This window comes from Streptomyces sp. NPDC051576 (genome assembly GCF_040681835.1).
Classification (GTDB): Bacteria; Actinomycetota; Actinomycetes; order Streptomycetales; family Streptomycetaceae; genus Streptomyces.
Window position 1 is genome coordinate 1 of the sequence record NZ_JBFAZO010000022.1, and the last position, 55,491, is coordinate 55,491.

Below are 55,491 nucleotides of genomic sequence, written 5' to 3' on the forward strand. Positions count from 1 at the left end.
CCTCGTGGAGGAGTAGGCCGAGGAGCAGGCCGGGGTCTAGCCCTTCGGCTCTTCGGTACGACGACCGGGCCCTCGGATTCCGCCCCCTCACTCGCGTCCTGCGGAGCCGGGCCCTACTGGCCCTGTTGCTCGTCGCGGCGGCGCTGCCAGCGCTGCTCGATACGATCCATCACCGAGCGCCGCTGCCGTCCCTGGCGGCGGGCGTGCGGAGCGCCTGCGGCGGGCTGTTCGCCAGGCTTCGGAGCCTTGCGCCAGCCGGTCACGGCGAGTACCGCACAGCCCAGCATGACGAGGAATCCCACCACGCTGACCCAAATCTGCTGTGCGACCATTCCTGCCATGAGGAGCGCAATACCAACGAGAAAGCCGGCCACCGCCTGGTAGACCCGTCGCCGGGTGTACGTGCGCAGCCCGCTTCCCTCAAGCGCTGTCGCGAACTTGGGATCTTCGGCGTACAGCGCTCGCTCCATCTGCTCGAGCATTCGCTGCTCGTGCTCCGAGAGCGGCACGGAGTCCTCCTCATCGTGCAGTCGCCGGGGCGACCCGGGGGGTCCCTTCAGGATAGGCAGGGAATCGCCCCCGTGAAACCCGCCCCTCTACGCCAATTGACCAACCGGAATCCGCCATGGCCGTCCGGCTCGCTGAAGCTTCCATTCCCCAGCGGCCGTCCTGTCATGCCGGGCGGTCTCCCTCGATCATACGGCGCCGGGCCCGCGATCGGGGGGCCTGTGGCGTACTCCATGTGCGGCCGAGCCGCTGATCAGGGGTCCGGCACGGGAGGCCGCTCACGCCTCGCCGGCACCCCGCGTCACGCCGAGCACGTGAAGCTGCGTGGCCACGGAGTGGAACGCCGGGAGCTCGGCAGCCGCGGCCTCCAGCTTCAGCAGCGCGTCCAGGGCGCCGGGCTCGGTGTCCACGAGCACTCCGGGCACCAGGTCGGCGAAGACCCGCACACCGTGCACGGCGCCGACGTCGAGGCCGGCGCCGTCGACGAACGCGGTGAGCTGCTCGGCCGTGAAGCGGTGCGGGACGGGGTCGCCCTCGCCCCAGCGGCCGTTCGGGTCGTCGAGGGCCTGCCGGGCCTCCGTGAAGTGGCCGGCGAGGGCGCGCGCGAGGACGGCACCGCCGAGTCCGGCGGCGAGCAGGCTGAGGACGCCCTCGGGGCGCAGGGCGGCCACCACGGTGCGGACGCCCTCGGCGGGGTCGTCCACGTACTCCAGGACGCCGTGGCACAGCACCGCGTCGTAGCCGCCGCGCTCGACCACGTCGAAGAGGCCGTGCGCGTCGCCCTGGACGCCCTTGACTCGGTCGGCGACTCCGGCCTCGGCGGCGCGGCGCTCCAGCGCGAACAGCGCGTTCGGGCTGGGGTCGACGACGGTGACGCGGTGGCCGAGGCGGGCGACGGGCACCGCGAAGTTGCCGCTGCCGCCTCCGGTGTCGAGGACGTCCAGCGCGTCCCGACCCGTGGCCTTGACCCGGCGGTCGAGGGCGTCCTGAAGGACGTCCCAGACCACGGCGGTACGGAGGGAGGCGCGGGGGCGGCTCGGGTCCGACACGGCAGTTGACTCCTCGGCGCGGCACCGCCTGTGCACGGCGGAGCGAACGGGCTGCCTCCCCGGTCCCGGTGCGGGCGGAGGGAGGGCTTCAGGCGCCCTCCACCCTATTGCCTCCGGTGCCGTACCCGGTGCTGCGTCTCGCGCGGCGGAACGCCGCCCGCTCAGCCGGCGCGGTCCTCCGGCCGCTCGGGGTCCTGGCGCGGCTGGGGCAGCACCGGCTGGAGGACGAGCATCCGCTCCACCAGGCGCAGGAACATCGCCACGTCGCGTATGAGATCGTCGGCGTCCCGGCGGGTCGCCGCGCCCTGGATGCCCGCCTCCGCCCGGGCCCTGCGCCGGGCGCCGGAGGCGAACAGGGCGCTCCACTCGGTGAGTTCGGGAGCGATCTCGGGGAGTACTTCCCAGGCGCTGCGGATGCGGGCCCGGCGCCGCGTCGATGGCTCCGGATGGACGCGCGCGGCGAGCACCGCGGCGGCGGTGCGCAGGGCGGCGAGATGGGCCGTCGCATAACGCTCGTTCGGCGTTTCGAGGACGGCTGCCTCGTCCAGTCCGGCGCGGGCCTGGGCGAGGAGGTCGAGGGCGGCGGGCGGGGCCGTGGCCCGGCGGAGCACGGGGTGTACGTCGCTCGCCGGGCCGGTCAGTGAGGGGGCAGGGCCGGGGGCGCGGCGCCGACGGGCGGCGGCTGCGGACGAGTTGGCCATGACGAACCTCCTGTCGTCTGTGTGACGGCACTGGTGCCGTATGTGCCCATCGTGAGGTATGGCACTGACAATCCGTTCTGACCTGCGCTTTTGCTTCGATCGAAGGTTCGGGTTAGTTTTTGCACTGACCAGTCAGTTCAAATTCGGGATGGGGAATCCGTGGGTGGGGTCGGTGTCATCACCGAGGACTTCGGGCTCAGGGGGCCGCGCGGCTGGGCGTTCCGGGGGATCTCCCTGGACGCCGGGCCCGGGTCGCTGATCGCCGTCGTGGGGCCGTCCGGGTCGGGGCGTACGAGCCTGCTGCTCGCGCTCACCGGGCGGATGAAGGCGTCCGAAGGGACCGCCTCCGTGGGCGGGTTGACGCTGCCGAAGCAGTCGGCGGCCGTACGGCGGGTCAGTGCCCCGGCCCATGTCGCCGGGGTCACCGACCTCGATCCGGCGCTGACCGTCGGCGAGCATCTGCGTGAACGGGCGCTGCTGCAACGGCGGTTCGGCGACTCCGTGCGCGGGCTGCTGCGGCCGCGGTCCGAGCGGGTGGTCGAGGCGGGGCTGCGGATCGAGCGGGCCGTCACCGCCGCCGGGCTCGACCGCGAGGCGCTCCCCAAGGGGTCCCGGACCGCCGTGCGGGATCTGGAACGGCCGCAGGAGTTGCGGCTGTCCATCGCGCTGGCGCTCATCGGGCGACCCGCGCTGCTCGGCGTGGACGACGTCGATCTCAAGCTCTCGGACGCCGAACGGGACGAGATCTGGGACCTGTTGAGGTCGCTAGCCGATTCCGGAACGACCGTCGTCGCGGTGTCCGCCGAGGGAACGGAGAAGGCCGATGCACGCGTCGAGACTGGCCGCGCTTGAGTTGAGGCGGTTCGGCAGGGGGAAGCTCCCGCGCGCCGCGCTCGTCGCCCTCCTGCTGCTGCCGCTGCTGTACGGCGCCCTGTACCTGTGGTCCTTCTGGGACCCCTACGGCCGCCTGGACCGCATCCCCGTGGCGCTCGTCAACGACGACAAGGGAGCGAGTGCCGACGGGAAGAAGGTCACCGCCGGCGACGACATCACCGAGGGGCTGCGCGACAGCGACACGTTCGACTGGCACGAGGTGAGCGCGGCCACCGCGCGGAAGGGCGTCGAGGACGGCACGTACTACCTGTCCTTGACCATGCCGGCCGACTTCAGTGCGCGCGTCGCCTCCAGTGCGGGCGACTCCCCGGAGACGGGCGCGCTCCAGGTGCGGACGAACGACGCGAACAACTACATCGTCGGGCAGATCTCCCGGACGGTGTTCAGCGAGGTGCGCTCGGCCGCGTCCACCAAGGCCTCGCGGACCTTCCTGGACCGGATCTTCGTCTCGTTCTCCGACATCCACGGGCAGACCGTGAAGGCCGCTGACGGCGCCGACCAGCTGAAGGGCGGCATCGGTACGGCCGAGAAGGGTTCCAAGGATCTCGCCGACGGACTGAAGACCGCCAAGAAGGGAAGCGGCAAGCTCTCCAAGGGCCTGAAGAAGCTCGACACGGGCGCGGGTGACCTGGAGGACGGCTCGAAGCAGGTCGCGGCGGGGACACAGACCCTCGCCGACACGGTCGACGGGGTCGCCGCCAAGGTGGGGCCCTTCCTGAAGGACAACGAGAGGACCATCGGGGACACCGCCCAACTGGTCGCCGATTCCGCCCAGTCGATCCGCTCCAATCTCGACGTGCTGGTGAAGACGGCCCCGGTCGCCGCCAAGGGCGCACACGCGGCCTCGGACACCCTGGACGAGGTCTACAGGGCGCGCTGTGAAACCGCCGTCCTGAAGGATGCCGCCTGTCCCGACCTGAAGAAGGCCGCTCAGGCCGCCTCGGACGTGGCGAAGGTCGCCGACGACGTCGACAGCCTGGTCGCCGACCAGAACGGCGACCTGAAGAAGCTCGACGCGAACCTCGGCACGCTCCAGACGCAGGCCCAGGCACTCGCCGACCGCGCACCGCACCTCTCCGAGGACCTCGACGACGCGGTGGCCAGGATCGACAAGCTCAACGACGGGGCCGGGAAGGTCGCCGCGGGCGCCAAGACCCTGCACACCGGGCTCGGCACGGCCAAGACCGGCGCCGCCGACCTGGACACAGGAGTCGGCAAGCTGAAGACGGGCGCCGTGGACCTGAACGGCGGCCTGTACAAGCTCGTCGACGGCTCCGGGAAGCTCGCCGGCGGACTGCACGACGGCGCCGCGAAGATCCCGGACTACGACCAGCAGGACCGCGACCGGCGCACCGGAGTCATGGCCGACCCGGTCCGACTGGCCTCCCAGGACCTGCACAAGGCGCCCAACTACGGCACCGGATTCGCTCCGTACTTCATCCCGCTGTCCCTGTGGGTGGGCGCGATGGTGGCGTACATGCTGATCACGCCGATGAACCGGCGCGCGCTCGCCGCAGGTGCCCCGGCCTGGCGGATCGGGTTCGCGGGCTGGCTGCCGGTGGTGGCGGTCGGGGTGTTCCAGACGGTGGCCCTGATGGCCGTACTGCACTGGGCGATCGGCCTGGAGATGGCCCACGCGGCCGGCACGGTCGGCTTCCTGTTCCTGGTGACGGCGTGCTTCGCGGCCGTCGTGCAGTGGCTGAACGCGCGCTTCGGGGCGGCGGGCCGGATCCTCGTACTCGCCCTGCTGATGCTCCAGTTGACGTCGGCGGGCGGCACCTATCCGGTGCAGACCAGCCCGGGCTTCTTCAACGCGATCCACCCCTTCCTGCCGATGAGTTACGTGGTCGAGGCGCTACGGAGGCTCATCACGGGCGGTGGTCTCGAACCCGTGTGGCACGCGTGCGTGGTGCTCGTCGCCTTCACCGCGGGAGCGCTCGCACTGACCGCGCTGTCGGCGCGCCGTCGCCAGGTGTGGACGCTGGACCGGCTGCACCCGGAGCTGAGCCTGTGACCTCGCCCAGGACCTCGACACCCGTGCCCGCCGCCGGAGCCGGGCCTGTGACAATCAGGCCCATGGAAAGCAGCAGCACCCCGCCGGGCGGCAGCACGCGCCGCGAGGCCACCCGGCAGAAGCTCTACGAGGCGGCCGTCACGCTCATCGCCGAACAGGGCTTCTCGGCCACCACGGTGGACGAGATCGCCGAGCGTGCCGGGGTCGCGAAGGGCACCGTCTACTACAACTTCGCGAGCAAGTCCGTCCTCTTCGAGGAGCTGCTGCGGCACGGCGTGGGCCTCCTCACCGCCTCCCTCCGCGAGGCGGCCGAGCAGACGGCCCGGGACGGCGGCAGCAAGGTCGACGCCCTGGACGCGATGATCCGCGCGGGCCTCGGCTTCATCGCCCGCTACCCGTCCTTCACCCAGCTCTACGTGGCCGAGCTGTGGCGCACCAACCGCTCCTGGCAGCCCACGCTCATGGTGGTACGGCAGCAGGTGAACGCCGCCATCGAGGACGTGCTGCACGCGGGCGTGGCGAACGGCGAGTTCAGCCCTGAGATCGATGTCCGGCTGACGGCGGCCGCGCTGGTCGGGATGGTCCTGGTCGCCGCCCTGGACTGGCAGTCCTTCCAGCCGGAGCGCTCCCTGGACGACGTCCACTCGGCGCTGTCGCGGCTCCTCCAGGGCCGGGTGAGCGGGAGCCACTGACCGCACACACAGAAGTGCCGGTCCGTGGTGGCCGCGTCCCCCGCGGGCCACCTCGAACCGGCGCCTCCTTGTGCTTCCCCCGTACGTTCCCCCTGTCGGAACCCCCGTGGTCGGTCCCCCGGGTTCCCCCGTGCCTCGCTTCCGCCGGGAATCCGGCGGAAGGAGCGGCCAAGGGCGCGGGCCCCGTTCCGCCGCCCCGTGTCGGCGGTACCGGAGCCGCGCCCCTTTCCGTGTCTCCACTCTCTCGTTCGCGCAGGTCGGACCCCATCCGCGCGCGTACTCAACTCACCCTCTAGGTACGGATACTCAGTCATACGCGCTCAGACCCAGGACGCCCTGTTGCCGAGTGGTTACTATCGCCTCCGTGTCCGTACTCCCCCTGGTCTTCACCAGCGGCTGGGCCAGCGGCATCAACGCCTACGCGGTGGTGCTGCTGCTCGGGATATTCGGCGCGACCGGGGTGAGCGACGCCGTCCCCGAGTCGCTGCAGCGCCCTGAGGTCCTCGTCACGGCCGGTGTGCTGTTCCTGTGCGAGGCGGTCGCCGACAAGATCCCCTACGTCGACTCCGTGTGGGACTCCGTGCACACCGTGATCCGGCCGGCCGCCGGGGCGTGGGTCGGGGCCGTGCTCGCCGGGCACAGCGGTTCGCTGAACGATGTGGCGGCGGGGCTGATCGGCGGTTCGACGGCGCTGGCCAGCCATACGGTCAAGGCAGGGACGCGGATGGCGATCAACACCTCGCCGGAGCCGTTCAGCAACGTGATCATGAGCCTCGCGGAGGATCTCGGGGTCGGCGGGATCGTCTCGTTCGCGATGTTCCATCCCCAGGCGGCGGCGATCATCGCGGCCGTGCTGCTGGCGACCGGCCTCACGATCCTGTTCTTCCTGGTCTCGCGGATCCGCCGGTTCCTGCGCCGCAGGGCCCAGCGCCGGGAGGAGAGACGGCTGGCCGCGCAGGTGGGAGGGGACCCCGACCCACCGCCGTGGTGACGGCCCGTGACCGGACTGTCAGTGGCGGCCGATAAAGTCGCGGGCATGGCAGGGATTGCGGTGATCGGCGCCGGCATGGGCGCGATGGCGGCCGCTGCCCGGCTGGCCGTCGCGGGCCACCGGGTGGCGGTGTACGAGCGTACGGAGACGTACGGCGGTGCGGTGCGCCGCTTCGAGCGGGACGGCTTCGCCTTCGACACCGGTCCCGGACTGCTGCCCGTGCCCGCGGTCTACCGCGACCTGTTCATCAAGACCGGCAAGCAGCCGCTGGAGGATCTGGTCGAGCTGGTCCAGGTCGACCCGTCCTCCCGGCACGTGTTCGCGGACGGCACCGAGGTGTCGTTGCCGAACGCCTCCCGCGCGGGTGTCGTCACGGCCCTGGACGAGGCGCTGGGCGGCGGCGCGGGACAGCGCTGGGGCGACTTCCTCATCCGGGCCCGCGAGGCCTGGGACCGCACCCGCAGGCCCCTCCTGGAGGAGCCCTTGTGGCCCAACTGGTCGGTGCTGGCCGGGCAGGAGCCCTATCCGGCGGTCCCGCACAAGAAGCTGCTGCGCACCCGCCGCGCGGGCACCCTCGCCGAGATCGGCGCCTGGGAGCTGCGCGACGAGCGCCTGACGGCCCTCCTGGAGAGCCACGCGCTCGCCTACGGCCTCAACCCCTACAGCGCTCCGGCGAGCGCGGCCGTGCTGCCGTACATGGAGCACGCCTTCGGCACCTGGTATGTGCGGGGCGGCATGCGGGAGTTGGCGCGCGCGGTGTACGAGCGGTGCGTGGCGCGCAGGGTCGAGTTCGTCTTCGGGGCGGAGGTCACCCGGGTCCTGGAGAAGGACGGGCGGGCGGCGGGAGTCGAGCTGTCGGACGGCTCACTGTTCGACGCGGACCATGTCGTCGCGGACGTGGACCCGGCGCGGCTGCGGGCACTGACGGAGCGTCCGCTGGACGAGGACGGTGATGTGCGGGCCGATCCGGACGCGCCCAGCCCGGTGCGGTGCACGCTCCTGCTGGCCCTGCGCGGCCCCCGCGAGGCCGGCGCCGTCCACCGGACGGTCGTCCACGCACCGGACCGCGAGGCCGAGTTGGACTTCCTGGCCTCCCCGGGCGGCGACGAGCCCCGCTGCCCCACGGTGACGGTGCTGCGCCCCGACGACCCCGCGCTGCGGCCGGACGACGGCCACGAGTCGGCCGTGGTGTCAGCCGTGCTGCCGGGCGAGGCGGGCTGGGCGGACGAGGGCACGGTCCGGCGTTACACCGACTTCCTCCTCAAGGCCGCCGAGTCCGCCGTGCCCGGTCTACGGGAGCGCCTGTTGTGGCACGAGGTGCGCACCCCCAGGGACACGGAGAGCGAGACCGGTGCCCGCTCCGGAGCCGTACCCGCGCCCTCGCTCGCGGCCGGCGGGGGCCGCTTCCTGCATCCGGCGAACACCACGCGGCTGCCCGGTCTGTACCGGGTCGGCGGCTGGTCCCATCCCGGCGGCGGGCTTCCGCACGCCGGTATGTCGGGGGCGCTGGTCGCCGGACTGATCGTGGAGGGACCGCGGTTCAGAGGGTCTCAGTAGGCTTCAGAAACGGTACTGCTCGTCGTAGCCGGTGCCCGACTGCGGCTGCTGCTGTTGCTGCTGGCCGTCGCCCTGGTAGTACTGCTGGTCCGCCGGGAGTTCGCCGCCGTAGGTCTCGTCGCTGCGCTGCTGCGGGACCCACACACCGCCGGCCGGGGTCTCGCCCACATAGCCGTTGTTGGCGTACTGGTCCTGGGTGTAGCCCTGTTGGGGATACTGCTGCTGGCCGTCGTAGCCCGTGTCGTACGGGGCGCCACCGTAGGTCTGGGTGCCGATGTACGGGTCGGAGTAGGCCGCGTACTGCTGCTGGCCGGTCGTGTCGTAGCCGTACTGCTGCTGGTCGTATCCCGAGTAGGCGGGGTCGTAGCCGTACTGCTGCTGTTCGCCTGTCGCGTAGGCCTGGTCCTGGGTCTGACCGGCGGCCGCTGCCGCGTAGTTGGGATCGGCGGCGTTCGCGTACGCGGCGTTGCTGTATATGCCGTAGGAGCCGGTGTCGTCCGGCAGGGGCTGCGGTTCGTAGACCGAGGTGGTCTCGGCGGCCGTGGGGTCGAGGGGGCGGTTCGGGGTGAACACGTCGTCGCGGTCGTAGTCGTCGTCCTGGGCGTAGGCCGCCTTGTTCTGGCCGTAGTCCTGGAAGGCGCCCTCGGCCGTCTCTGGGCCGGTGGCCGCCAGGTCCGGGTCCTGCTCGTCCGGTTCGCCGCGGCGGCGCTTGATGCCGCCCGCGCCGGGCCGGCCGGAGACCGCCCAGCCGGCTTCGAAGCCGCGGCGGAACGACAGGGTGACGTAGGTCTGGCCGACGGCGAAGGCCACGGCGCCCAGTCCGATCACGACGACGGAGGGCATCAGCACCCCGAGCACGACGCCCAGGAAGCCCACGAAGGCGAGCAGCCGCCAGCGCAGCCTCGCCTTGTACTGCAGCAACACCTCACCGAGCAACCACAGTGCGACGATGCCGAACGCGATGTAGAGGACCGTCCAGCCCATGTACGCCCCTCTCCCAGTGGCCGCTACGCAGTGTGTCGTATGTCCGGGCGGCCGGTCTAGGCCCGCGGTGGGTGGTGCAGGCCCAGGTTCTCGTAGATTTCCAGCGTCGCCGTGGAGTTGTTGAGCGTGATGAAGTGCAGTCCTGGCACTCCCTCGGCCAGCAGCCGGGCGCAGAACTCCGTGGCGAAGTCGATCCCGATCGAGCGTACAGCCGCCGGATCGTCTTTGGCTGTGAGGATTCGCTCTTTCAAGGCGTCCGGGATGACCGCGTTGCTGAGCTGCGGCAACCGCTCCAGCATCCGCACGCTGGTCACCGGCATGACCTCGGGGATGACCGGGGTGACGCAGCCCGCGGCCTCGACACGGTCGCGCAGGCGAAGATACGACTCCGGGCGGAAGAACATCTGGGTGATCGCGTAGTCGGCGCCGGCCCGGCACTTGTCGACGAAGTTCGTGACGTCCGTGTCCCAGTCCGGGGAGCGCGGGTGCATCTCCGGGAACGCGGCGACGCCTACGCAGAAGTCGCCCGACTCCTTGATGAGCCGGACCAGTTCGGCCGCGTACGTCAGCCCCTGGGGGTGCGCCACCCAGTCGGCCATGGGGTCGCCGGGCGGGTCGCCGCGCACGGCCAGGATGTTGCGGATCCCGGCGTCGGCGTACTGCCCGATGATGTTGCGCAGTTCGGCGACGGAGTGGTCGACCGCGGTGAGGTGGGCGACCGGGGTGAGCGTGGTGTCGGCGACGATCTGCTCGGTCTCCTTGACGGTGCCCGCGCGGGTCGAGCCGCCGGCGCCGTAGGTCACCGAGACGAAGTCGGGGGCCACGGCCTCGACCCTCCGCAGCGCGCTCCACAGATTCCGCTCACCCTTGGGGGTCTTCGGCGCGGAGAACTCGAACGAATACGTCCCCTTGCCGGTCGCGAGCATGTCGCGCACGGTGCGTGCTCGATCAGTCCTGGTGGATGCGGTTCCGAAGGCCATACCCGCAGGTTAGTCAGGGGGCGCCGGTCACCCAACCGGAACCGGGATTTTGCCCGCTTTGTCGTCCTCTTGTCCACCCACCGGACAAAAAGCCCGGCTCCTGGACGGCCCTCAGAGCTGCCGCAGCCGCTTCGCGAACTCCGCCGCCGCCGCGCCCGGGTCGTCCGCCTCCGTGACGGCCCGTACGACGACGACCCGGCGGGCGCCCGCTTCGAGCACCTCGTCGAGGTTGCCGAGGTCGATGCCGCCGATGGCGAACCAGGGGCGGTCGGTGCCCAGAGCGGCCGTGTAGCGGACCAGGTCGAGGCCGGGGGCGTGCCGGCCGGGCTTGGTGGGGGTCGGCCAGCAGGGGCCCGTGCAGAAGTAGTCCACGCCCTCCTGGACGGCGGCCGCGGCGGCCTCGGACTCGGCGTGCGTGGAGCGGCCGATCAGCACCTCCTCGCCCAGGATCGCGCGGGCCGCGGGCACCGGGAGGTCGCCCTGACCCAGGTGCAGTACGTCGGCGCCGGCGGCGTGGGCGACGTCCGCGCGGTCGTTGACCGCGAGGAGCCTGCCGTGCCGGGCGCAGGCGTCGGCGAACACCTGGAGGTGCTCCAGCTCCTCGGCGGCCTCCATGCCCTTGTCGCGCAACTGCACGATGTCGACCCCGCCGGCCAGGACCGCGTCCAGGAACTCCGCGAGGTCGCCCTGGCGCCTGCGGGCGTCCGTGCAGAGGTAGAGCCGGGCGTCGGCGAACTCGGCGCGCGCGGCGGCGGCCGCGGTGGTGTCGGGCATGGGTGTGTCCCCCGTCGTCATGGCGTGGTGGTGCCGTGCACGGGCCGCGGGTGGGCGCGGCCCGTACACCGGTCGGTCGTCCGGGTCAGACGGCGAGCGCCTGGGCGCGGCGCTTCACCTCCGTGCCACGATTCTCGCTCAGCGCCTGCGCGGGGGTGCCGGGCAGGCTGGGGTCGGGGGTGAAGAGCCACTCCAGCATCTCTTCGTCGGAGAAGCCGTCGTCCCGCAGGAGCGTCAGGGTCCCCGTGAGGCCCTTGACGACCTTCTGCTCGGCCCCGTCGATGAAGGCGGCGGGGACATGCAGCGCGCGGTTCTCACCACGGCGTACGGCGATGACTTGGCCCTCCTTGACCAGCTGCCGCACGCGTGTCACCTCGACATCGAGCATCTCTGCGATGTCGGGCAGCGTGAGCCAGGCGGGGACGAGAGCATCGATCTTTGCGTCAATCTCGGTCACGTGAACAGCGTGCCATCCCGGACTGACAGTCGGAAGTCGGGCCGGTCCGACCCGGGGGGTCGAACTAGGCGATAGCGGATTTCATCGGTAGCGAAGGGTCGGCCAGCAGGTCGGGATTCATCGGGGTGCGCGCCTCGATCAGGCGGCGGCCCTGGGCAAGGTCGCGGGGGCGGCCGACCGCCAGGAGGGCCACCAGGCGGTCCTCGCGCAGCCAGCAGACGGTCCAGGCCGGGGCGGACGGGTCACCGCGCCACAGGGTCGTGTCGGCGGACGCGTGGTGGCCGGCGTACTGGACGAAGCGGCCGAACTGCTCGGACCAGAAGTACGGCACCGGGTCGTAGACCGCCGGGACCTCCCCGATGATGTTCGCGGCGACCGTGCGGGGGCCCTGGAGGGCGTTGTCCCAGTGGTGGACCAGAAGGCGCTCGCCGTACCTTCCCGAAGGGAAGGAGGCGCAGTCGCCGACCGCGTACACGTCCGGCACCGAGGTGCGCAGCCGGTCGTCGGCCAGGACCTCGCGGTGCGCGCCCAGTGCGACGCCGGAGCCGGTCAGCCAGGTGGTGGCGGGGCGGGCGCCGATGCCGACCACGACGGCGCCGGCGGGCAGCCGGGAGCCGTCTTCGAGCACCACTTCGCCGGGTTCGACGTGCGCCACGCGCGCGTGCGTCCGCAGCGAGGCTCCGGCATCCGCGTACCAGGCGGCCATCGGCGCGGCGACCTCGGCGGGCAGCGCGCCGGCGAGCGGCCGGTCGGCGGCCTCCACGACGGTCACCGCGCAGCCCGCCTCGCGCGCGGCCGTGGCGAACTCCGCGCCGATCCAGCCCGCGCCGACGACCACGATGTCGTGCTGCCGGGCGAGCACGGGCCGCAGCCGCTCGGCGTCGTCCAGGGTGCGCAGCAGATGCACCCCGGGGATGCCCTCGGCGCCCGGCAGCCGGATCGGCTCGGCACCGGTCGCGAGCACCAGGACGTCGTACGGCACCGGGCCCTCGGCGGTGTCCAGTTCGTGCTCGGCGGGGCGCAGGCCCACCACCTCGCGCCCCAGCCGCACCTCGATGCCGAGCGCCTCGAAGTCGACGTCGAAGGCGGAGCCCTCGGCCTTGCCCAGCAGCACGGCCTTGGACAGCGGCGGCCGGTCGTAGGGCTGATGGGGTTCCGCGCCGATCAGCGTGACCGTCCCGGTGAAGCCCTGCTCCCGCAGGGCGACCGCGGTCTGCACCCCGGCCATGCCCGCGCCGACGACGACCACACCTGTCTGCTCGCTCATCCGATCACCATAGACACCTGACGATTTGTCAGTCAGGGGGCGCGTTCAGTGACCTGTTCCACAACACTCGTCCCGCTGCCCGCCTGCGACTCCCACTCCCAGGTCTCCTCCAGGCGGACGCGTCCGTCGGGCAGCTCGACGACTTCGGACACGCAGTGTCCGCAGGACGTCGTCCCGTCCCGCTTCAACTGCACGTACCGGAAGTCGAGCCGGTCCCCCGCGCGCGTGCCGACGAGATGCCCGCGGACGACGTCGCCGCCCGCGTACTCGGCCCAGATCTCGCCGCCCTTCTCGTGGTAGGCGAACCGGGTGCGCGTCCCGACCTGACCCGGTGCCTGGTCCGCGACGGGCGCGAGGACGAGACCGTCGAGCGAGCGGGCCATGAGCGGAGGCTCCCTTACTGAGACATACGGCACGGGCTAGGGTGGCCAACGTAAAGCACTCGCGGGAGTCCGGACGTACCGGGCTGAGAGGGAGGCTGGCCGGCCTCCGACCGTACGAACCTGATCCGGGTCATGCCGGCGAAGGGAGGGGCTGGACGCCCATGCCTACACGTACGTCAGACGTCCTCGTCGTCGGGGGCGGAATCATCGGCCTGGTCACGGCCTGGCGGGCGGCGCAGCGCGGGTTCGCCACCGCCGTGGTGGACCCCGAGCCGGGCGGCGGGGCCGCCCAGGTGGCCGCCGGCATGCTGGCCGCCGTCACGGAGCTGCACTACGGCGAGCAGACCCTGCTCGCCCTCAACCTGGCCTCGGCGCACCGCTACCCGGACTTCGCTGCCGAGCTGACCGACCTCACCGGGCTGGACCTCGGCTACCGGCGCTGCGGCACGCTCGCCGTCGCCCTGGACGCCGACGACCGCGCCCATCTGCGGGAACTGCACGCGCTGCAACGCCAGTCGGGGCTGGACTCCGAGTGGCTTTCCGGACGTGAGTGCCGACGCCTGGAGCCGATGCTCGCGCCGGGCGTGCGCGGGGGGCTCAGGGTCGACGGCGACCACCAGGTCGATCCCCGGCGGCTGGCCCGCGCCCTGGTGGCCGCCTGCGAGCGGGCGGGGGTCGCCTTCCACCGGACCTGGGCCGAGCGCCTCACGGTCGTACGGGAGCGGGCCGCCGGAATCGTCACGCGGGACGGAGAAGCGCTCGGCGCGGACCAGGTGGTGCTCGCGGCCGGCAGTCTCAGCGGGCGGCTGGAGGGGGTCCCCGAGGACGTCCTGCCGCCCGTACGGCCCGTGAAGGGGCAGGTGCTGCGGCTGACCGTGCCGGAGCGGTACGCGCCCTTCCTGAACCGCACCGTGCGCGCCGTGGTGCGCGGCAGCCAGGTCTATCTGGTGCCGCGCGAGAACGGCGAGCTGGTCGTCGGCGCGACCAGCGAGGAGCTGGGCTGGGACACCACGGTGACCGCCGGCGGTGTCTACGAACTGCTGCGCGACGCCCATGAGTTGATCCCGGGCATCACCGAACTCCCGCTCACCGAGACCCGGGCCGGGCTGCGCCCAGGCTCGCCCGACAACGCGCCGCTGCTCGGCCCGACCGGACTGCCGGGGCTGCTGCTGGCCACCGGGCACTACCGCAACGGCGTGCTGCTCACCCCGGTCACCGGTGACGCCCTCGCGCACGCGCTGGCCACCGGTGAACTGCCGGACGAGGCGCGCCCGTTCACCCCGAAGCGGTTCGCCCTCACGGAGTCGCGCGTATGAACGTCTCCGTCAACGGGGAGCCCCGGGAGATCGCTCCCGGCACGGCTCTCGACACCCTCGTGCGGTCCTTGGCCCCGTCGCCCTCCGGTGTGGCCGCCGCCCTCAACGAAACCGTCGTCCCGCGCGCGCAGTGGCCGTCGACGCCCCTCTCCGAGGGAGACCGCGTCGAGGTCCTCACCGCCGTCCAAGGAGGCTGAACCCATGGCCGACGACCCCTTCGTCCTCGGTGGCACGAACTTCACGTCCCGTCTGATCATGGGCACCGGAGGCGCGCCCAGCCTCGATGTCCTGGAGCGCGCGCTGGTGGCCTCCGGAACGGAGCTGACGACCGTCGCGATGCGGCGTGTAAACGCCTCCGTGCACGGTTCGGTGCTGTCCGTCCTGGAGCGGCTCGGTATCCGGGTGCTGCCCAACACGGCGGGTTGCTTCACCGCAGGCGAGGCCGTGCTGACGGCCCGGCTGGCGCGGGAGGCGCTCGGGACGGCCCTGATCAAGCTTGAGGTGATCGCGGACGAGCGGACCCTGCTGCCCGACCCGATCGAACTGCTCGACGCCGCCGAGACCCTGGTCGACGACGGGTTCACGGTGCTGCCGTACACGAACGACGATCCCGTGCTGGCGCGGAAGCTGGAGGACGTCGGGTGTGCGGCGATCATGCCGCTGGGCTCGCCGATCGGCTCCGGGCTCGGTATCCGCAACCCGCACAACTTCCAGCTCATCACCGAGCACGCGCGCGTGCCGGTGATCCTGGACGCGGGCGCCGGTACGGCGTCGGACGCGGCGTTCGCGATGGAGCTGGGGTGCGCCGGTGTGATGCTCGCCTCGGCGGTGACCCGGGCGCAGGAGCCGGTGCTCATGGCCTCGGCGATGCGGAGCGCGGTGGAGGCGGGACGGCTGGCGTTCCGGGCGGGGCGTATCCCGCGCAGGCACTTCGCCGAGGCGTCGTCCCCCGCGGAGGGCCTGGCCCGGCTGGACCCGGAGCGGCCGGCCTTCTGAACACCCGCTCCACAGCGTGGGATCCGTCACAGCTCGGCTGCAGTACCGCCCCGATCCTGGCCGAAAAGGCGGTGCTGTCAGCCTCGGCTCGTACACTCACCTGCGTGGATACGACCCTTCATGACCCTCTCGTCGGGCAGTTGCTCGACGGCCGGTATCGCGTCGACGCGCGGATCGCCGTCGGCGGGATGGCCACGGTCTACCGGGCCGTGGACACCCGCCTGGACCGAGTCCTCGCGCTCAAGGTGATGCACCCGGGGCTGGCGGCCGACGCCTCCTTCGTCGACCGCTTCATCCGCGAGGCCAAGTCGGTGGCACGGCTGGCGCACCCGAACGTGGTGCAGGTCTTCGACCAGGGCGCCCAGGGGTCGTACGTCTATCTGGCGATGGAGTACGTCGCCGGCTGCACCCTGCGGGACGTGCTGCGCGAGCGCGGGGCGCTCCAGCCGCGGGCCGCCCTCGACATCCTGGAGCCGGTGCTGGCCGCGCTGGGCGCCGCGCACCGGGCCGGGTTCGTGCACCGGGACATGAAGCCGGAGAACGTGCTCATAGGGGACGACGGCCGGGTCAAGGTCGCCGACTTCGGGCTGGTCCGCTCCGTGGACACGGTCACCAGCACCACCGGGGCCGTCCTCGGCACGGTGTCGTATCTCGCGCCGGAGCAGATCGAGGGCACCACCGCCGACCCCCGGGTCGACGTGTACGCGTGCGGTGTCGTCCTCTACGAGATGCTGACCGGCCAGAAGCCGCACGACGGGGACTCCGCCGCGATCGTGCTCTACAAGCATCTGCACGAGGACGTCCCGCCGCCCTCGGCCCTCGTCCCCGGGCTGGCGTACGAGCTGGACGAGCTGGTCGCCACGGCCACCGCGCGCACGCCGGACATCCGGCCCTACGACGCGGTCGCGCTCTTCGGCCTGGTCCGCGAGGCGCGGTCGGGGCTGAGCACCGAGCAGTTGGACGCGGTCCCGCCGCAGGCGCTGACCTCGGAGCATCCCAACTCGGAGAACCGTACGAGTGTGATCCCGCGCTCGCTCACGGTGCCCCGCCCGCTGCCCGTCAACGAGGACGACGAGCCCGGTGACCCGTTCAACCGGACCAGCCGGTTCGAGAGCGGTCCCCCGCTGCCGCCCCGGCGGCGCGATGCTCGACGGCCCCGGCGCGGACTGCTCGCGATCGTCGCCGCCGTGCTGCTGATCCTCGGGGTCGGCGCGGGCGTCTGGTACATCAACTCCGGCCAGTTCACCAAGGTCCCGCCGCTGCTGGCGAAGACCCAGGCGCAGGCGAAGGAGCGGCTGGAGGAGGCCGGTCTCGACGTCAAGACGGTCAAGCACGCCTACAGCGACACGGTGAAGCGCGGCACGGTGATCAGCTCCGACCCGGAGTCGGGCGCCCGCATCCGGGACAACGACTCGGTGACCCTGACCATCTCGGACGGCCCGGAGACCGTGAAGGTGCCCGACCTGACGGGCTACCGCCTGGACAAGGCGCAGGCCCTGCTGAAGCGGGACGGGCTGGCGGCCGGCATGGTCACCAGGGAGTTCAGCGACGACGTCCCCAAGGGCTTCGTGATCGGCACTGCCCCGGAGGCGGGCACGAAGCGTCACGCGGGCTCCGCGATAGCCCTGACCGTCAGCAAGGGCAGCGCGGTGGACGTGCCCGACGTCACCGGCGAGGACCTGGACGACGCGAAGTCCGACCTCCAGGACGCCGGTCTCACGGTGAAGGTGTCGGCCACCGAGGTCACCTCGGAGTACGACGCGGGCCAGGTCGCCCAGCAGACCCCGGCCGGCGACAGCCAGGCCGCCGAGGGCGACACCGTCACGCTGACCGTGTCCAAGGGCCCGGAGATGGTCGAGGTCCCGAGCGTGGTCGGCGCGAGCGTCGACGCAGCGACGAAGCTCCTTGAGCAGTCCGGCTTCAAGGTCAAGGAGGACCGCGGTCTGCTCGGCCTGTTCGGCGACACCGTCAAGAGCCAGTCCGTGGACGCGGGCGAGCAGGCTCCCAAGGGGTCGACGATCACGATCGAGATCCGGTGACGGGGGTGTCCCGCGCGCGTGACACCCTGGACGTGTGAGCAGCCAGTTCCCCTCCCGCAACCCCGTCGGCGGTCATGTCCCCGTGGCCGGCGGCCTGAACTCCGTAGGTCTGTCCTACGCCCGTGACCTCAAGGCCGAGACCGTGCAGGTCTTCGTCGCCAACCCGCGCGGCTGGGCCACCCCGGTCGGAAACCCGCGGCAGGACGAGGAGTTCCGCGCGGCCTGCGAGGCCGGGTCGATCCCGGCGTATGTGCACGCCCCGTACCTGATCAACTTCGGCTCGCACACCGAGGCGACCGTGGAGAAGTCGGTCGACTCGCTGCGGCACTCGCTCAGGCGGGGACGGGAGATCGGCGCGCTCGGCGTGGTCGTGCACACCGGGAGCGCGACGGGCGGCCGGGAGCGGTCGGTGGCCCTGGCGCAGGTGCGGGAGCGTCTGCTGCCGCTGCTGGACGAGCTGACCCACGACGACGACCCGTTCCTGCTGCTGGAGTCCACGGCCGGGCAGGGGGCCTCCCTGTGCTCACGGACCTGGGACTTCGGGCCGTACTTCGAGGCGCTGGACGCCCATCCGAAGCTCGGCGTCTGCCTGGACACGTGCCACATCTTCGCCGCGGGACACGACCTGACCGGCCCGTCCGGCATGCACCAGACCCTCGACCTGCTGGTGGACACGGTCGGCGAGGGCCGGCTGAAGCTGATCCACGCCAACGACTCCAAGGACGTCGTCGGCGCCCACAAGGACCGCCACGAGAACATCGGCTCCGGCCATATCGGCGAGGACCCGTTCCGCGCGCTGATGACCCACCCGGCGACCGCGGGCGTACCGCTGATCATCGAGACGCCCGGGGGCAAGGAAGGGCATGCGGCGGACGTGGAGCGGCTGAAGAAGCTCAGGGACTCGTAGTCCCCGAGGGACTCACAGTTCCGGGCCGTCCTCCGGCCCTTCCTGGTACGAGTACCGCTGCTCCCGCCAGGGATCCCCCACGTTGTGGTAGCCCCGCTCCTCCCAGAACCCGCGCCGGTCCGCCGTCATGTACTCGACGCCCCGAACCCACTTCGGGCCCTTCCAGGCGTACAGGTGGGGGACGACCAGGCGGAGCGGGAAGCCGTGTTCCGCGGTGAGGAGTTCGCCGTCCTTGTGGGTGGCGAACATGGTGGCTTCGGAGGCGAAGTCGGCGAGACGGAGGTTGGCGCTGAAGCCGTACTCCGCCCAGACCATGACATGGGTGACGGCCGGCGCGGGTGGGGCCGTCTCCAGGATGGTGCGGGCGGGGATGCCGCCCCATTCGGCGCCGAGCATGCTGAACTTCGTGACGCAGTGCAGATCGGCCACAACCGAGGCGTAGGGCAGGGCCGTGAACTCGTCGTGGTTCCAGGAGTGCTTGGCGCCGTCGGCGGTGGCGCCGAAGACGCTGAACTCCCAGCGCTCGGGGCGGAACTTGGGCACCGGGCCGTAGTGGGTGACCGGCCAGCCGCGCTGGAGCCGCTGGCCCGGCGGCAGCTCGGACTGTTCGACCCCTCTCTGACCCATGACTCCATCCTGACAGACGGGGGGCGGTGCACATGACCGGCTCTGGGCGGATTCGGGCAACTCCTACTAAGCATGCACTTACTGGACGACGTCTTCGCGCCGGTGCAATCATGCGGCGCAACCCGCCAGTTACCCCCGTTCTGGAAGGAGCCTCTGCAATGCAGGGCGACCCCGAGGTCCTTGAATTCCTCAACGAGCAGCTCACCGGCGAGCTGACCGCGATCAACCAGTACTGGCTGCACTACCGCATCCAGGACAACAACGGCTGGACCAAGCTCGCCAAGTACACGCGTGAAGAGTCCATCGACGAGATGAAGCACGCGGACAGGATCACCGAGCGCATCCTGATGCTCGACGGTCTGCCGAACTACCAGCGGCTGTTCCACGTCCGGGTCGGCCAGACGGTCACCGAGATGTTCCAGGCGGACCGGCAGGTGGAGGTCGAGGCGATCGACCGGCTCAAGCGGGGTATCGAGGTGATGCGCACGAAGGGCGACATCACCTCCGCGAACATCTTCGAGGACATCCTGGAGGACGAGGAGCACCACATCGACTACCTCGACACCCAGCTCCAGTTGATCGAGCAGCTCGGCGAGGCGCTCTACATCGCGCAGCAGATCGAGCAGCCCAGCTAGAGCCCGCCAGGTCCTAGGCGGCTTCCTCCAGGGCGCCGAACACCGGCGCACCCTCCTCCACGAGATCGCGGCGCGGACAGTTGCCGCGGCCGAGGATCGCCTGGATACGGCGGACGCACGAGCCGCAGTCGGTGCCGGCCTTGCAGGCCGAGGCGATCTGGCGGGGCGTGCAGGCACCGGAACCCGCGTGCTGTTGGACCTGCGCCTCGGTCACCTGGAAGCAGCTGCAGACGTACACGCGGATTCACCTCCCGCCGGGATCTTGATAAGGCTAACCTAACCTTACCCGGCACTCGGGAACCGCAAAAGTGGAGTGGGGCGCGGATCGTATGTGATCCGCGCCCCACTTCATCTGCAGGTAACAGGCGAACCCGTTACTGATCTGCTACTGGTCCCTGTACATCTCCGCGACGAGGAACGCCAGGTCGAGCGACTGGCTGCGGTTGAGGCGCGGGTCGCAGGCCGTCTCGTAGCGCTGGTGCAGGTCGTCGACGAAGATCTCGTCGCCGCCGCCCACGCACTCGGTGACATCGTCACCGGTCAGCTCGACGTGGATGCCGCCCGGGTGGGTGCCGAGACCCTTGTGGACCTCGAAGAAGCCCTTGACCTCGTCGAGCACGTCGTCGAAGCGGCGGGTCTTGTGACCGGAGGCCGCCTCGTAGGTGTTGCCGTGCATCGGGTCGGTGATCCAGGCGACGGTCGCGCCGGACGCGGTGACCTTCTCCACCAGCTCGGGCAGCTTGTCGCGGACCTTGTCGGCGCCCATGCGGACGATGAAGGTCAGCCGGCCGGGCTCGCGGTCGGGGTCGAGACGCTCGATGTACTGCAGCGCGTCCTCGGCCGTCGTGGTCGGGCCGAGCTTGATGCCGATCGGGTTGCGGATCTGGGAGGCGAACTCGATGTGCGCGCCGTCCAGTTGGCGGGTGCGCTCGCCGATCCACACCATGTGCCCGGAGACGTCGTAGAGCCTGCCGGTGCGGGAGTCGACCCGGGTCAGGGCCGACTCGTAGTCCAGCAGCAGCGCCTCGTGCGAGGCGTAGAACTCGACGGTCTTGAACTCCTCCGGGTCCGTCCCGCAGGCCCGCATGAAGTTCAGCGCGTTGTCGATCTCGCGGGCGAGCTGCTCGTAGCGCTGGCCGGACGGGGACGACTTCACGAAGTCCTGGTTCCAGGCGTGCACCTGGCGCAGGTCGGCGTAACCGCCGGTGGTGAAGGCGCGCACCAGGTTGAGCGTGGAGGCGGACGCGTTGTACATCCGCTTCAGGCGCTCGGGGTCCGGGATGCGGGCCTCTTCGGTGAAGGCGAAGCCGTTGACGGAGTCGCCGCGGTAGGTCGGCAGGGTCACGCCGTCGCGGGTCTCGGTGGGCTTGGAGCGCGGCTTGGAGTACTGGCCGGCGATCCGGCCGACCTTGACCACCGGCACCGAGGCCGCGTACGTGAGTACGGCGCCCATCTGGAGCAGGGTCTTCAGCTTGTTGCGGATGTGGTCGGCGGACACCGCGTCGAAGGCCTCGGCGCAGTCGCCGCCCTGGAGGAGGAACGCCTCTCCCTTGGCGACGGCCGCCAACCGGGCGCGCAGCTGGTCGCACTCGCCCGCGAAGACGAGCGGCGGATACGACGCGAGGTCCGCGATCACTGCGCGCAGAGCCTCGGTGTCGGGGTACTCGGGCTGCTGCGCCGCGGGCAGGTCTCGCCAGGTGTTGCCAGCGCTGGCGCTGGTCTTAGCGTTCACGGTCACGGACCCAACATTACGGGGTCGTGTCGACCGGTTTTCGCACGGCTCGACAGGTGAGACACCGGCGCGCTCAGCTGCGCGTGGGGTAGGGTGCCTCGCATGTTCGCGCACTCGACCCAGAACACGATCCAGAACTGGTGGTGGACCGCTCATCCGGCGGCCCACTGACTGCGCGTACTCCCAGTACTTCGCGAAGGCCGCCCGAGGGGCGGCCTTCGGTGTTTCCGGGGCCGTTCCTCAACCCACAGATGGCAGAGGAACCATGGACCTGACACAGCTGCTGCACGACGACCGCCCCTTCGCCCTGCTGCGCCGCCGCACACCGGGCCACGACGAGAACATGGTCGAGCTCCTGCTCGGACCGGTCTCCTCCTACGACCGTCTCGCCGACCTCCCGGCCGAGGGCCTGGCCCTGATCCCCTTCCGCCAGATCCGCGAGCGCGGCTTCGACGTCCGCGACGACGGCACCCCCCTGACCTTCCTCACGCCCGAGGAGTCGTACGGCATCCCGCTCGCCGACGCCCTGGAACAGCTGCCCGCGCACGACGTGCGGGTCGAGGGCGGTGGCTTCGACGTCGACGACGAGGCCTACGGCGAGATCGTCGGACGGGTGCTGCGGGAGGAGATCGGGCGGGGCGAGGGCGCCAACTTCGTCATCCGGCGGACGTACGAGGGCGAGATCCCGGGGTACGGCAGGGCGGAGGCGCTGGCGTTGTTCCGGCGGCTGCTGGTGGGTGAGCGGGGCGCGTACTGGACGTTCGTCGTGCACACGGGCGAGCGGACGCTGGTCGGGGCGAGTCCCGAGGTGCACGTCCGGATGTCCGGCGGGACCGTCGTGATGAACCCGATCAGCGGGACCTACCGCTATCCGGCCGAGGGGCCGACGCCCGAGCATCTCCTCTCCTTCCTCGCGGACGGCAAGGAGATCGAGGAGCTGTCGATGGTCGTCGACGAGGAACTCAAGATGATGTGCACGGTCGGCGACATGGGCGGGGTCGTCGTCGGCCCCCGGCTGAAGGAGATGGCCCATCTCGCGCACACCGAGTACGAGTTGCGCGGCCGTTCCTCGCTGGACGTGCGGGAGGTCCTGAAGGAGACGATGTTCGCGGCGACGGTCACCGGGTCGCCGGTGCAGAACGCCTGCCGGGTCATCGAACGGCACGAGGTCGGGGGGCGCGGCTACTACGCCGGTGCGCTGGCGCTGCTCGGCCGTGACTCCGGCGGCGCGCAGACCCTCGACTCCCCCATCCTGATCCGCACCGCCGACATCGACCCGGCCGGGCGGCTGCGGGTCCCGGTCGGCGCCACGCTCGTCCGCGGTTCGGACCCGGCGGGCGAGGTCGCGGAGACCCACGCGAAGGCGGCGGGAGTGCTGGCCGCGCTGGGCGTCCGACCGTCCCGGCCGCGCGGTGAGGACACGCGGCCCCGGCTCGCCGACGATCCCCGGGTGCGGGCCGCGCTCGACGGGCGCCGGTCCTCCCTCGCCCCCTTCTGGCTGCGGATGCAGGAGCGGTCCGAGGAGCTGAGCGGGCACGCGCTGGTCGTCGACGGGGAGGACACCTTCACGGCGATGCTCGCGCATGTGCTGCGCTCCAGCGGGCTGGACGTGACCGTGCGGCGGTACGACGAGGAGGGGCTGCGGGAGGCGGTGCTCGCGCACGAGGGGCCGGTGGTGCTGGGCCCTGGACCGGGCGACCCCTCCGACACGGCCGACCCGAAGATGCGTTTCCTGCGGGCGCTCACCGCCGAGATCGTCCGGGAGAACCGGCACGGTGTCCTCGGGGTGTGCCTCGGGCACGAACTGATCGCGGCGGAGCTGGGGTTGGAGATCGTACGGAAGGAGGTTCCGTACCAGGGAGCGCAGACGACGGTCGACCTGTTCGGGCGGGAGGAGACCGTCGGCTTCTACAACAGCTTCGTGGCGCGCGTCGACGACGAGGCGCTCGGCGAGCTGGCCGCGCACGGGATCGAGGTGAGCCGGAGTGCCCAGGGCGAGGTGCACGCGCTGCGCGGGCCCGGATTCGCCGGGGTGCAGTTCCACCCGGAGTCCGTGCTGACGCTCGACGGGGCCGCGGTCGTACGGGAGTTGGTGGGTCAGCTGCGCGGGACGAGCACGTTCTCGGAGCGGCGGCCCGCCGTGTAACGGGCCTCGTCCTCGAACGCCGGACGGGCTGAGATGCCCGACCGGCGTCGAAGCGTGGACGAACCTCAGCCGAAGAACACCCCGACCTCGTCGTACAGCTTCGGGTCGACCGTCTTCAACCGCGCCGTGGCCTCCGCGATCGGGACCCGGACGATGTCCGTGCCGCGCAGGGCGACCATCTTGCCGAAGTCCCCGTCGCGGACCGCCTCGATGGCGTGCAGGCCGAAGCGGGTGGCGAGCCAGCGGTCGAAGGCGCTCGGCGTACCGCCGCGCTGGATGTGGCCGAGGACCGTGGTGCGGGCCTCCTTGCCGGTGCGCTTCTCGATCTCCTTGGCCAGCCACTCGCCGACCCCGGACAGCCGGACGTGCCCGAAGGAGTCGAGGGTCCCGTCCTTGAGGACGACATCGCCGTCCTTCGGCATGGCCCCTTCCGCCACGACCACGATCGGGGCGTACGACGCCTTGAAGCGGGAGGTGATCCAGCCGCAGACCTGCTCGACGTCGAAGCGCTGCTCGGGGATGAGGATGACGTTGGCGCCGCCCGCGAGCCCGGAGTGGATGGCGATCCAGCCCGCGTGCCGGCCCATGACCTCGCAGACCAGGACCCGCATGTGCGACTCGGCGGTGGTGTGCAGCCGGTCGATGGCCTCGGTGGCGATACCCACGGCGGTGTCGAAGCCGAAGGTGTAGTCGGTGGCGGACAGGTCGTTGTCGATGGTCTTCGGTACGCCGACGCACGGCACCCCGTACTCGTCCGAGAGCCGCCCGGCCACGCCGAGGGTGTCCTCGCCGCCGATCACGATGAGCGCGTCGACCTCCTGCGCGGCGAGGTTGTCCTTGATACGGCGGATGCCGTCCTCCTGTTTCAGGGGGTTCGTCCGCGAGGAGCCGAGGATGGTGCCGCCGCGGGGCAGGATGCCGCGCACCGCGGGGATGTCGAGACGGACGGTGGCGCCTTCGAGCGGACCTCGCCAGCCGTCCCGGTAGCCGACGAAGTCGTAGCCGTACTCCTGCACGCCCTTGCGGACGATGCCCCGGATGACGGCGTTGAGTCCGGGGCAGTCGCCGCCTCCGGTCAGTACTCCTACGCGCATGGAAATATCCCTTCGCCGCAGTTCCCTGTGACAGCCACGCTAATGGTGATCCAGGTCACAGAGGGATGGGCGGGAAGGTCAATTCCAACATCAATTCCGTTGAATTGTCCGGTAGTTGATCTAGCAGCCGGGCCTACGCGTCGTCGAGGCCCCGCTCTATCGCGTACCGGACCAGCTCCACCCGGTTGTGCAACTGGAGCTTGCCCAGGGTGTTCTGGACGTGGTTCTGGACCGTGCGGTGCGAGATGACCAGGCGTTCGGCGATCTGCTTGTAGCTCAGGCCCTTGGCGACCAGGCGCAGCACCTCGGTCTCCCGGTCGGTGAGTTGGGGTGCCTTGGGCTCGTCGCTGCCGACGGCCGGTGCCGGGTCGGAGGCGAGGCGCCGGTACTCGCCGAGGACCAGTCCGGCGAGCCCGGGCGTGAACACCGGGTCGCCGACCGCCGTACGGCGGACCGCGTCCAACAGCTCTTCCGTGGAGGCCGACTTGAGCAGATAACCGGTCGCGCCCGACTTCACCGCCTCCAGTACGTCGGCGTGCTCACCGCTCGCGGAGAGGACCAGGACCCGCAACGCCGGGTTGGCGCCGACCAGTTCCTTGCAGACCTGGACGCCGGGCAGCACCGGCAGGTTCAGGTCGAGAACGAGGACGTCGGGGGCGGCGGCCCGCGCACGACGCACCGCCTGCTCGCCGTCCCCGGCGGTGGCCACCACGTCGAAGCCGGACTCGGCGAGGTCGCGGGCGACCGCGTCGCGCCACATCGGATGGTCGTCGACCACCATGACCCTGATCGGGTCCCGCTGCTCACTCATCGTGTTCCCGCCCTCCCCCGTGCCTTCGGTACTTTCAGCTCAACTTCCGTGCCCTGCCCGGGAATCGAGACCAGCTCGGCGCTGCCGCCGAGGTCCCGCAGCCGGCCCCGGATCGACAGGGCGACCCCGAGCCGCCCCTCCCCCTCGGCCTGCGCGAGCCGGCCCTCGGGGATGCCGGGTCCGTCGTCCCTTACGGTCACGACGACCTCCCCGGGCTCGTCCTCGACCAGGATCCAGGCACGGGCGTCCGCGCCGGCATGTCTGCGCACATTGTCCAGGGCGGCACCGACGGCGGCGGCCAGCTCCTTCGCGGCGGGCACGGGCAGCGGCACCGGGGCGCCGGGCTCGGCGAAACTCACCTTCGCGGCGGCGTACGGGGCGAGCAGCGTGCGCAGGTCCACCAGGCCGTCGTCGTCATCGGGTTCCTCTTCCACGGCTCTCACGACCGCGCCCTCCGCCGCGTCCAGCGACACCCGGGACGGCGGCACCAGACCGCCGGACACCAGGGTGCGCAGGGCGACCTCCTGCTCGCCCGCCATCCGGCCCAGCTCGCCCGCCTCGCCGCCGAGCACGGCACCGCGCCGCTGCACCATGGCCAGCACCTGGAGGACACCGTCGTGGATGTCCCGGGCGAGCCGCTCCCGCTCCCGGGTGGCGGCCTCGATCTCCAGGGCGCGGGCGAGGGTGCGCTCGGAGGCGCGGGCGACCTCCACGACGTAGCCGATGGCGATGGAGGCGACCCAGACGAGGACCACGTTGTGCACGGTGTCGCGGGCCGGGGAGCCGCGCTCGACCAGGTTGGCGAGGGCGACCGGTGTGGAGGCGAACGCGGCCCAGCGCCAGCCGCCCTTGATGGCGTAGGCGAGGACCGAGCCTGCGGTCCATATCGACGGCAGGGTGGGGCCGCCGCTCTGGATGTGGTGGTCGTCGGCCGCGACCGGGGTGAGGACTATGCCGATCAGAGCGATCGCGAGGTCGGCGGCGAGGAAGCGCTTGGTGCAGGCGACCGCGCTCTGCACCCGGGGCAGGGTGGCGAGCGTCCAGACGAACAGGACGACGTAGAAGGCGATGGCGATGCCCGGACGGTCGAACTCGTCGTAGGCGGTGGCGAACAGCCCGACCGCGTACAGCATGGTCAGTACGCGGTAGCCGCTCAGCGCCCGCCAGAGCGGCTGCTCGACGGACATCCTGACGACACGCACACCCTTGGCCAACTCCCCCACCCCCGACACAGACTGCCCCACCTAGGGGCTGGTCTGCTCCTTCTCTGCCTGCGCGAGCGCGGCCTTGGCCGCCTTGTCCGCTTCCTTCTCCGCCTTCGCCGCGTCCGCGATCCGCCGCTTGGCGGCCGTCGCGTAGATGTCGACGTACTCCTGGCCGGAGAGCTTCATGATTTCGTACATGACCTCGTCGGTCACCGCGCGGAGGACGAAACGGTCGTGCTCCATGCCGTTGTACCGGCTGAAGTCGAGCGGCTCGCCGATCCGGATGCCCGGGCGCATCAGCTTCGGCATGACCTTGCCGGGCGGCTGGATCTTCTCCGTGTCGATCATCGCGACCGGGATCACCGGCGCACCGCTGGCGAGCGCCACGCGTGCGAGGCCACCGGGCTTGCCGCGGTAGAGGCGGCCGTCCGGGGAGCGCGTGCCCTCCGGATAGATACCGAACAGCTCACCGCGCTCCAGGACGTCGATCCCGGCCTTGACCGCGGCCTCGCCCGCCCCGCGCGCACCGGAGCGGTCCACGGGAAGCTGGCCGGCGCCCTTGAAGAACGCGGCCGTCAGCTTGCCCTTCACCCCGGGCGTCGTGAAGTACTCGGCCTTCGCGATGAAGGTGACCTTGCGGTCCAGGACCGCGGGCAGGAAGAACGAGTCCGAGAACGAGAGGTGATTGCTCGCCAGGATCGCGGCGCCCTCGGCCGGAATGTTCTCAAGGCCCTCCACCCAGGGCCGGAAGGCGACCTTGAGCGGTCCCCCGATGGCGACCTTCATCGTGCCGTACAACAACCCAGTGCCTCCCGTGTCCGTCGATCAGACCTTAACCCGGAGCACCGTCAAAGGACCCGACGACCCTGGTCGGTGTCAGTGCGGTCGCGTACGGTTAACCGCACCTGGACTTGTTCCACACCCCTCGCACGACCACGCTTCATGAACACGCCCCTCTCATGAACAGGAGACCGAAGGTGCCGGTCCTCCCCGGAGCCGAGCCGTACCGCCACGAGGGCGGGGAGGTCGGAGTTCTCCTCTGCCACGGCTTCACCGGTTCCCCGCAGTCGCTGCGCCCCTGGGCCCAGTATCTGGCCGAGCGCGGCCTCACCGTGTCCCTGCCGCTGCTGCCCGGGCACGGCACCCGCTGGGAGGACATGCAGCTCACCAACTGGCAGGACTGGTACGCGGAGGTGGACCGCGAACTGCGCGCCCTGCGCGAGCGCTGCTCGCGGGTCTTCGTCGCGGGCCTGTCCATGGGCGGCGCGCTGGCACTGCGGCTGGCCGCGAAGCACGGCGACGAGATCAGCGGCGTCGTGGTCGTCAACCCCGGTATCAAGGTGCACGGCATCGCGGCGTACGCCCTTCCGGTGGCCCGCCACTTCGTGCGTACGGCGCCCGGTATCGCCAGCGACATCGCGAAGGAGGGCAGCGAGGAGATCGGGTACGACAAGGTGCCGCTGCACTCCGCGCACTCCCTGCGCAATTTCTTCCGGCTGGTCGACCGTGAGCTTCCGCAGGTCACCCAGCCGCTCCTGCTGCTGCGCAGTCCCCAGGACCATGTGGTTCCGCCGGCCGACTCGGCCCGTGTCCTCAGCCGGGTTTCCTCGGTCGACGTGACGGAGATCCTGCTGGAACAGAGCTACCACGTCGCGACGTTGGACCACGACGCGGACCGGATTTTCGAGGAGAGCTTCGGGTTCATCGGCCGGCTCGCACCCAGTGTCGGCAAGCAGGCGTCCGACACGGGCCGGGTGAGCGAGCAGGAAGGGACGGCCACAGGTGGCTGAGCACGACTCCGACCGCGAGGGCCTCGAACCGGACGAGCAGGGCGTCCCGTTCGACGAGGAGGCCGCGTGGGCCGCGATCGTCGCCGGGTACGGCGAGGAGCCCAAGGATCCGCCGGGCGCCAAGCCGTTCAAGTCGATCGAGGACCTGGCGCTGCTCGATCCCGAGAAGAACGACGAGCAGCCCAAGGCCGAGGAGCAGGACAAGGACAGGCCCAAGGACAAAGGCACGGAGGAGGAGCCGCCCGCCAAGCCGCTGGGCAGCTCGGTCTCCTTCGCGCCCGGTGTCGGCGGCCCGCGTGACTACACCGCGCCGGACTCCTCCGAGGACGATTTCGACGAGGACGACGAGGGCCACTTCGTGCCGCCGGAGCCGCCCCCGTTGCCGGCCGCGGACACCACGGCCAAGTTCGCCTGGCTCGGGGTGATCGGCGGCCCGATCCTCCTGCTGCTTGCGGTGCTGCTCGGCTGGGACATGACCTGGTGGCTGACGACCATCGGCGTCGGCGGCTTCCTGGGCGGCTTCGGCACGCTGGTGATGCGCATGCGGACCGACGAGGACGAGGGCGACGACCCCGGGCGCGGAGCCGTCGTCTAGGCGCTTCTAGTTCGCTGGGATTCTGAGGGCGGCGAGGACCGGGAAGTGGTCCGTGGCCGCCCTCACGTCTGTCTCCGTGATCCCCGGCAGCCCGAGCGGCACCCCGCAGCCGAGCACCTCGATGCCCTTCGAGGCGAAGATCGCGTCGATGCGCTGGAAGGGGTCGCCGGGGGTCCAGGTGTACTCGCCGCCCCAGGGTGCGGTGGCCCAGCAGTCCTGGAGATCCTCGGCCAGCCGCCCGAAGGTCCGGCCGTCGGGGCGGTCGTTGAGGTCGCCGCCCGCGATCGTGTGCTCCACGCCCATGCCGGCCAGCCGGTCGAGGAGCATGCCGCCCTGCTCGTACCGCTCGTCCTGGCGCAGGCTGAGATGGCAGCTCAGCACACCGAGCCGGACGCCCCCGAACCGTACGACGGCGGTCGCGAAGCCGCGCCGGTGCTCGCCGGGCGTCAGTGGCAGGAGCACGTCCTCGGTGCGCTCGACCGTGGCCCGCAGCGAGCACAGCAGGGCGGGGCCGGCCGAGGTGCCGCCGCCGCTGAGCACGACGAGGTCGGACGCGGAGGCCAGCCGGGCGAGCTTCTTGCGCCAGCGGAAGAAGCGGGGGGCTTCCTGGACCAGGACGAGGTCCGGGGCGCAGGCCCTGATCACCCGGGCCAGGGCGTCGGTGTCGTCGCGCATCGAGCGGATGTTGTAGCTCAGGACGCGGACGACGGCGGAACCGTCGGGTTCGGTGCGGGAGTTGGGGAGCAGCGGGGTCGAAGTCGCCATGCGGATCAAGATACGACGAAGCCCGCCGGCCTGAGAGAGGGGCACGGCGGGCTCATCACCTGAGACCCGGGTTCAGGGCACTACATGATCGGGTCGGGCTCCCGCGCCAGGTCGGCCGCGCCCACCATGCCCGCCTTGTTGCCCAGCTGTGCGGCGATCACGTCGGCGACCGGGCGCCAGTTGCCGCCGACCAGCCAGCGCTTGTAGGACTTGCGGATGGGGTCGAGGACCAGCTCGCCCTCGTCCGAGAGGCCGCCGCCGACGATGAACGCGGAGGGGTCGAAGAGGGAGGCCAGGTCGGCGAGGCCCGCGCCGGCCCAGCGGGCCAGCTCGCGGTAGGAGTCGACGGCCACCGGGTCGCCCTGCCGGGCGGCCATGGAGATGTGCTTGCCCTCGATGCCGTCGGGGCTGCCGTCGCCGAGGGACAGCAGGACCTCGGCGGCCTCGGGGGTGGCGTTGGCGCGCTGCTTGGCGTAGCGCACGAGCGCGCGGCCCGACGCGTACTGCTCCCAGCAGCCCTGCGAGCCGCAGCCGCACAGCAGGCCGTCCGGGACCATGCGGATGTGGCCGAACTCGGCGGCCACCCCGAAGTGGCCGCGGCGCAGCTTGTTTCCGATGATGATGCCGCCGCCGAGGCCGGTGCCGAGCGTGATGCAGATGACGTTGCGGTGGCCCTTGCCCGCGCCGAACTTGTACTCGCCCCAGGCCGCGGCGTTCGCGTCGTTCTCCACGACGACGGGGAGGCCCACGCGGGCCTCGACCTTCTCCTTCAGCGGCTCCTGGCGCCAGTCGATGTTCGGCGCGAAGTAGACCGTGGACCGCTGGCGGTTGACGTACCCGGCCGCACCGATGCCCACGCCGACGATCTCGTGCCCGGCGCGCGCTCCGTCGACGGCGGCGGCGATGGCGTCCACGATGCCCTCGGGTGTGCCCGGGGTCGGCACCTGGTGGGTCGAGAGGATGTTGCCTTCCTCGTCGACCACGCCGGCCGCGATCTTCGTGCCGCCGATATCGACGCCGATGGTGAGTCCCATGAATCCCTCAGTTTCGGTCGAGCCCCGCTACGGCCCACCGTACCCGAGGGGCCTCTAGTCCAGGTCGATGCGCTCACCCGGGCCGGAGTCGTCGCCGGGGTCGCGGAGCTTCTTCAGCTCGCTGTCGCGGGCCGTCCAGCGCTGCTCCTGGGCCTGGACGGCGGAGCGGTATGCGGCGAGGAGTTCGTTGCCCGCGGCCGCGAGGTGGTCGAAGACGTCCGGGTTGCGTTCTATGACGGGCTCGACGGCGGCCTTGGCCTGCTGGACGACCTGCTTGACCACCTGCTGGGCGGCCGGTCCGGCGACCTGGCCGAGCAGCGGGGACTGGAGGCCGGACAGCTTGTCCGCGACGGTGTCGACGAGCTTGCGCAGTTCCTCGGCGGCCGAGCCCGGGGGCGGGCCGTACTGGGTGCGGCGGCGGGCCTTCTCCGCCGCGAGGTCTTCAGCGGCCGCCGTCGCCCAGGCGTCGGCGTCGGTCGCCCGTACCTCGTCGAGCGCCTCTTCCTGGCCGGCGTCGGACGGGGGGAGCTCTTCGCTCATGACGGACTCCTGACTACGGTTCGTCTCTACGACGTTACCCGAACGGGCGTAGGTGCTTCACCGTCTCCGTGCCCACGAATACCGGTCACCTTGCCTGCGGCCACAGGCCGGGGTCGGGGGCGAAGCGGATGCGCAGTTCGCCCTCGCGCAGGGCGGCGCCGGCCACGGTGCAGCGGCGCAGGGCCGACGGGAGCGGCACGATCCGGCGGAACTGTCCGACGGCGACGACGAGTTCGTCGCCGCGGCGGACGAGGTCCAGCTCGTCGCGTATCGCGCCGGGCAGCGGGATGTGCCAGACCAGAACGCCGTCCTCGGCGAGCTGGTCCGTGACGGGCCACTCGACCGTGGAGCCGGTCGCGCCGGCTCCGGGCACGGCGAGCGCGGCGAGGTCGTCGGTGCCGCGCGGGTCGTGGCCGAGGTGGCGGACGGGCCGGACGTCGTACGTGCCCTGCCACTCGTCCAGGGACTTGCCCTGCTGGGCGCCGAGGCCGGCGAACCAGGTGTCCGCGACGGACTCGGGCAGCACCCGGTTGGCCACCAGCAGGTCGGGGCGCAGTCCGCGCAGCGCGAGGGCGAGGCCGGCCGCGCGGACGGCGTCGGCGCCGGCCGGTCCGGGCTCGGCGACCAGGCGTACGGCGGTGTTCCGGTCGGCGAGGACGGCTTCCACGGCGGCCAGTTCGACGTCCCAGCGGCCTGCCGTGTCGTAGAGCCACTCGGAGGGCATCGGGACGCCGGCGAGGCGGCCGAGGACCGGGCGCAGGGCGCGGGCGGCCTGTCGTTCTGCGGGCAGGAGGCGGCGCAGATAGCGGCGGAGCTCCTCGGGCAGGGCGAGGAGGGCGAGCGCGTGCGGGGTGGGCGGGAGGTCTACGACGAGCAGGTCGTAGGCGTCCGAGAGGGCCGCGTCGCGCAGGGCGCGCAGGAGGGCGAGTTCCTCGGCGCCGGGGAGCGGGGTGAGTTCTTCGGCGTCGAGGCGGGCGGCGCCGAGGAGTTCGAGGGCGGAGGCGGCGCGTTCCTGGAAGGCGGTGAGGTCGGCGCGGAAGGACTCGGTGGCGTCGGGCCGCCATGCGGTGAGGTGCTCGGCGGCCTCCACGGGCACCGCTCCCGTCACCACGCCCAGGGCGGCGCCGAGGGTGTCCGCGCGGTCGGCACCGAGGACGAGGGTCCGGGTCCCTTCCCGCGCGGCGGCCAGGGCGGTGGCGGCGGCGACCGTGCTACGACCGCTGCCGCCGGGGCCCGTGATCAGGAGAGTGCGCATAGGTGTCAACGCTACCCGGACGCGCGGTGCGGACGGGCCGGGCTACTTCTCGCCCGACTCCGCCGCCTGCTCGCCCGACTCCACGCGCTTCTTCAGTCCAGCCAGCGCCCGGTCGATGATGACCTTCTCGGCCTTGCGCTTGATCATGCCCAGCATGGGGATCTTGACGTCCACCGTCAGGAGGTAGGTGACCTCGGTGGTGCCCGCGGCCGTGGGCTTGAGGAGGTAGGAGCCGTCCAGGGAGCGCAGCATCTGGGACTTGACGAGGGTCCAGGACACCTCGTTGTCGCCGGTCCAGGTGTAGGCGAGGACCTGGTCGTCCTTGATCGCGCCGGCGTCCATGACGAGCCGGACCTGTTCGGCGCGGCCCCGCTCGTCGGTCTTGAGGACGTCCGCCTCCTTCACCTCGCCGGTCCAGTCCGGGTAGCGGGCGAAGTCGGCGATCACCTCCATGACGTCGGCCGGTGCCGCCTCGATCGTGATGCTCGAACTGGTGTGTTCCGCCATCGCTGTGGCTCCTCCAGATGCGGACCGGCAGGGCGTCGTGGTGCGCGTGTGCGTGCAGCGTGAAGGCTACCGCGCGGCCGACCGCCCCACTTCACCCCCTACCTGCGGACATCGGGGGCGGTCACCATTCCAGCGCCCAGGGCTTCCCGCTCCCCGCGAAGTGCCCCACGTTCACGCACTCGGTCGCCCCGATCCGCATCCGCCGTACGAGCGGCTGGTGGACGTGTCCGAAGAGTGAATAGCGGGGCCGGGTGCGGCGGATGGCGTCCAGGAGGGCCCGGCTGCCGCGCTCGAAGCGGCGCGCGACGGTGTCGTAGACCAGCTCGGGGACCTCGGGCGGGATGTGGGTGCACAGGACGTCGACCTCGCCGACGGCCTCGATCTTGGCGGCGTACTCCTCGTCGTCGATCTCGTACGGCGTGCGCATGGGGGTGCGCAGGCCGCCGCCGACGAAGCCGAAGGTCCAGCCGCCGATCTCGATCCGCTCGCCGTCGAGCACGGTCGTGCCGGGTCCGGCGTACTCGGGCCACAGGTTCGGCATGTCGACATTGCCGTAGGTGGCGTACGTCGGGGTGGGGAACGCGGCGAACATCTCCGCGTACTGCTTGCGCACCGCCTTCTCGATCAGGGCCGCGCGGTCCCCGCCGACCGCCTCCCAGAGGCGGGCGCCGAGTACGCGGGCCTCCTCGAAGCGGCGGGCGGTGCGCAGCTCGACCAGGCGGTCGGCGTTCTCCTCGCCGAACAGCTCGGGGAAGATGCCGCGCGTGTGGTCGGCGTAGTCGAGGAAGAGGACCAGGTCGCCCAGGCAGATCAGGGCGTCGGCACCCTCACCGGATCTGGCCAGGTCACGGGCGTTGCCGTGCACATCGCTGACCACATGTACGCGTGTCCCGGAGTTTCCGGATGGTGTGGGTGCCATGGCGATCAAGGGTAGGCGTGTGCGGCAAACGTGAACAGTGGCGGCCGAGCCTGTGGTTACTGGCCAGTGAAGAAAGGGGTGGACTACTGTGCGCGAGGAAACACCAATCTGTGTGACGCAGCGAACATCTCGCCGGGACCCCCTGTCGTAGAGGCCATACCGGCGGGTAACGTCCGGGCAGTCCAGTCGTGCTCAGGATTTCAACCACCGATTCCTGACGCACCTGCCCGAGCCTTGGACCGGACCGTCGCATCACACAACGTCGTGGCGCCGGCGCCCTATGAGGAGCAGCAGTCTTGCGCGAGTTCAGCCTTCCGGCTTTGTACGAGGTCCCTGCGGACGGCAATCTGACCGACATCGTCCGTAGAAACGCCGCGCAGCACCCAGATGTCGCCGTCATCGCCCGCAAGGCGAACGGCGGCTGGCAGGACGTGACCGCCACGGTCTTCCTCGCCGAGGTGCACGCCGCCGCCAAGGGGCTCATCGCCTCCGGCGTCCAGCCCGGCGACCGGGTCGGCCTGATGTCCCGCACGCGGTACGAGTGGACGCTGCTCGACTTCGCGATCTGGTGTGCGGGCGCGATCACCGTGCCGGTGTACGAGACCAGCTCCCCGGAGCAGGTGCAGTGGATCCTGAGCGACTCGGGCGCCACCGCCGTGGTCGTGGAGCAGGACGGGCACGCCGCCGCCGTCGAGTCGGTGCGGGAGCACCTGCCCGCGCTCAAGCACGTCTGGCAGATCGACGCCGGCGCGATCGACGAGCTGGGCCGCGCGGGCAAGGACGTCACCGACGCCACGGTCGAGGAGCGCAGCTCACTGGCGAAGGCCGACGACCCGGCGACCATCGTCTACACCTCCGGTACGACGGGCCGCCCCAAGGGCTGTGTGCTCACTCACCGCAGCTTCTTCGCGGAGTGCGGCAACATCGTGGAGCGGCTGCGCCCGCTGTTCCGCACCGGCGAGTGCTCGGTGCTGCTGTTCCTGCCGCTGGCGCACGTCTTCGGGCGGTTGGTGCAGATCGCCCCGATGATGGCGCCGATCAAGCTGGGCCTGGTCCCGGACATCAAGAACCTCACCGACGAACTGGCCTCGTTCCGGCCGACGTTGATCCTCGGCGTGCCGCGCGTCTTCGAGAAGGTCTACAACTCGGCGCGCGCCAAGGCGCAGGCGGACGGCAAGGGCAAGATCTTCGACAAGGCCGCGGACACCGCGATCATCTACAGTCGCGCGCTGGACACCCCGTCGGGTCCCTCGCTCGGTCTGAAGATCAAGTACAAGACGTTCGACAAGCTCGTCTACAGCAAGCTGCGCGCGGTGCTCGGCGGCCGGGGCGAGTACGCGATCTCCGGCGGCGCCCCGCTGGGCGAGCGCCTGGGTCACTTCTTCCGCGGTATCGGCTTCACGGTCCTCGAGGGCTACGGCCTGACCGAGTCCTGCGCGGCCACCGCGTTCAACCCCTGGGACCGGACGAAGATCGGTACGGTCGGCCAGCCGCTGCCCGGTTCGGTGGTGCGCATCGCGGACGACGGCGAGGTGCTGCTGCACGGCGAGCACCTGTTCAAGGGCTACTGGAACAACGAGGCCGCCACGGCCGAGGCGCTGGCCGACGGCTGGTTCCACACCGGGGACATCGGCACCCTCGACGAGGACGGCTACCTCAGGATCACCGGCCGCAAGAAGGAGATCATCGTCACCGCGGGCGGCAAGAACGTCGCCCCGGCCGTGATCGAGGACCGCATCCGCGCGCACGCGCTGGTCGCGGAGTGCATGGTCGTCGGCGACGGGCGGCCCTTCGTGGGCGCGCTGGTCACCATCGACGACGAGTTCCTGGGCCGCTGGGCGGACGAGCACGGCAAGCCGGCGGGTTCCACCGCGGCGTCGCTGCGCGCGGATCCGGACCTGGTGCAGGCGATCCAGGACGCGGTCGACGACGGCAACGCCGCGGTGTCGAAAGCGGAATCGGTGCGGAAGTTCCGCATTCTGTCCTCCCAGTTCACGGAGGAGTCGGGCCATCTGACGCCGTCGCTGAAGCTCAAGCGCAATGTGGTGGCCAAGGACTACGCGGACGAGATCGAGGCCATCTACCAGAAGTAGACGGGTAGTTGGGGTTCTGCCCGGTGCTCAGAAGTCCTCGGCGAGGACCCGTTCCAGCGTGCGCTCGGCGAGCGCGGTGATGGTGACGAACGGGTTCACGCCGATGTTGCCGGGCACCAGCGAACCGTCCGTGATGTACAGCTTCGAATACCCCTTCACCCGGCCGTAGTTGTCGGTCGCGTTGCCCAACACGCAGCCGCCGAGCGGGTGGTAGCAGAAGTCGTCCGCGAACACCTTGCCGCTCGACCCGAACAGGTCGGACCGGTAGACCGTCACGTTCGCCGAGTTGATCCGGTCGAACAGCTTCTTGGCCATGGCGACCGAGACCGCGCTCTGGGCCGCGGTCCAGCCCAGTTTCACCGTGCCGCTCGCCGAGTCGTAGGTGAAGGACGCCCGTTGGGGGTTCTTGGTGATCGCCAGATAGAGGCTCACCCAGGTCTCGAACCCGATGGGCAGCGGGGCGATCTCCGCGAAGACCGGGTTGTCGGTGTTGGCCCAGTCGTCGATGCCCATGACCGGCATGGTCGCCTGGTTGGCGCCGGTGGTGTCCCAGATGTGGTTGGCGCGGCCCAGCATGGTGTTGCCGTTGGGCCCCCAGCCCGCCCCGACCGAGGAGTTGAGCGCGGGCAGGGTGCCCGTGTCCCGGGCGCGGACGAGGAGTTCGGTGGTGCCGAGGCTGCCGCCGCCGAGGAACAGATAGGTGCAGCTGTACTGCTTGGTCTCGACGACCGCGCCGGTGTTGTCGATCCGGTCGACACTCAGGACGTACGACCCGTCGCTCGCCCGCGTGACGGCCTTGACCTTCTCCAGGGTGTGGATGGTGACCTTGCCGGTGCCGAGCGCGGCGGCGAGATAGGTCTTGTCGAGGCTCTTCTTGCCGTAGTTGTTGCCGTAGATGACCTCCTGCGCGAGCGCGGACTTGGTGGCGGTGCCGGCCGCTTCCTTCTGCATGTAGCCGAAGTCGTAGACGTTGGGCACGAAGGTGGTCTTGAGGCCGGTGTTGGCGGCGGCCTTCCTCGACGTACGGGTGAACTGGTACCACTCGGTCGACTCGAACCAGGTGGGGTCGATGGTGTTGACGCCGAGCATGGTGCGGGCGCGCGGGAAGTACGTGCCGTACATCTGGGTGGCGTCCACGCTCGGGAACTGCTCGGTGAAGTACGACTGGAGCGGGGTGACCGCCATGCCCCCGTTGACCAGCGATCCCCCTCCCACGCCCCGGCCGACGTAGACGGACATGTTGTCGTAGTGCACGCGGTCCAGGACGCCGGGGTAGAGACCGATGTCCTTGTTGACGACGTCCAGCCACAGGAAGGTGGCGAGGGGGGCCTCGGTGCGGGTCTTGAACCACATGGATCTCTGGTCCGGGGCGGCGGTCGAGCAGAAGATCTTGCCGTCGGAGCCGGGGGTGTTCCAGAGCCTGCCCATCTCCAGGACGAGGGTGGTGATGCCGGCCTGGCCGAGCCGGAGGGCGGCGACCGCCCCGCCGTAGCCTGAACCGACGACGATCGCGGGGGCGGATTCGACGGCCGCGGGTTCGGCGGCCTGCGCGGACTGGAGACCGATACGGGTGAGACCGGCCGCGGCGGCGGTCTGGAGGGCGACCATGCCCAGGATTTGACGTCTCGTCAGCTGATGCTGCGTCAGTTTTACTGTCATGTGCGCAGCATGTGCGGATTATTCGGTTCCGCCTAGAGGTACTGCCGAGTACCGGTCACTTTGGTTCGGTCCTTTGTCGGAGCTCTGGCGGAGCCCCTTGCCGCAGCCCCTTACAGCAGCGCCTTACAGCAGCGCCTTCAGCCGCTCGGCGAGGAGGTCCCAGCGCCACCGCTCCTCGACCCAGCGGCGCCCCCGCTCGCCCATGTTCCGCCGCAGCTCCGGGTCGTCGAGCAGCGCGACGATCCGATCGGCGGCCTCCTCAGGGGAGCCGCCCCGCACGACCCAGCCGGTCTCGCCGTCGAGCACCGCGTCGGGCGCGCCGCCGGAGTCACCGGCCACGACGGGCAGCCCGGTGGCGGACGCCTCCAGGTAGACGATGCCGAGCCCCTCCACGTCGAGCCCGCCGCGCCGGGTCCGGCAGGGCATCGCGAAGACGTCACCGGCGCCGTAGTGCGCGGGCAGTTCGGCCCAGGGCACGGAGCCCGTGAAACGCACCGAGTCGCTCACGCCGGTCTCCCGCACGAGCCGGCGCAGGTCCTTCTCGTACGGTCCGCCGCCCACGATCAGCAGGACGGCGTCGGGCTGCCGGGCAAGGATGCGCGGCATGGCGAGGATCAACGTGTCCTGCCCCTTGCGCGGCACGAGCCGCGAGACGCACACCACCACGGGCCGGTCACTCAGCCCGAGCCGCGCCCGGACCTCGTCGCCGCCGGACCCGGGGTGGAAGACCTTCTCGTCGACGCCTGGCGGCAGTTGGACCATCCGAGCGGCGGCCTCCGGACTGAGTGCGGCGGCGATCCGCGACCGCGTGTACTCCCCGAGGTAGGTGATCGTGTCCGTGGACTCCCCGATCCTGCCCAGGAGTTGACGCGAGGCGGGCAACTGCGCCCACCCGGCCTCGTGCCCATGGGTCGTGGCCACCAGCCGCTCGGCACCCGCCTTCCGCAGCGCGGGCGCCATCAGCCCGAGCGGCGCCGCCGCCCCGAACCACACCGCCGTACACCCGTGTTCCCGCAGCAGTCCGACGGCCGTACGGGTCGCCGCGGGCGTCGGCAGCAGCATGGTCGTGGCGTCCCGTACGACGGTGAAGGGCTGCTCGGCGTCGAAGGCGGCGGTCGCCTCGACACCCTCCCGGCCGCGCTTCCAGGTCGAGGCGTAGACGACGAGCCGCTCGGGCTCCAGCCGCAGCGCCATGTTGTGCAGAAAAGCCTGGATGCCACCGGGCCGGGGCGGAAAGTCATTGGTCACGATCAGGGTCTTGCGCACGCGGCAGACCTTACCCGGGGTGGACTCACAGGTCGGCACGGCCGTGCTTCATGGCTCTCGCACAGTCCTTCGGGAGATCATGTGGCCCTCATATGCGGCATCCGGCACGGAACAGGGGCTGACGTGGAGATTGCGGGCGCGAGACGGCGGCTGGCGGCGCTGCTGGGGACCTGGGGCCTGACTCGGGTCGTCCTGCTGCTGTTCGTCTTCAAGGTGCTCGTGTTCCCGGGGCCGGACGTCACCAGCGACGTGTCGGTGATCTACCAGGGGTGGTTCGAGACGCTGCGCCACGGCGGTTTCCCGCTGGACGACGTCACCTGGCAGTACCCGCCCGCCGCGGCCCTCCCGATCCTCGCCCCCGCGCTCCTGGGCTTCCTGGACTACGCCTCGGCGTTCTTCGTCCTCGCCTTCCTCGCCGACCTGACCGTCCTGGCCCTGCTCCTGTACACGGGCCTGCGCCCCGGCCGCACCCTGCGCGGTGCCTGGGTGTGGGTGGCGGGCGTACCGCTCCTCGGCCCGACCGTGTACGCGCGCTACGACGTGATGGTGACCGCGGTCGCCGTGGCCGCGCTGCTCGCGGGCGCCCGCCATCCCCGGGTGATGGGCGCCCTCGTCGGCTTCGGGGCGCTGCTGAAGGTATGGCCCGCACTGCTTCTGCTGGGCGCGGTCAAGCGCCGGGCGTGGGGCGCGGCGGCGGTGACCGTGGTGGTGGTCGCCTCCCTCTTCGCGGTGTCGATGCCGGGCGCGTTCGCGTTCCTGACCTTCCAGCGCGAGCGGGGCACGGAGGTGGAGTCGCTGGGCTCGCTGGTCTTCCACGTGGCCCGGCACTTCGGCTGGCAGGGCCAAGTGCTCCTGAACTACGGCTCGGTGGAGTTCGTCGGCCCCTACGTCAACTGGGTCAGCACGGCAGCCCTCGGCCTCACCGCGATCGCCTTCGGCTGGCTGATGCTCTGGCGCCTGATGGCGGCCCGCTTCCTCCCCCACACTCTCGCGGACGCGGCCTTCGTGGCGGTCCTGATGTTCACGGTCACCAGCCGGGTGATCAGCCCCCAGTACGTCGTCTGGCTGATCGGCCTCGCCGCCGTCTGCTCCTGCTTCCGGGCCAGCCGTATGAAACTCCCGGTCACACTGGTCCTGGCGGCCGCCTTCGTCACGGTTCTGGAGTTCCCCATCTGGTTCGCCCACGTGGTCGCCAGCGACGGCACGGGCATCACCCTCCTGCTCCTCCGCAACGGCCTGCTGATCGCCGCGGCCATCACGGCGGCACGCGAACTGTGGCGGGCATCGGTCACCTGGGCGGACGTACCGCCACTACCGAGTCAGGCGACGCGCTCGAAGGCGACTTCGGCGTCATCCTGAGGCCGGGCGCGCCGCGGAAACAGGAGGGCGACGACGGCGCACTGCACCCGCATCGCGAGCGCCAGCGCCAAAGTCGGACCACGGCGAACTCCGGCGAACCTCGATCACCTGGCCAGACGCCCCACCCCTCCCCACTCAAGCAACCCGCCCAAAGGCAACCTCAACACCCTCCCGGGACCGAGCCCGCCGCCAGAACAACACGGCCACCACCGCACACTGCACCCCCATCGCGCCCGCCAACGCCAGACACACCCCGACCAACCCGAGCCCCAACAACCCATACGCCAACAGCAGTTGGACCACCGTGCCGAGCACCGTCACCCGTAGGAGCACCCCCGCTCCCCCGCTCCCCTCGAAAACCCCGCCCAGCGCGATGAAGCCGGCCATCAGCAGCAGGTAGGGGCCGATGCAGCGCAGGAACAGGGCGCCCTGGTGGGCGACTTGGGGGCCGGCGCCGAAGGCGGACATGATCCAGGGGGCGGTGGCGCAGAGCAGCAGGGTCGCCGTCACGCCCAGCGCGCCGGACACGAGCAGTGCCTCGCGGCCGATCGCCCGGCGCTCGTCCCGGCCCGCCCCGCGCAGTCGCGCGGTGTGAATGGCGGCGGCCTGCCGCACGGAGTAGAAGGCCATCGTCGCCACGTACAGGACCTTGTAGGCGATGGCGTACGCGGCCACCGCCGTCACCCCGAGCCGTGCCACGATCGCGACCAGGGCCAGCGTGCCGGTCTGCCGGACGGTGAAGTCCGCGGACATGGGCAGGCCGGTGGTGAGCGTCCGGCGCAGGGCGGCAGCCACGGGCTCGGCGGGGGCGGCCCTGGTCGTCCGCAGCAGGGCGTTGCGGCGCAAGGCGCGCAGCCCCACCCCCAGCGCCACCGCCCTGCACAGCACGGTCGAGGCGGCCGCGCCCCGGACGCCGTAGAGGTGGATGAGGAACGGGTCGCAGCCGAGGATCAGGCCGTTGGCCAGCAGGGCCAGCCGCATCGGGGTTCTCGTGTCGCCCGCGCCCTTGAGGATGCCGTCGACGAGCTGCTGGACGTAGAAGACGGCGATGCCCGGGAGCGAGATCGCGAAGTAGGCGACCGCGAGCGGGAGTTCGGGGCCCGTGCCGCCGAGGACGAGGCGGGCCAGGGGTTCGCGGAGCAGGAAGCCGGCCGTGACGACCACCGGTGTGACCAGGGCGCACAGGGCCCAGCCACCACGCACGGCGGACCGTACGGCGGCCGGGTCACGGGCTCCTCTCGCATGGGCGACCAGCACGGTCGTACCGGAGGCGAAGACCAGGGCGACGCCCAGCAGGACGTTCTCGACGTTGGTCGCGACGGCCACGGCGGCGACGGCCGGGCCGCCGAGCCGGGAGACCCAGACGGTGTTGATGATCCCGGCGGCGACGGAGGCGAGGAGCGAGAAGTAGACGGGATGGGCGAGCGATACGAGCTGCTTGCGGTGGGTGTTCACGACCACCGGACCCCCTCGACACGAGCTACTGGCTACCTCTATTCGAGGTAGCTCGATAAGAGGTAGCATCAGTCGCATCGAGTGCGCAAGGAGAAACATGCTGGAGCTGTCGATCCTCGGCTTCCTGGCCGAACAACCGCTGCACGGCTACGAGTTGAAGGAACGCATCAAGGCGCTCAGCGGCCACGTCCGCCCGGTCAGCGACGGCGCGCTCTACCCGGCGATCACCCGCCTGGTCACCGCCGGCAAGCTAGACCAGCGCACGGAGGAGGGCGCGAGCGCGGCCCCGCGCCGGGTCCTGTCCCTCACCGACAGGGGCCGCGAGGACCTGCTGGAACGGCTCCGGCACCCCAGGCAGGCCGAGATCACGGACCACGTCCGCTTCAACACGATCCTGGCCTTCCTGCGGCACCTGCCCGACCCTCACGAACAGGCCGCCGTGCTGCGCCGTCGGCTGGACTTCCTGGAGACCCCGGCCAGCTTCTTCTACCGGGACGGCGAGCCCGTACGGGCGGAAGAGACCGAAGACCTGTTCCGGCAGGGCATGTTGAGGGTCGCGCGGGCGACGGGCGCGGCCGAGCGGGAGTGGCTCGCGGAGGCCATCGGCCAACTGGATCAGGCGAGTTGAGTCTTCAGGTAGTCGCGCCACTGTGCGGTGAAGTCGTCCAGTGAGATGCCGAGGACGTTCTTCATCGCGTCCTCCACCGCGCCTGCTCGCTGCTTGTGGGTGCCAACGGCCCGGTAGAACCTGCCTAGTTGGGCCGTGCCCCAGCGGTCCTCGATCATTCGGCAGGCCAGCCAGCCACCCTCGTAGGCCTGTGCCAAGTCGGTGGCCTCGCCGCTGAAGCCGAAGTCCTTGTCGGTGGGGAGGGCGGTCGGGAGGATGCCGTCCTGGACGGCATGGGACAGCTCGGGGGCGGCCTGGGTCGCGGTGCGGCCCGTGCCCCGGTAGCCGATCCAGTCGGCGTAGCCCTCCGAGAGCCAGAGGGGGGTGGCGGGCGTGGTGTTGGCCCGGGTGGCGACATGGGTCGTCTCGTGGGTCAGCACGACCTGCTTGCCGACCGGGCCGAGGAGGGCGTACGCGTCCGGGTTGACGATGATCCGGTCCGCCGGTGCGTGGCCCGAACCGCCCGCCTCCCCCGTGGTCACCGCGGCGATGCCCCGGTAGGAGGCCGCCGGTGAGCCCAGGAGCCCCGCCATGCCGTCCAGGGAGCCGGGGACGAGCACGACGACGTGCCGGGTCCAGTCCGTGCCCCAGGCGTCCGACACGGCCGGTACGGCGTGGTCGGCGAGGGAGCGGTAGTCACGCAGGCTGTCGGCGTCCTGCCCGACCCCCATCACGACGCTGTGCGCGCCCTTGAGGACGCTCACCTTCCCCTGGTCCCAGAGCTGCTGGCCGGACTTCTTCGCGGGCTTGTCGGAGTCGACGTACCACTGCCCGTCCGCGGTGAGCCGGAGGGTGAGCGTACGGCCGACGGTGACGGGTGAGGTGTCGTAGCCCCGGACGCGGTAACCGAGTTCGGCGGCGGCGGTCGCGGTGGCGCCGGTGCGGTGCAGCGAGGTGAGCCGGTAGGACCAGGCCGCCAGCGGTACGGCGCTCAGGTTCTCGTACGCCGTGCGCGAGCCGGTCCGCGCGTACGCCGTCTCGTCGTGGTGCAGGACGGCCGTCGCCTGGGCGTCCAGGAGGCGCTGCACCTCCGCCTTGGCGCTGTCCGCCGCCGGTTGTCCGCCGCAGCCCACGAGGGAGCCGAGCAGCAGACACAGCGCGAGCACTCCGGAGCTCGACGCCCGCCTACGACCAGTCACTTCCCGATCGTACGACCCTTTCGCGCGGGTTCAGACCCTCGTGACCGACGAGACCGGCATCATCCCGACCGGGTCGTAACGCACGGGTGCGCCGGGGTAGGGCGCGTGGATCACCTGGCCGTTGCCGACGTACATCGCGACATGGCTGGCGTCGGAGCGGTAGACGACCAGGTCGCCGGGCTGGGCCTGGGAGAGCGGGATCTGCCGGCCGGCGTAGCGCTGCTGCTGCGAGGTGCGCGGGAGGTGGACTCCTGCCTGGGCGTACGACCACTGCATCAGGCCGGAGCAGTCGAAGCCGCCGGGGCCGTTGGCGCCCCAGATGTAGGGCTTGCCGAGGGCGGACTGGGCGGCGGCCACCGCGGCGGCGGCGCGGCCCGAGGAGGGGACGCCGGCGCCGAGGTCGGGGATGTCCTCGCGGGAGGAGCGGGAGGCCCGGTCGAAGGCGGCGCGTTCGCCGAGCGGCATCCGGTTGAGCAGTTGCCGGGCCTTGGCGAGTTTCCGTTCGACGGTCTTCTTGTGGGTGGCGACGGCCTTGCGGCTGCGCTCCAGTTCGGCGAGGTGCCCGGCGGCCTCGGTGCGCTCCTGGGCGAGTTCGCGCATGGCGTCCTGGAGGTCCTTGAGCTCACCCGCCTGCTGGGTGGTGATCCGGTCGAGGACGGAGGCCTTGTCGAGGTAGTCGGCCGGGTCGTCGGAGAACAGCAGCGCGACGGTGGGGTCGATGCCGCCGGAGCGGTACTGGGCGCCGGCGAGTGAACCCAGCGCGTCCCGCATGGTGTTGATGCGCTGCTGCTGGCGGGCGATCCGGTCCTGGGCGTCGCTCACCTGCCGGTGCAGCTGCCCGGCGCGCTCGTCGGCCTTGTCGTAGGCCTCGGTCGCCTTTTCTGCCTCCTGGTAGAGCCGGTCCACCTCGGCCCGGCTGTCGTCGTGCGGCGCGGCCACGGCGGAGGTGGCCGGCAGGGCGCCGAGGGCCGCCGCGGCGGCGGACAGAACACACACCGCGGCACTGGCGCCTCGGTCGAACCCGGACGGTGCAAGGCGACGACGGGATCCCACGGGAAGCCGCACTCCTTCCGCTGGCGGACACGGACCGCTCCCCCGGTGCGGGGAAACGCGCCAGACAGTAGCTCTGTGAAGGGGTGCGGGCCAAAGACCTCCGCGGGCACACAACGTGACACCCCGCCTATGACGCAGGTCATGGGCGGGGCGTGGAGTCAGCGTGGTGTGTCGTAATTCGCCCGTTCGGGCGGACCGGAAGGACCGGACGAGGACCGGATCAGATCCGGACGCCGAACTCGAAGGTCATGTTGCTGATCGACTCGTAGCGCACCACGGCACCGGTGTGCGGCGCGTGCAGCACCTGGCCGTTGCCCGCGTAGAGGCCGACGTGGTGGTAGTCGCCGTAGAAGATGACGAGGTCGCCGACCTTGAGGTCGCTCTGGCTGTAGATGCGGGTGCCGGCGTTCGCCTGCGCCTCGGAGGTGCGCGGGATGGAGACGCCGGCCTGCGCGTAGGCCCAGGAGGTGAGGCCGGAGCAGTCGAAGGAGGACGGGCCGGAGGCGCCGTAGACGTACGGCGAGCCGATCACGGACTGGGCGGCGGCGAAGGCGGAGGCGGCGCGGCCGGAGGCGGAACCGGTGCTGCCGAGGTCCACCCGGGAGGTGGAACGGCTGGCGGCCTGGGCCTGCTCCTGGTCGAGGGCGGCCTTCTCGGCGGCCGTCAGCGTGTTCAGCAGCTTCTGGGCCGCCGCCAGCTTGGCCTTGACCTCGTCCTTCTTCTTCTTGAGCTCGGTGCGGGTGGCGGAGAGGTCCTTGAGCTTGGTGCTCGCCTCCGCGCGCTCCTGGGCGAGTTCGCGCTGCTTGCCCTGGATCTTCGTCAGTGCCTCGACCTGCTGAGCGCTCAACTGGTCCATGGTGGACGCCTTGTCGAGGTAGTCGCTCGGGTCCGAGGACAGGAAGAGCTGGATCGACGGGTCGATGCCGCCGGTGCGGTACTGGGCGCTCGCCATCGTGCCGAGGCCGTCGCGGAGCTTGTTGAGCTCCTCCTGGCCGCGGGCGACATTGTCCTGGATGGTCGAGATCTCTTTCTGGAGCTTGTCCTGCTTCTCCTGAGCCCCGTCCAGCTTCTCGGTGGCCTGCTCGGCCTGCTCGTAGAGGGCGTCGACCTTCGCCTTGACCTCGTCCTTGCTGGGCTTCTCGCTCGGCGCGGCGTTGGCGGCCTGGGCACTGAGAGCAACGGCGGCTGCGGCTGCGGTGGTCAGCACGGTGACACGCGCGCGGCTCGGCTGCTTCGGTCGACGATGGGACGCCACGGAGTCGAGCTCCTTCTATTGAGTGATCACCCGTTCGGAGGTTCGAGGCATGACCCTAGTGACGTTCCTGTGATCAGTTCAAATCCTCACACGAAAAAATGCCGTCACTCAAAGCATTCTTTGCACATAACCCACATGCAGTGATGGCCGGTTGACGCTACGTTGCGTGACGGTTCGGTCAATTCCGGCATTAAACCTGTACGTTGACCTTCACGACACTCGTCATGACAGTCGCTTGAGGAGTACCGCGGAAGCGACGGGCCGCGCGCCCGCCTTCGCGATGCCGTCGGCCACCTCGCGGTCGGTCGAGGCGACGATGACCGGCCGGCCCGGCGGCTCCGCGCGCACCAACTGGCGGATCAACTCGTCGGCGGTGACGCCCGGTTTGGAGAACAGCACCCGCACTCCGCGCGGCGGCGCGAGCAGCACCGGCGCGGCCAGCTCGGCCCCGTCGAAGACACAGGTGACCTCGGCGCCGGTCTGCGCGGCGAGCTGGGAGAGCTGCCCCAGGAGTCTCAACCGCTGTTTCTCCAGGGGCATTTGGGGATAGCCGGTCTTGGTGACGTTGTAGCCGTCGACAACCAGGTGCGCCTGCGGCAGCGCGAGCAGTTGGTCGAGGATCGCGGGGTCGTGCTCGGACAGCGCCCGCGCGGCGATGTCCTTCGGGGTCATTCGTCCCGGTTCGACCGCGTCGACGGTCTCGGCGGGCCGTACGGAGACGGGCGGCAGCGCCAGTTCGCGGCGCAGCCCCTGGGTCGCCTCCAGCACGGTGTCGAGCAGCAGCCGGACCCGCATGTCCTCGACGCTGCGCCCCTCCCGGGCCGCCTTGCGGGTGGCCTCCAGAGCCGCCTCCGCCTCACTGAGCCGCGCCTTGAGCCGCCGGGTCTCGATCTCGCCCGCGGACAGCTGCGCCTGCCCCTCGGCGCGCGCGGCGTCCGTCTCGGCCCGCAGCTTGCGCAGCGCGGCCTCGCCGCGCTTGATGTCGCTGTGGGCGGAGCGCAGCTTGCGGTGAAGCGATTCCGCTTCCTTCTTCGCCGCGTCCAGCTCGGTGCGCAGCCGCTCGGTCTCGGTCCGGGTCGCGTCCCGCGCCTGGGCCAACTCCTCGCGCATCCGCTCCAGTTCGGCCCGGCTCTCCTCGTCCGCGCGCTCGGCGTCGGCGCGCAGCGCCTCCTCGCCGGCGGCGGTCACCAGCTTCACCCAGCCGGTGGGGCGCAGAACATAGGCCGCGGCCGCCACGTCCAGCGGATCCGCGGCCGGGGGCGGCGAGCCGGAGTCGAGAGCGCCGGTGAGTTCCGGCTGGGCCTCTCTGAGCTTCTCCCCGATCCGCTGCCGGAACAGTGGATCGGTCTCCAGGGCGGCGGCCATGGCGTTGCCGGCGAACTTGGCGCGCCGGTTGGGGGCGAAGCGGGCGTACTGCCGTAGCTGCGTGGGCAGTTCGGCGACGGTGAGCCCACCGAAGCCGTCGGAGACGATCTGTACGACCCTCCTCCGCACGCCGTCGGGCAGCGGACGGTCGAGCACCTCGGCGGCGCCGTCGCCCGGCCCCCCGCCTGAGTTCTCGTCCATCCCTCACACCCCAAGCTGCGTCTTCTCAACGCGTGTGCGGGGCCGCTCCCTCTCAGGAGTCGGCGCCCGGCCTGTCCACCAGTTCCACCTGATCCACGGCGTTGCACCAGCGGCAGCGCACCGACTCGATGGTCTCACTGACCACCTCGCGCTCCTCCACCTTCGGCTCACCGGCCAGGTCCAGGTGGAGGTACTCCACGACCTTCGACGAGCGCGTCACATCGAAGCGCGTGAGGTTGCCGCAGAGGGTGCAGCGCCACCGCGTCGAGGCGGTCGGCAGGGGAACCGTCATCGTGGCTGTCCGCTTCCTTCTTGTTCGAGTTTCCGTGATCGCCGATTTCCCCGGCGATCGTGGCTCGTAACCCTACGGCCTGGCGGGTACTCGCCGCTCGGCCGTCCACAGCGGCGAGGCACTCTGTCCGGACACGTCCCGTTACGTCATGCTCTGTATCCATGATCAGGAACTGGGGAACAGCGGGTGTCCGGGCGATCCGGAACACCTCGGCACCGATGACATACGCGCTGATCGCCCTGTGCTGCCTGATCTTCGCCCTCGGCCCGGCCTCGGGCTTCGTCCCGTCCTACGGCACCGGGGACGCCCTGCTCAGCGCCCAGCGGGCGTATTTCCGCCACTGGGGCGTGGTACCGGCCGACCTGTTCGCGAGCCCCACCCGGGATGCCCTCACCCCGGTCACGGCCCTTTTCATCCACGGTAGCTGGGTCCATCTGCTCGGCAACATGCTCTTCCTCTACGTCTTCGGAGCGATGACCGAGGAGCGGCTGGGCCGGGTCGAGTTCACCCTGTTCTACGTGTGCTTCGGCTACCTGGCGCTGCTGGGCTACGCGGTGGCCAACGCCGACTCCGCACAGTCACTGGTCGGCGCGTCCGGGGCGATCTCGGCGGTCCTCGGGGCGTTCCTGTACTTGTTCCCCCGGGCCCGCGTGACGAGTCTCCTCCCCTTCCTCTTCTTCCTGCCGCTGCGCTTTCCCGCCTGGGTCGTCCTGCCGTTCTGGGCGGCCCTGCAGTGGCTGGCGGCGGGCCAGGCCGCCCAGGGGCCGGGGGTGGCGTACCTCGCCCACCTCGTCGGCTTCACGCTGGGCTTCTGCTACGCGTGGGTCAGATTCGGTCGTACGACTAGAGTGAAACCCGCCCCAGCAACGGTCCCCGAGGGAGAGAACCAGCCGTGATCACCGCGATCGTCCTCATCAAGACCAGCGTGGACCGGATTCCGGAGATCGCCGAGTCGATCGCCGCGCTGGATTGCGTGAGCGAGGTCTTCTCCGTCACCGGTACGTACGACCTGATCGCGATGGTCCGGGTGCGCCGGCACGAGGACCTGGCCGAGGTCATCCCCGGCCGGATCAGCAAGATCCCCGGGGTGGAGGGGACGGACACGCACGTGGCGTTCCGGACGTACTCCCAGCACGACCTGGAGGCGGCGTTCGCGATCGGGCTGGACTCCTAGCGGGCGCTCAGCCGCTTCCACAGGGTGACCAGCGCGCCCCAGTTCACGACCTCCCAGGCCGGTAACTCGGTGCGGTGACCATCAGCGTCCTGCAGGGAGAGCCGGGCGTCGTGCGGCCGCAGCCACCACGCGGACGGGATCGGCCAGTCGGGCACGTCGACGTCGAGACACGGCTCCCGCAGTTCGTCCCACCGGTACACAGACCGACCGCCTGGGCCGAACACCCCACGCGCGTCCGCCGTGAGCGGGCCGAAGGTGATCTGTCGGCCCGCCTCGATACGGTCCAGCATCGCGGGCACCTGAGCGTCGGCCACACGCCACCGTACGTGGTCCACGACGGACCGTACGAGACGGTTCTCGGGACGCTCCCGGTCCGCCGCCCCGAACTCGATCTGCCACTCGTCGAGAAGGAAGCCCTGTTCCGTCCCGTCGCCGAACCGCAGCCGGTGACGGTGGCCCAAGGTGTACCAGCCCATGTCGTGGCGCTCGTCGGCCACTCTGACGTTCACGTCGACGGTCGAGCGCCAGTGCGTCACGTCCGCCCAGCGCCGGACCCGCGCACCACGTACGAACCCCTCCTCGTACAGCTGGACGGGCCTGCCTCCGAGGAGCCGCGGCGCACGCCGTACGACCGCCTCGGCCAGCGGCTCGCCCAGTCCCGTCGGAGTCCCCACCCCTGAATGGTCACACGGCAGGCACGCAACGGCCGTCCTGCGTACGGTAGTTCCACTTCGCGCCGTCGTTCACCAGCTCCGTCACCGCGGTCACGAAACGCTCCACGTGCTCGTCCGGGGTGCCCGCGCCGAAGCTCACCCGGATCGCGTTGAGGGACTTCTCGCCGGGGGCGGCCTCGGGGGCGCCGCACTCGCCCTGGGTCTGCGGGTCGCTGCCGAGCAGGGTGCGGACCAGCGGGTGGGCGCAGAAGAGGCCGTCGCGGACGCCGATGCCGTACTCGGCGGAGAGGGCGGCGGCGAAGTGGGAGCTGTTCCAGCCCTCGACGACGAAGGAGATGACGCCGACGCGCGGGGCGTCGTCGCCGAAGAGGGAGAGCACCTTGACCTGCGGGACCTCGGCCAGGCCCGCGCGGACCTTCTCGATCAGGTGCCGCTCGCGCGCGACCAGTGTGTCGAAGCCGGCCTCGGTCAGCGCCTTGCAGGCCGACGCGATGGAGTAGGCGCCGATGACGTTCGGGGAGCCGGCCTCGTGCCGGGCCGCGCTGTCGTGCCACTCCACGTCCACTCCCCCGTCCTCGCGCCGGCTGACCTTGCGGCTGGCGCCGCCGCCCGCGAGGTAGGGGTCGGCGGCCTGGAGCCAGTCGGCTCGGCCTGCCAGGACACCGGAACCGAAGGGGGCGTACAGCTTGTGGCCGGAGAAGGCGACCCAGTCGACGTCGAGGTCCTGGACGGAGACCGGGTGGTGCGGGGCGAGTTGGGCGGCGTCCAGGACGATCCGGGCGCCGTGGGCGTGCGCGGCGGCGGCGAGTTCACGGACCGGCCACAGCTCGCCGGTGACGTTCGAGGCACCGGTCACGCAGACCAGGGCCGGGCCCTTCGGGTCCCGGGCGGCGAGGGCCCGCTCCAGGGTGTCGACCGCCTGGCGCGGGGTGCGCGGGGCGTCGAGGTAGGTGACCTCGGCGTCCTTCCACGGCAGCAGGGACGCGTGGTGCTCGGTCTCGAAGACGAAGACCTGGCAGTCGGCGGGGAGGGCCGCGGCGAGGAGGTTGAGGGAGTCGGTGGTGGAGCGGGTGAAGATCAGCTGGTCGTCGGGGCGGCAGCCGAGGAACTCCTCGACCGTCCTGCGGGCGTTCTCGAAGAGATCCGTGGAGAGCTGCGAGAGATAGCCGGCGCCGCGGTGGACGCTGCCGTAGTAGGGGGCGTAGGCCGCCACGTCGTCCCAGACGCGCTGGAGGGCGGGGGCGCTGGCCGCGTAGTCGAGCGCCGCGTAGGTGACCTCGCCGCCCGTGACGAGCGGGACGGTGACATCACGGCCGAGAACGGGCAGCGGCCCTGAAATGTCACTGCAAATGGTGCGGGCGGCGGCAGCGGTGGAGACAGACATGGCGCACTCCTGTGAGAGGCAAGGAAAAGTGAAAGGGGGACGCGGAAGCGGGGCTCAACGCCCTATCGCATTCGCTTGCTCACAGAGGGCTCCCTCGATGACCAGGACCCCTGGTGTCTTTCGAGGGGCCCGCGCTTGCCGCAGACCTCGCTGCCTACGGCCTGGTCTTCACCCGGGGCACCCCGCCACGGACGGAGGGTTGCCGGACAGTCGGCCGGGGCCGTATGACTGTCACTCATGACCTGACGCGAAAACTTACGTGAGGTGATCGTCGTCCCGCAACCCGTGTCCGGATCGCGGGACGACGACCGCCGTACCGCTATGCGTTGGTCGCGGCCGCCCAACGCTCCAGAGTGCGCTTGGCGGCCCCCGAGTCGATCGACTCCGCGGCCTTCTCCATCCCGCCCCGGATCCGGTCCGCCAGCGGCCCGTCCCCCGGTTCCAGGGCCACCAGGGCGGCCGCCGAGTTCAGGAGTACGGCGTCCCGCACCGGGCCCGTCTCGCCGTCCAGGAGACGGCGGGCGACGCCCGCGTTGTACTCGGGGTCGGCGCCGCGCAGGGCCGCCACGGGGACCAGTTCGAGGCCGACGTCCCGGGGGTCGAAGGACTCCTCGGTGACCTTGCCGTCGCGGACGATCCACACCCGGGAGGTGGCGGTGGTCGTCAGCTCGTCGAGGCCGTCGTCACCTCGGAACACCAGCGCGGACGAACCGCGTTCGGCGAGCACCCCGGCGATCAGCCCCGACATCCGGGTGTCGAAGCAGCCGACCGCCGAGGCGGTGACCCGGGCCGGGTTGGTGAGCGGGCCGAGGAGGTTGAACGCAGTCGGGATCGCCAGGTCCCGCCGGACCGCGCCGACGAACCGCATCGAGGGGTGGAACTTGGCCGCGAAGCAGAAGGTGATCCCGGCCTCCTCCGCCACCCGCGCCACCTGCTCGGTCGGCAGGTCCAGGTTGATGCCGAGCTTCTCCAGCACGTCGGAGGAGCCGCTCGCCGAGGACGAGGCGCGGTTGCCGTGCTTGACGACCTTCGCACCGGTGCCTGCGATCACGATCGCGGACATCGTCGAGATGTTGACCGTCTTGGCCCGGTCGCCGCCCGTACCGACGATGTCGACGGCCGGCCCCGGGATGTCCAGCGGCTTGGCGTGCGCGTACATCGCCTCGACGAGACCGGTGATCTCCTCGACCGTCTCCCCCTTGGCGCGCAGCGCCACCAGGAAACCGGCGACCTGCGCGTCCGCCGCCTCACCGCTCATGATGCGGTCCATCGCCCAGGCCGTGTCGGCGGTGCCGAGGTCATGACCGGCGAGCAGGGAACTGAGGAGATCGGGCCAGGAACGGCCCGCCGCGGTGTCGCCTCCAGCGGGGGTCACAGCGCTCATACGGCCGCTCCTGGGTGTCGTACTTCAAATAATGGTGTGAGTCCCACCCTATCCAGCCGGGGGTACGGCAAAGGGCCCCGTCCGGGGTTCGGACGGGGCCCTTCGACCGTGGCGTGGCGACGCCTCAGCGATCAGTGGTGGCCGTGGCCGCTCGTGATCTCCTTGTACTCCTCGACGGTGGGCTTGGGGATCTGGGACTCCTCGCCGTAGTACGCCTCGCTCAGCTTGGCGCGCAGCTTCTCGGAGCCCTTCACCTTGCGCTCGACACCGTTCTCGTCGACCGTCGCACCGATCGCGGCCGGCACGTACTGCTCGTGCGCGGTGAGCGTGTGCAGCGCGTCCTGGCTGAGCGGCTCGTGGATCTCGACGAACTCACCGTGCGGCAGGCGCTTGATGATGCCGGACTCGCGGCCGTGCAGCACCTTGTCCTTGTCGCGGCGCTGGAGGCCGAGGCAGACCCGCTTGGTGGCGAGGAAGACCAGCACCGGCACCACGAAGAAACCGACGCGCACGAACCAGGTGATCGAGTTGATCGACAGGTGGAAGTGCGTGGCCCAGATGTCGTTGCCGCCACCGACGAGCAGGACGAAGTACCACGAGATCCACGCGGCACCGAAGGCCGTACGGGTCGGGACGTTGCGCGGGCGGTCCAGGATGTGGTGCTCGCGCTTGTCGCCGGTGACCCAGGACTCGATGAACGGGTAGACCGCGATCGCGACCAGGACCAGCGGGAAGACCACCAGCGGGATGAACACGCCCAGGACGAGCGTGTGGCCCCAGAAGTTGATCTCCCAGCCCGGCATGACACGGATCAGGCCCTCGGAGAAGCCCATGTACCAGTCGGGCTGGGCGCCCGTGGACACCATGTCAGGACGGTAGGGGCCCATGGCCCAGATCGGGTTGATCGAGGCGATCGCCGCGACGGCCGCGATGACACCGAAGACCAGGAAGAAGAAGCCTCCGGCCTTGGCCATGTAGACCGGCAGCAGCGGCATGCCGACGACGTTGTTGTTCGTCTTTCCGGGGCCCGCGAACTGCGTGTGCTTGTGGTAGAAGACCAGGATCAGGTGGCCGACCACCAGACCGAGCATGATGCCCGGCAGCAGCAGGATGTGGATCGAGTAGAACCGGGCCACGAAGTCGCCGCCCGGGAACTCCCCGCCGAAGAGGAAGAACGACATGTACGTGCCGACGATCGGCACGGACAGGACCGCGCCCTCCATGAAGCGGACACCGGTGCCGGAGAGCAGGTCGTCCGGGAGCGAGTAACCGGTGAAGCCGGTGAACATGCCCAGGACGAACAGCAGGAACCCGAACAGCCAGTTGACCTCACGCGGCTTGCGGAACGCGCCCGTGAAGAACACGCGCATCATGTGTACGAACATGGCCGCGAGGAAGATCAGCGCCGCCCAGTGGTGGATCTGGCGGATCAGCAGACCACCGCGCACATCGAAGGAGATGTGCATGGTCGAGTTGAACGCCTCCGACATCAGCTGCCCCTGGAGCGGGACATAGCTGCCGTGGTACGTCACCTCGTTCATCGACGGGTGGAAGAACAGCGTCAGATACACACCCGTGAGGATGATGATGATGAAGCTGTAGAGGCAGACCTCGCCCAGCATGAACGACCAGTGGTCGGGGAAGATCTTGCGCATGTTGGACTTGGCCAGGGAGTAGATCCCCAGGCGTCCGTCCGCCCAGTCGGCTACGCGCTCGCCGGCCGGTGCCTTGTCGCGCCGCTCGCCCGCCGCGGCAGCGGCCGATGTCTGTGTCTCGTTGGTGCTCATCCGCGCTCCCAGAATGCAGGACCGACGGGCTCCTCGAAGTCGCCGAGCGCTTCGAGGTAACCCTCGTCGCTCACGCCGATGCGCAGCTGCGGCAGGGCGTGACCGGCCGGGCCGAAGATGACTCGGGCACCGTCGGAGAGGTCGAAGGTGGACTGGTGGCACGGGCACAGCACGTGGTGCGTCTGCTGCTCGTACAGGGAGATCGGGCACCCGACGTGGGTGCAGATCTTCGAGAAGGCCACGATGCCCTCGTGCGCCCACTCCAGTTCGCGCTTGTCCTTGATGTTCTCCGGCTGGAGCCGGACGATCATCAGCGCCGACTTGGCGATCTCGGTCTGGAACTCCTCGTCGGTCTCCTCCAGGCCCTCGGGCTTGGCGAAGGTGAGCGAGCCGACGGCCACGTCCGAGGGACGCAGCGGCAGGTTCGTGTTCATGTTGACGAGCAGCTTGCCCTTGGACCACAGGGTGTGGCGGAGCTTGGTGCCGGGCAGCGGGCCGAGGTCGCGCAGCAGCATGACGCCGGAGAGCGGGAACAGGGCCAGCGCGCCGAACATCGTGTTGCGGATCAGCTTGCGACGGCCGAGCGCCGACTCCTTGGCACCGTCCTTGAAGTCGGCCATGACCTTGGCCTTGACCTCGGGGGGCGCCTCGATCGCGTGCCGCTCGTCGGCGATCTCCACGTCGGACATCAGGGTGCGGGCCCAGTGGACCGCGCCCGCGCCGATGGTGAAGAGCGCTCCGCCGAGGGTCAGGCCCAGCGCGAAGTTCAGCGCGCTGATGTGACCGATCGGGAAGACGAAGATCGACTTGTCGGCGGGGATCGCCACGTACGAGGCGATGAAGCCGACCGTAAGGAGCATCGACAGCGTGAACAGGAAGGCGACGACGCGCTCGGACCGCTTGGCGGCCCGCTCGTCGATGTCCTGGACACGGTGCTCGTGCGGCGGCAGTCCCGGGTCGGCGAACGGGTCGTGCTCGTCCGCGACCGACACCGCGCCGTGCGCGTCCTGCTCAGCGGGCAGGTTCTCTTCTGGAATGTCTTGGCTACTCATGACTTCTTGGCCTTTGCGGTCCGAGCGGCGACCCAGACGGCTACCGCGATCAGCGCACCCAGACCGAAG

At 70.8% G+C, this 55,491-nt stretch carries 56 protein-coding genes and 2 riboswitches (1 of these 58 only partly in view); of the genes, 20 read left to right on the forward strand and 36 right to left on the reverse strand.

Features of this window, described 5'->3' with window-relative positions:
* Positions 1–113: 113 nt before the first annotated feature.
* From AB0M63_RS44040 to AB0M63_RS44050, 3 genes are all read right to left on the reverse strand, one after another.
* A complete protein-coding gene (locus AB0M63_RS44040; RefSeq protein ID WP_355922421.1) occupies positions 114–509 on the reverse strand; it encodes a DUF3040 domain-containing protein in 396 nt (131 codons plus the stop codon).
* A gap of 276 nt (positions 510–785) precedes the next feature.
* On the reverse strand, positions 786–1,556 hold the full coding sequence (locus tag AB0M63_RS44045; protein WP_355922418.1) for a methyltransferase: 771 nt from the start codon (positions 1,554–1,556) through the stop codon (positions 786–788).
* A 161-nt stretch (positions 1,557–1,717) separates the two neighbouring features.
* Entirely contained in the window at positions 1,718–2,257 is a 540-nt protein-coding gene (locus AB0M63_RS44050) for an SAV_6107 family HEPN domain-containing protein (RefSeq protein WP_355922415.1), read from the reverse strand.
* Positions 2,258–2,416: 159 nt separating this feature from the next.
* Between AB0M63_RS44050 and AB0M63_RS44055 the strand changes: the two genes are divergently transcribed.
* From AB0M63_RS44055 to AB0M63_RS44075, 5 genes are all read left to right on the forward strand, one after another.
* Positions 2,417–3,109 carry an ATP-binding cassette domain-containing protein gene (locus AB0M63_RS44055; RefSeq protein WP_366023344.1) on the forward strand — a complete coding sequence of 231 codons (693 nt, stop codon included), beginning with the start codon at positions 2,417–2,419 and terminating at the stop codon, positions 3,107–3,109.
* The gene (locus tag AB0M63_RS44060) at positions 3,081–5,165 is read left to right on the forward strand and encodes a YhgE/Pip domain-containing protein (protein WP_366023345.1); all 2,085 of its coding nucleotides are present in this window, start codon (positions 3,081–3,083) and stop codon (positions 5,163–5,165) included. The genes AB0M63_RS44055 and AB0M63_RS44060 overlap by 29 nt, the downstream gene beginning before the upstream one ends.
* A gap of 62 nt (positions 5,166–5,227) precedes the next feature.
* Entirely contained in the window at positions 5,228–5,857 is a 630-nt protein-coding gene (locus AB0M63_RS44065; protein WP_355922407.1) for a TetR/AcrR family transcriptional regulator, read from the forward strand.
* A 364-nt stretch (positions 5,858–6,221) separates the two neighbouring features.
* A complete protein-coding gene (locus tag AB0M63_RS44070; RefSeq protein ID WP_366023346.1) occupies positions 6,222–6,848 on the forward strand; it encodes a DUF4126 domain-containing protein in 627 nt (208 codons plus the stop codon).
* Between the two features lie 45 nt (positions 6,849–6,893).
* On the forward strand, positions 6,894–8,405 hold the full coding sequence (locus tag AB0M63_RS44075) for an NAD(P)/FAD-dependent oxidoreductase (protein WP_355922402.1): 1,512 nt from the start codon (positions 6,894–6,896) through the stop codon (positions 8,403–8,405).
* Positions 8,406–8,408: 3 nt separating this feature from the next.
* Here AB0M63_RS44075 and AB0M63_RS44080 read toward each other — a convergent pair whose 3' ends face one another.
* The 6 genes from AB0M63_RS44080 to AB0M63_RS44105 form a co-directional block, all read right to left on the reverse strand.
* Complete coding sequence (locus tag AB0M63_RS44080; protein ID WP_366023347.1) at positions 8,409–9,389, reverse strand: hypothetical protein; 981 nt, start codon at positions 9,387–9,389, stop codon at positions 8,409–8,411.
* Between the two features lie 56 nt (positions 9,390–9,445).
* The gene (gene metF / locus AB0M63_RS44085) at positions 9,446–10,369 is read right to left on the reverse strand and encodes a methylenetetrahydrofolate reductase [NAD(P)H] (RefSeq protein WP_355922396.1); all 924 of its coding nucleotides are present in this window, start codon (positions 10,367–10,369) and stop codon (positions 9,446–9,448) included.
* A gap of 111 nt (positions 10,370–10,480) precedes the next feature.
* Entirely contained in the window at positions 10,481–11,143 is a 663-nt protein-coding gene (gene thiE, locus AB0M63_RS44090; protein ID WP_355922393.1) for a thiamine phosphate synthase, read from the reverse strand.
* A gap of 85 nt (positions 11,144–11,228) precedes the next feature.
* Positions 11,229–11,600 (reverse strand): Rv2175c family DNA-binding protein, encoded by a 372-nt coding sequence (locus AB0M63_RS44095; protein ID WP_019067778.1) that lies wholly within the window; start codon positions 11,598–11,600, stop codon positions 11,229–11,231.
* A 64-nt stretch (positions 11,601–11,664) separates the two neighbouring features.
* Positions 11,665–12,867, reverse strand: coding sequence for an FAD-dependent oxidoreductase (locus tag AB0M63_RS44100; RefSeq protein ID WP_366023348.1), 1,203 nt, complete (start codon positions 12,865–12,867; stop codon positions 11,665–11,667).
* 32 nt (positions 12,868–12,899) lie between these two features.
* Complete coding sequence (locus tag AB0M63_RS44105) at positions 12,900–13,250, reverse strand: hypothetical protein (RefSeq protein WP_355922386.1); 351 nt, start codon at positions 13,248–13,250, stop codon at positions 12,900–12,902.
* A gap of 51 nt (positions 13,251–13,301) precedes the next feature.
* Positions 13,302–13,414: riboswitch (TPP riboswitch) on the forward strand.
* On the opposite strand from AB0M63_RS44105, the gene thiO reads away from it, so the two are divergent.
* From thiO to AB0M63_RS44130, 5 genes are all read left to right on the forward strand, one after another.
* On the forward strand, positions 13,412–14,566 hold the full coding sequence (gene thiO, locus AB0M63_RS44110) for a glycine oxidase ThiO (RefSeq protein ID WP_366023349.1): 1,155 nt from the start codon (positions 13,412–13,414) through the stop codon (positions 14,564–14,566). It overlaps the preceding riboswitch by 3 nt.
* Positions 14,563–14,763: a sulfur carrier protein ThiS gene (gene thiS, locus AB0M63_RS44115; RefSeq protein WP_355922381.1), complete on the forward strand. Its 201-nt coding sequence runs from the start codon at positions 14,563–14,565 to the stop codon at positions 14,761–14,763. The genes thiO and thiS overlap by 4 nt, the downstream gene beginning before the upstream one ends.
* Before the next feature lie 4 nt (positions 14,764–14,767).
* Positions 14,768–15,562, forward strand: coding sequence for a thiazole synthase (locus AB0M63_RS44120; protein ID WP_366023350.1), 795 nt, complete (start codon positions 14,768–14,770; stop codon positions 15,560–15,562).
* A 104-nt stretch (positions 15,563–15,666) separates the two neighbouring features.
* On the forward strand, positions 15,667–17,601 hold the full coding sequence (pknB, locus tag AB0M63_RS44125) for a Stk1 family PASTA domain-containing Ser/Thr kinase (protein ID WP_366023351.1): 1,935 nt from the start codon (positions 15,667–15,669) through the stop codon (positions 17,599–17,601).
* Positions 17,602–17,635: 34 nt separating this feature from the next.
* On the forward strand, positions 17,636–18,508 hold the full coding sequence (locus AB0M63_RS44130; RefSeq protein ID WP_366023352.1) for a deoxyribonuclease IV: 873 nt from the start codon (positions 17,636–17,638) through the stop codon (positions 18,506–18,508).
* A gap of 12 nt (positions 18,509–18,520) precedes the next feature.
* Here the strand turns inward: AB0M63_RS44130 and AB0M63_RS44135 are convergent, their stop codons facing one another.
* A complete protein-coding gene (locus tag AB0M63_RS44135; protein ID WP_366023353.1) occupies positions 18,521–19,135 on the reverse strand; it encodes a sulfite oxidase-like oxidoreductase in 615 nt (204 codons plus the stop codon).
* Between the two features lie 158 nt (positions 19,136–19,293).
* Here AB0M63_RS44135 and bfr point away from each other — a divergent pair, with 158 nt between their 5' ends.
* Positions 19,294–19,770: a bacterioferritin gene (bfr, locus tag AB0M63_RS44140; protein WP_328831942.1), complete on the forward strand. Its 477-nt coding sequence runs from the start codon at positions 19,294–19,296 to the stop codon at positions 19,768–19,770.
* Positions 19,771–19,783: 13 nt separating this feature from the next.
* Here bfr and AB0M63_RS44145 read toward each other — a convergent pair whose 3' ends face one another.
* Both AB0M63_RS44145 and AB0M63_RS44150 read right to left on the reverse strand, forming a co-directional pair.
* Positions 19,784–20,008: a (2Fe-2S)-binding protein gene (locus AB0M63_RS44145; RefSeq protein ID WP_355922350.1), complete on the reverse strand. Its 225-nt coding sequence runs from the start codon at positions 20,006–20,008 to the stop codon at positions 19,784–19,786.
* 147 nt (positions 20,009–20,155) lie between these two features.
* Entirely contained in the window at positions 20,156–21,508 is a 1,353-nt protein-coding gene (locus AB0M63_RS44150; RefSeq protein WP_355922348.1) for a class II 3-deoxy-7-phosphoheptulonate synthase, read from the reverse strand.
* A 96-nt stretch (positions 21,509–21,604) separates the two neighbouring features.
* Here AB0M63_RS44150 and AB0M63_RS44155 point away from each other — a divergent pair, with 96 nt between their 5' ends.
* Positions 21,605–21,673, forward strand: coding sequence for a trp operon leader peptide (locus AB0M63_RS44155; RefSeq protein ID WP_355922438.1), 69 nt, complete (start codon positions 21,605–21,607; stop codon positions 21,671–21,673).
* A gap of 94 nt (positions 21,674–21,767) precedes the next feature.
* Positions 21,768–23,648: an anthranilate synthase family protein gene (locus AB0M63_RS44160; RefSeq protein WP_366023354.1), complete on the forward strand. Its 1,881-nt coding sequence runs from the start codon at positions 21,768–21,770 to the stop codon at positions 23,646–23,648.
* A gap of 65 nt (positions 23,649–23,713) precedes the next feature.
* Here AB0M63_RS44160 and AB0M63_RS44165 read toward each other — a convergent pair whose 3' ends face one another.
* From AB0M63_RS44165 to AB0M63_RS44180, 4 genes are all read right to left on the reverse strand, one after another.
* Positions 23,714–24,742, reverse strand: a complete 1,029-nt coding sequence (locus AB0M63_RS44165; protein WP_356063714.1) for a 6-phosphofructokinase — start codon at positions 24,740–24,742, stop codon at positions 23,714–23,716.
* Positions 24,743–24,875: 133 nt separating this feature from the next.
* Entirely contained in the window at positions 24,876–25,553 is a 678-nt protein-coding gene (locus AB0M63_RS44170) for a response regulator transcription factor (RefSeq protein ID WP_355922339.1), read from the reverse strand.
* Positions 25,550–26,767 (reverse strand): DUF5931 domain-containing protein, encoded by a 1,218-nt coding sequence (locus tag AB0M63_RS44175; protein WP_366023361.1) that lies wholly within the window; start codon positions 26,765–26,767, stop codon positions 25,550–25,552. The genes AB0M63_RS44170 and AB0M63_RS44175 overlap by 4 nt, the downstream gene beginning before the upstream one ends.
* 30 nt (positions 26,768–26,797) lie before the next feature.
* Entirely contained in the window at positions 26,798–27,544 is a 747-nt protein-coding gene (locus tag AB0M63_RS44180) for a lysophospholipid acyltransferase family protein (RefSeq protein WP_355922436.1), read from the reverse strand.
* Positions 27,545–27,735: 191 nt separating this feature from the next.
* Here AB0M63_RS44180 and AB0M63_RS44185 point away from each other — a divergent pair, with 191 nt between their 5' ends.
* Complete coding sequence (locus AB0M63_RS44185) at positions 27,736–28,548, forward strand: alpha/beta fold hydrolase (protein ID WP_355922433.1); 813 nt, start codon at positions 27,736–27,738, stop codon at positions 28,546–28,548.
* Entirely contained in the window at positions 28,541–29,143 is a 603-nt protein-coding gene (locus tag AB0M63_RS44190) for a hypothetical protein (protein WP_366023355.1), read from the forward strand. The genes AB0M63_RS44185 and AB0M63_RS44190 overlap by 8 nt, the downstream gene beginning before the upstream one ends.
* Before the next feature lie 6 nt (positions 29,144–29,149).
* On the opposite strand, the gene AB0M63_RS44195 is transcribed toward AB0M63_RS44190, so the two are convergent.
* From AB0M63_RS44195 to AB0M63_RS44220, 6 genes are all read right to left on the reverse strand, one after another.
* Positions 29,150–29,908 (reverse strand): endonuclease/exonuclease/phosphatase family protein, encoded by a 759-nt coding sequence (locus tag AB0M63_RS44195; protein ID WP_366023356.1) that lies wholly within the window; start codon positions 29,906–29,908, stop codon positions 29,150–29,152.
* An 80-nt stretch (positions 29,909–29,988) separates the two neighbouring features.
* A complete protein-coding gene (locus tag AB0M63_RS44200; protein ID WP_355922328.1) occupies positions 29,989–30,942 on the reverse strand; it encodes an ROK family glucokinase in 954 nt (317 codons plus the stop codon).
* Between the two features lie 54 nt (positions 30,943–30,996).
* Positions 30,997–31,482 carry a DUF5304 domain-containing protein gene (locus AB0M63_RS44205; protein WP_355922325.1) on the reverse strand — a complete coding sequence of 162 codons (486 nt, stop codon included), beginning with the start codon at positions 31,480–31,482 and terminating at the stop codon, positions 30,997–30,999.
* 85 nt (positions 31,483–31,567) lie between these two features.
* The gene (locus tag AB0M63_RS44210; protein WP_366023357.1) at positions 31,568–32,737 is read right to left on the reverse strand and encodes an ArsA family ATPase; all 1,170 of its coding nucleotides are present in this window, start codon (positions 32,735–32,737) and stop codon (positions 31,568–31,570) included.
* Positions 32,738–32,779: 42 nt separating this feature from the next.
* A complete protein-coding gene (locus tag AB0M63_RS44215) occupies positions 32,780–33,244 on the reverse strand; it encodes an SRPBCC family protein (protein WP_355922319.1) in 465 nt (154 codons plus the stop codon).
* Positions 33,245–33,365: 121 nt separating this feature from the next.
* Positions 33,366–34,121 carry a metallophosphoesterase gene (locus AB0M63_RS44220; RefSeq protein WP_366023362.1) on the reverse strand — a complete coding sequence of 252 codons (756 nt, stop codon included), beginning with the start codon at positions 34,119–34,121 and terminating at the stop codon, positions 33,366–33,368.
* Between the two features lie 338 nt (positions 34,122–34,459).
* Between AB0M63_RS44220 and AB0M63_RS44225 the strand changes: the two genes are divergently transcribed.
* A complete protein-coding gene (locus AB0M63_RS44225; protein WP_355922316.1) occupies positions 34,460–36,256 on the forward strand; it encodes an AMP-binding protein in 1,797 nt (598 codons plus the stop codon).
* Between the two features lie 27 nt (positions 36,257–36,283).
* On the opposite strand, the gene AB0M63_RS44230 is transcribed toward AB0M63_RS44225, so the two are convergent.
* Together AB0M63_RS44230 and AB0M63_RS44235 are read right to left on the reverse strand one after the other, a co-directional pair.
* On the reverse strand, positions 36,284–37,864 hold the full coding sequence (locus AB0M63_RS44230; RefSeq protein WP_366023363.1) for a GMC oxidoreductase: 1,581 nt from the start codon (positions 37,862–37,864) through the stop codon (positions 36,284–36,286).
* Positions 37,865–38,038: 174 nt separating this feature from the next.
* Positions 38,039–39,181, reverse strand: a complete 1,143-nt coding sequence (locus tag AB0M63_RS44235) for a glycosyltransferase family 4 protein (RefSeq protein WP_366023358.1) — start codon at positions 39,179–39,181, stop codon at positions 38,039–38,041.
* Positions 39,182–39,304: 123 nt separating this feature from the next.
* Between AB0M63_RS44235 and AB0M63_RS44240 the strand changes: the two genes are divergently transcribed.
* Positions 39,305–40,540 (forward strand): glycosyltransferase 87 family protein, encoded by a 1,236-nt coding sequence (locus tag AB0M63_RS44240; RefSeq protein ID WP_355922310.1) that lies wholly within the window; start codon positions 39,305–39,307, stop codon positions 40,538–40,540.
* A 135-nt stretch (positions 40,541–40,675) separates the two neighbouring features.
* Here the strand turns inward: AB0M63_RS44240 and AB0M63_RS44245 are convergent, their stop codons facing one another.
* Complete coding sequence (locus AB0M63_RS44245; protein WP_366023364.1) at positions 40,676–41,995, reverse strand: MATE family efflux transporter; 1,320 nt, start codon at positions 41,993–41,995, stop codon at positions 40,676–40,678.
* A gap of 97 nt (positions 41,996–42,092) precedes the next feature.
* Between AB0M63_RS44245 and AB0M63_RS44250 the strand changes: the two genes are divergently transcribed.
* Complete coding sequence (locus tag AB0M63_RS44250) at positions 42,093–42,623, forward strand: PadR family transcriptional regulator (RefSeq protein WP_366023359.1); 531 nt, start codon at positions 42,093–42,095, stop codon at positions 42,621–42,623.
* Here the strand turns inward: AB0M63_RS44250 and AB0M63_RS44255 are convergent.
* The 5 genes from AB0M63_RS44255 to AB0M63_RS44275 form a co-directional block, all read right to left on the reverse strand.
* Positions 42,611–43,801 (reverse strand): hypothetical protein, encoded by a 1,191-nt coding sequence (locus tag AB0M63_RS44255; RefSeq protein WP_355922304.1) that lies wholly within the window; start codon positions 43,799–43,801, stop codon positions 42,611–42,613. The genes AB0M63_RS44250 and AB0M63_RS44255 overlap by 13 nt on opposite strands.
* Before the next feature lie 30 nt (positions 43,802–43,831).
* Positions 43,832–44,854 carry an NlpC/P60 family protein gene (locus tag AB0M63_RS44260; protein WP_355922301.1) on the reverse strand — a complete coding sequence of 341 codons (1,023 nt, stop codon included), beginning with the start codon at positions 44,852–44,854 and terminating at the stop codon, positions 43,832–43,834.
* 220 nt (positions 44,855–45,074) lie between these two features.
* Positions 45,075–46,109 (reverse strand): NlpC/P60 family protein, encoded by a 1,035-nt coding sequence (locus AB0M63_RS44265; RefSeq protein ID WP_355922298.1) that lies wholly within the window; start codon positions 46,107–46,109, stop codon positions 45,075–45,077.
* 222 nt (positions 46,110–46,331) lie between these two features.
* The gene (locus AB0M63_RS44270) at positions 46,332–47,675 is read right to left on the reverse strand and encodes an NYN domain-containing protein (RefSeq protein ID WP_355922295.1); all 1,344 of its coding nucleotides are present in this window, start codon (positions 47,673–47,675) and stop codon (positions 46,332–46,334) included.
* A 52-nt stretch (positions 47,676–47,727) separates the two neighbouring features.
* Positions 47,728–47,967 carry a hypothetical protein gene (locus tag AB0M63_RS44275; RefSeq protein WP_286257438.1) on the reverse strand — a complete coding sequence of 80 codons (240 nt, stop codon included), beginning with the start codon at positions 47,965–47,967 and terminating at the stop codon, positions 47,728–47,730.
* Between the two features lie 161 nt (positions 47,968–48,128).
* On the opposite strand from AB0M63_RS44275, the gene AB0M63_RS44280 reads away from it, so the two are divergent.
* Positions 48,129–48,863 carry a rhomboid family intramembrane serine protease gene (locus AB0M63_RS44280; protein WP_355922291.1) on the forward strand — a complete coding sequence of 245 codons (735 nt, stop codon included), beginning with the start codon at positions 48,129–48,131 and terminating at the stop codon, positions 48,861–48,863.
* On the forward strand, positions 48,860–49,141 hold the full coding sequence (locus tag AB0M63_RS44285; RefSeq protein WP_355922288.1) for an Lrp/AsnC ligand binding domain-containing protein: 282 nt from the start codon (positions 48,860–48,862) through the stop codon (positions 49,139–49,141). The genes AB0M63_RS44280 and AB0M63_RS44285 overlap by 4 nt, the downstream gene beginning before the upstream one ends.
* Here AB0M63_RS44285 and AB0M63_RS44290 read toward each other — a convergent pair.
* From AB0M63_RS44290 to AB0M63_RS44315, 6 genes are all read right to left on the reverse strand, one after another.
* A complete protein-coding gene (locus AB0M63_RS44290) occupies positions 49,138–49,815 on the reverse strand; it encodes a hypothetical protein (protein WP_355922285.1) in 678 nt (225 codons plus the stop codon). The genes AB0M63_RS44285 and AB0M63_RS44290 overlap by 4 nt on opposite strands.
* Before the next feature lie 10 nt (positions 49,816–49,825).
* Entirely contained in the window at positions 49,826–51,199 is a 1,374-nt protein-coding gene (locus AB0M63_RS44295; RefSeq protein ID WP_355922282.1) for an aminotransferase class V-fold PLP-dependent enzyme, read from the reverse strand.
* Between the two features lie 126 nt (positions 51,200–51,325).
* Positions 51,326–51,442, reverse strand: a riboswitch (SAM riboswitch).
* Positions 51,443–51,518: 76 nt separating this feature from the next.
* A complete protein-coding gene (gene trpD, locus AB0M63_RS44300; RefSeq protein ID WP_355922279.1) occupies positions 51,519–52,583 on the reverse strand; it encodes an anthranilate phosphoribosyltransferase in 1,065 nt (354 codons plus the stop codon).
* A gap of 131 nt (positions 52,584–52,714) precedes the next feature.
* Positions 52,715–54,370, reverse strand: a complete 1,656-nt coding sequence (locus tag AB0M63_RS44305) for a cytochrome bc complex cytochrome b subunit (RefSeq protein ID WP_355922276.1) — start codon at positions 54,368–54,370, stop codon at positions 52,715–52,717.
* Entirely contained in the window at positions 54,367–55,422 is a 1,056-nt protein-coding gene (locus AB0M63_RS44310; protein WP_355922273.1) for a Rieske 2Fe-2S domain-containing protein, read from the reverse strand. The genes AB0M63_RS44305 and AB0M63_RS44310 overlap by 4 nt, the downstream gene beginning before the upstream one ends.
* Positions 55,419–55,491, reverse strand: partial view of a c-type cytochrome gene (locus AB0M63_RS44315; protein ID WP_355922270.1) — the end only. Its footprint extends 737 nt past the window's final position; 73 of the gene's 810 nt are visible here — the last part of the coding sequence; the start codon falls outside the window, past its right edge; the stop codon is at positions 55,419–55,421. Before AB0M63_RS44315 ends, AB0M63_RS44310 begins: the two co-directional genes overlap by 4 nt.

Coding starts and splice junctions, on each gene's coding strand:
- AB0M63_RS44205 (WP_355922325.1), bottom strand. CDS start 31,482: ATGAGCGAAGAGCTCCCCCCGTCCGACGCCGGCCAGGAAGAGGCGCTC.
- AB0M63_RS44230 (WP_366023363.1), bottom strand. CDS start 37,864: ATGGTCGCCCTCCAGACCGCCGCCGCGGCCGGTCTCACCCGTATCGGT.
- trpD (WP_355922279.1), bottom strand. CDS start 52,583: ATGAGCGCTGTGACCCCCGCTGGAGGCGACACCGCGGCGGGCCGTTCC.
- AB0M63_RS44215 (WP_355922319.1), bottom strand. CDS start 33,244: ATGGCGGAACACACCAGTTCGAGCATCACGATCGAGGCGGCACCGGCC.
- AB0M63_RS44160 (WP_366023354.1), top strand. CDS start 21,768: ATGGACCTGACACAGCTGCTGCACGACGACCGCCCCTTCGCCCTGCTG.
- AB0M63_RS44060 (WP_366023345.1), top strand. CDS start 3,081: ATGCACGCGTCGAGACTGGCCGCGCTTGAGTTGAGGCGGTTCGGCAGG.
- AB0M63_RS44165 (WP_356063714.1), bottom strand. CDS start 24,742: ATGCGCGTAGGAGTACTGACCGGAGGCGGCGACTGCCCCGGACTCAAC.
- AB0M63_RS44295 (WP_355922282.1), bottom strand. CDS start 51,199: ATGTCTGTCTCCACCGCTGCCGCCGCCCGCACCATTTGCAGTGACATT.
- AB0M63_RS44120 (WP_366023350.1), top strand. CDS start 14,768: ATGGCCGACGACCCCTTCGTCCTCGGTGGCACGAACTTCACGTCCCGT.
- thiE (WP_355922393.1), bottom strand. CDS start 11,143: ATGCCCGACACCACCGCGGCCGCCGCCGCGCGCGCCGAGTTCGCCGAC.
- AB0M63_RS44065 (WP_355922407.1), top strand. CDS start 5,228: ATGGAAAGCAGCAGCACCCCGCCGGGCGGCAGCACGCGCCGCGAGGCC.
- AB0M63_RS44275 (WP_286257438.1), bottom strand. CDS start 47,967: ATGACGGTTCCCCTGCCGACCGCCTCGACGCGGTGGCGCTGCACCCTC.
- bfr (WP_328831942.1), top strand. CDS start 19,294: ATGCAGGGCGACCCCGAGGTCCTTGAATTCCTCAACGAGCAGCTCACC.
- thiS (WP_355922381.1), top strand. CDS start 14,563: ATGAACGTCTCCGTCAACGGGGAGCCCCGGGAGATCGCTCCCGGCACG.
- AB0M63_RS44210 (WP_366023357.1), bottom strand. CDS start 32,737: ATGCGCACTCTCCTGATCACGGGCCCCGGCGGCAGCGGTCGTAGCACG.
- AB0M63_RS44195 (WP_366023356.1), bottom strand. CDS start 29,908: ATGGCGACTTCGACCCCGCTGCTCCCCAACTCCCGCACCGAACCCGAC.
- AB0M63_RS44050 (WP_355922415.1), bottom strand. CDS start 2,257: ATGGCCAACTCGTCCGCAGCCGCCGCCCGTCGGCGCCGCGCCCCCGGC.
- AB0M63_RS44305 (WP_355922276.1), bottom strand. CDS start 54,370: ATGAGCACCAACGAGACACAGACATCGGCCGCTGCCGCGGCGGGCGAG.
- AB0M63_RS44270 (WP_355922295.1), bottom strand. CDS start 47,675: ATGGACGAGAACTCAGGCGGGGGGCCGGGCGACGGCGCCGCCGAGGTG.
- AB0M63_RS44250 (WP_366023359.1), top strand. CDS start 42,093: ATGCTGGAGCTGTCGATCCTCGGCTTCCTGGCCGAACAACCGCTGCAC.
- thiO (WP_366023349.1), top strand. CDS start 13,412: ATGCCTACACGTACGTCAGACGTCCTCGTCGTCGGGGGCGGAATCATC.
- AB0M63_RS44135 (WP_366023353.1), bottom strand. CDS start 19,135: ATGGGTCAGAGAGGGGTCGAACAGTCCGAGCTGCCGCCGGGCCAGCGG.
- metF (WP_355922396.1), bottom strand. CDS start 10,369: ATGGCCTTCGGAACCGCATCCACCAGGACTGATCGAGCACGCACCGTG.
- AB0M63_RS44075 (WP_355922402.1), top strand. CDS start 6,894: ATGGCAGGGATTGCGGTGATCGGCGCCGGCATGGGCGCGATGGCGGCC.
- AB0M63_RS44105 (WP_355922386.1), bottom strand. CDS start 13,250: ATGGCCCGCTCGCTCGACGGTCTCGTCCTCGCGCCCGTCGCGGACCAG.
- AB0M63_RS44280 (WP_355922291.1), top strand. CDS start 48,129: ATGATCAGGAACTGGGGAACAGCGGGTGTCCGGGCGATCCGGAACACC.
- AB0M63_RS44080 (WP_366023347.1), bottom strand. CDS start 9,389: ATGGGCTGGACGGTCCTCTACATCGCGTTCGGCATCGTCGCACTGTGG.
- AB0M63_RS44200 (WP_355922328.1), bottom strand. CDS start 30,942: ATGGGACTCACCATCGGCGTCGATATCGGCGGCACGAAGATCGCGGCC.
- AB0M63_RS44310 (WP_355922273.1), bottom strand. CDS start 55,422: ATGAGTAGCCAAGACATTCCAGAAGAGAACCTGCCCGCTGAGCAGGAC.
- AB0M63_RS44100 (WP_366023348.1), bottom strand. CDS start 12,867: ATGAGCGAGCAGACAGGTGTGGTCGTCGTCGGCGCGGGCATGGCCGGG.
- AB0M63_RS44170 (WP_355922339.1), bottom strand. CDS start 25,553: ATGAGTGAGCAGCGGGACCCGATCAGGGTCATGGTGGTCGACGACCAT.
- AB0M63_RS44180 (WP_355922436.1), bottom strand. CDS start 27,544: ATGAAGGTCGCCATCGGGGGACCGCTCAAGGTCGCCTTCCGGCCCTGG.